Raw genomic sequence first — 56,873 nt, forward strand, 5'->3', positions numbered from 1 at the left:
CGCGGGCGGGGTGGGTGGACCCCCCCCACCCCCTGCCCCCCCACCCCCCCCCCCCCCCCCCCGCCCGGGGCGGGGGCCGCCCCCCGCGCGGCGCCCGCCCCGCGGTCGGGCTATCGCCAGGTGTCGTTGGCGGTGCGGCCGGACGTGCCGGTCGTGTAGGTGCGGTTGGCGCCGCTCTCCCACGTCACGGCTCCGGCGTCGGTCTTCTTGATGTACTTGTATTCGATCTTGGTGTTGGCGGGCAGCGTCACCGTCCCGCTCCAGATCGGGTAGCCGGACGGGGACAGCTTCACCGCCTTGGAGGTGTCCCACGAGCCGAGCGCCGGGACGTCGCCGACGAGGTAGACGCTCGTGCCCCAGGTGGTGGTGGCGTTGACGTTGAAGGTGTCGGAGACGGTCCCGGGGTCGGAGGTCGGCGGTGGGGTCTGTCCGGCCCGGGCGTCCGCGTGGATCGCGACGGCGCCGCCCGCGGGGATCGTCACGGTCGCGGTCCCGCCCGCCACGGTGACGGCGGTGCCCTGGCAGCCGCTCGAACCGAGGCCGCCGGTGATGACGTCGCAGTAGACGCCGTCCGCGAGCCCGGTCCGGTAGGACGCGGTGGACGGGGTGGAGGAGTCGTTGAGCCCGATCCAGCCCCGGGAGCCGCGGCTGAACCCGATGACGTTCCCCGCGGTGGCGGTGAAGTCGCCCACCGACGTGGCGGATGCGGTCGCGTTGTGCCATCCGACCATGCCCTTCACCCCGGTCGAGCGGGTGAGGCACTGCCAGCCGTTCGAGCAGTTCGCGGCGGTGACGAACCCGCGGGAGTCGGCGGGCGGCGACTGCCCGGCCGACGACCAGGTGAAGCCGTCGTACACGGAGGGCTTGCCGTACGGGTAGGCCAGCAGGAAGTAGGTCGCCAGGGTGTAGTCGGAGCCGCTCTTGTAGTTGAGCGTGGACCCGTCCCGCTCGGTGTCGTGGTTGGTGATCATCGTGTGGGTCCGGGAGCCGTCCGCGTCCAGCGACCAGGACGGGATGCCGGACAGGTTGGACAGCGTCCCGTTCTGGAACTGGGTCTTCAGGCCCTGGGCGTAGGAGAAGCCGAGCACGTCGCCGTTCCCGGTGAACGCCGAGGGCTTCAGGTCGGCCGTGCTCGACCCGGGGAAGACCTCCTGCGCGATGTAGGGCGCCCTGCCCTCGGCGGTGGTGGTGTGCAGGGCGGCCCTGACGGCGGCGAAGTCGGCCTGGGCGATGTGCTTGGCGGCGTCGATCCGGAACCCGTCCACGCCGAGGCCGATCAGGTCGTTGAGGTAACCGGCGATCTTGTCGCGCACGTAGCCGGACTGGGTCTTCAGGTCCGACAGCGAGACCAGCTCGCAGTTCTGCACCTCGGAGGTGTTGTTCCAGTCGTCGATGGCCGCGTCGTCGTCGTTGCAGTATCCGTCGTTGGCGTGGTGGAAGTCGCCGTACCCGTACGGGACGGCCGGGTAGGCGAACCCGCCGGGATCGAAGGTGGAGCCGCCGTAGGTGGTGTTCGCCGTGTTGTTGTGGCCCGCCATGTGGTTGACGACCGCGTCCACGTAGACGCGGACGCCCGCGTTGTGGCAGGCCGTCACCATGGAGGAGAACTGGGCGCGGGTTCCGAGCCTGCTCGTCAGGCCGTAGGAGACGGGCTGGTACACCTCCCACCACGGGTGGGCCCCGTCATTTGTCGAGGCCAGGCTGACCGACTCGGCCGGCGGGGCGACCTGCACGGCCCCGTACCCGGCGGGGCCGAGGTGGTCGGTGCACGCAGCGGCGACGGACGGCCAGTTCCACTCCCAGAGGTTGGCGGTGACGTCGCTCGCGTTGAGGGAGGCGGCGGCGCGGGCGGGGCGGTCGGGGAGCAGGGCGGCGACGGGCGCCGTCCCGGCGAGGACGAGGAGGCCGACGGCGAGCAGCGACCGGCGGCGGGGGACTCGCGCGCGGGGGGCTCCCGCGCGTGGCGCGTCGTTGGCAGACATGGCGGCGAACTCCTGTCACGGGGCGCCTGGCGGGCGCCCGAGGGGGGTGGGTGGACGGCCGTCCGCGAGCAACGCGAGAATGCTCTCTTCTTGCAGTCAGGTCAAGAGCTTGCGCAAATTTGCAATCGGCTTGCAGAAAGACGGCACCTTCAGGAGGTGGGCGCCCCGCCGCGTGCGGCGAGGCGTTCCCGCTGGGGAACGACGGTGTACTTGGGGTCCTCGGCCGACTGCACGCCCGCGTGGAAGACGCCGAAACGCGTGCAGGCCGAACTCGCCAGGAGGGCCGCGCCGCTCAAGGCCGCCGCGACCCGGCTGCGCCCGCCGAGCAGGACGCATCCCGCGACGCCCGCGGCGGAGAGGGCCTCGCCGGCGCGCATGTAGACCCCGCCCCTGCCCCGCCTGTACGGCTCGGCCGCCAGCCCGGCCCGGCGCTCCAGAACCGCGGCCGCGGCCAGTTCCAGACCGGAGCCGAACACGGCGGCGGTGCGCATCGGGGCGTTCTCCCGAACGGGCGCGGTGACCAGCGCCATGCCGGCCGCCGCGGCGGCGGCCGAGCCGACGAAGACGAACGGCAGCTCGCGGTACGCCTCGTGCCAGGCGGGGACGGCGGTGTCGGCGGCGAGCACCGCGGTGTAGGCGGCGACGGGCGGGCCGAGCACGGCGGCTCCGGCGGTGGCGGCGCGGCCGAGGCGCGGGAAGAGCCCGGTCACCTCCAGCACGGCGGCGGCGCCCGCGGCGGGACCGTAGGCGGCCAGCAGCCAGGAGCCGACGCTCATCGGCGAGGTCGGCTTCATGACGCGCAGCATGTTGGAGAACCGCTCCGGCCGCCCGAGGTCGTGGACCAGCGCGGCCGCGGACCCGCCGATCGCGGCCAGCGAGGAGATCTTCAACGCCCGCGCGGCCGCCGGGCGCCCGGTGAGCTGCGCGCCGGCGGCGAGCACCGACCCCGCGCCGGCCAGGCCGCCGAGGAAGAAGTACCCCGCTATGTCGAGGGACTTCCATACCGGCGGGTTCAGGACGGGCTTGCCGTAGTAGGAGGTGAACTCCGCCTCCGGCACCATGGCCTTCTCGCCGCGCCCGCCCCGGCGCCCGCCGCGCCGTCCCCGGCCGCCCAGGCCCTTGCCGATCTGGGCCTCCCGGCCGGGCCGCTCGCCGCGCACGCCCTCCTTGCCGACCTCCGACGAGCTCATCGCGCGCCCCCCGTGCGGCCGTGTGCGGCGAAGACGGCGGCGAGCCCGCCGAGCAGCGTGGCGGCGGCGACTCCGGCGTGCCGCCACATGGACGGCAGGTCGCGCGTGGTGACGACCGGATCCGGCGGCAGCCCGTACACCTCGGGCTCGTCCAGCAGGAGGAAGAAGGCGCCGTCGCCGCCGACGCCGTCGTCCGGGTCGTGCCCGTAGAGCCGCGCGTCCTCGACGCCGAGGCCGTGGAGCTGGTCGACGCGCTGCGCCGCCCGCTCGCGCAGCTCGTCCAGCGGGCCGAACTGGATCGAGTCGGTCGGGCACGCCTTCGCGCACGCGGGCTCCTGCCCCACGCTGATCCGGTCGTAGCACAGGGTGCACTTCCACACCCGCCCGTCGCCCTTGCGCTGGTCGATGACCCCGTACGGGCAGGCGGGCACGCAGTAGCCGCAGCCGTTGCAGATGTCCTCCTGGACGACCACCGTGCCGAACTCGGTGCGGAACAGCGACCCGGTCGGGCACACGTCGAGGCAGGCGGCGTGCGTGCAGTGCTTGCACACGTCGGAGGCCATCAGCCAGCGCATGCCGCCCGCGTCCTGTGCGCCGCCCTGCGCGTCGCCGTGGTCGACCCCGCTCTCGTTCTGGCCGATCGGCTTGCTCTGCTCGATGAACGCGACGTGCCGCCAGGTGTCGGCGCCGAGGCCCTGCGTGTTGTCGTAGGACATGCCGGTGAACTCGAGACCGTCCTCCGGGACGGCGTTCCATTCCTTGCAGGCCACCTCGCACGCCTTGCAGCCGATGCACACCGACGTGTCGGTGAAGAAGCCCATGCGGGGCGGGGGGTCGGCGTAGCCGGAGTCGGCGGCGACGTCGGGCTCCGCGCCGGCGAGCAGGTTCCGTCCTATCAAACTGCCCATTTCCACGACTCCCATCGACGACACCGGCCCCTACCCGACTTCCCGGGGACGCGCCGCCTACACACCGCCCGCCGTCAGGCGCCCAACGCCTTCCACTGGCGGTCGGCGACGGGGCGCCAGGCGTCGTGCCGCTCGTGGAAGAGCGCGACCGCCTGGGCGCCGCTCCAGTCGTCGGGGAGCAGGGGCGCGGGAAGGCCGGGGTCGAGGAACGGGAAGCGGCGCCATTCCTGGACGAGCCTGGTGTGCGCGGCGAACGTCCCCGGATCGTCGGCGGGCCGCAGCGCGCCGACGGCGTCGAGGAAGTCCTCGTAGGCGCGCCCGATCTCGTCCAGGTCCCACGCCTGACGCGCCACGCGCCGCGCCTCGTCCAGGTCGCCGAGCCGCCCGACGAACAGGGTGGAGGCGTCGGCGACGCCGATCTCGGCGAGGACCTCCCGGACCTCGGCCTCGCGCTCGGGGTGCGGGCTGACCCACACGCCGGGGGAGAGGTTGCCGAGGCCGCTCCAGGCGAGCCGGGTCCGCAGCAGGTGGCGCAGGCGGCGGCTGGTCTCCGGGACGGTGGCCAGCACCAGGAGCCACTGCCCGTCCCACGCGCCGCCCGGGCGGCCGAAGCCGTAGATCCGCTCGGTGCCGTCGGTGAGCAGCCGCTCCCCGGACGGGGTGAGCCGCCAGGCGGTGCGGCGGCCGTGCCGCTCCCCGGCGAGCCAGCCCTCCCCGGCGCTGCGGGCGAGCGCCTGCCGCACGGCCTTCTCCTCGACGCCGAGGAGCCCGAGCGCGCGCAGGAACGTCGCCGTCCACACCGGCTCGCCGCCGGGCAGGACGAACTCGCCCAGCACGGTCAGCAGCAGGGACCGCGCGCTCGCCGCGCCGAGTTCGCGCCGACGCCGGAACCTCGGCTCCGGGTGCGCCGGGTCCTCGCCGGTTCGGGCCATGTGCTCCTCCTCTGGGCCCCGGTGGGCGCGCCCGCCCGCCTGCGGGGCGGCCGGGGCGCCGTCCAGTATCGCGCGGGTCCGGCCGGCGCCGCGCGGGCCGCGCCCGGAACCGACATCGTTCCACAAGTCTATTGACTGTCGTTTCATCTATGTAGAGCATTGGGGCCACGGTTCCCGGCGAGGGGAGACCTCGATGACCGCTGGAACGGCGACCGCCCCGGTCCCGCCCGACACCTTCAACGCCTCCGACTACCTGCTCCGGGCGGCGTCCGGGCCCGGCGCCGGCCGGACGGCGCTGACCGGTCCGGGCGGCGACGTCAGCTACGCCGGGCTCGCCGAGCTCGCCGGGGACATCGCCGCCGGGCTCGAACGGTGGGGCCTGCGCGCCGAGGAGCGGGTGGTGCTGTTCATGGCCGACGGCCCGCCCATGGCCGCGGCGATCCTGGGCGCGATGCGGCTCGGCGCCGTCCCCGTCCCGGTGTCGACGATGCTGACGGGCCCCGAGCTCGGCGGCCTGCTGGCCGACGCGCGCGCCCGGGTGCTGCTGGTCGGCGACCGGTTCGCGGCCGCCGCCGAGGCGGCCCTCGCGCACGCTCCCGGCGTCCGGCGCGTCGCGGTGGAGGGGGACGCGGCGCTCCGCGCCCCGGCGGGCGTGCGGGTGGACCCGTTCGAGGACCTGGTCCGCGAGGGGCGCGCCCGCGGCGGAGCGCCGGCCGAGCCGTACGCGACCTCGGACGACTCCAGCGCCCTGTGGCTCTACACGTCCGGAACGACGGGCCGCCCGAAGGGCGCGATGCACCGGCACGCCAACATCCGGCACGTCGTGGAGACCTACGGCCGCCAGGTGCTCGGCATCCGGCCGGACGACCGCTGCTACTCGGTCGCCAAGCTGTTCTTCGCCTACGGGATCGGCAACTCGCTGTTCTTCCCCCTCGCCGCAGGCGCGACCGCCGTCCTGGACCCGGACCGCCCGACCCCGGCGTCGGTGGCCGGACGGCTGGCCGAGTACCGGCCGACCCTGTTCTTCGCCGTCCCGACCTTCTACGCGGCGCTCCTCAACGCCGAGGTCCCGGTGGAGGCCCTCGCGTCCGTCCGCCTGGCGGTGTCGGCGGGGGAGCCGCTGCCCGCCGAGCTGTGCCGCCGCTTCACCGAGCGGTACGGCGTGGAGATCATCGACGGGATCGGCTCCACGGAGTGCCTGCACATCTTCCTGTCGAACCGGCCCGGACGGGTCCGCCCTGGGACGACGGGCACCGCGGTCCCCGGCTACGAACTGCGCGTCGTGGACGCCGCCGGGGCCGACGTCGGTCCCGGGACGCCGGGCTCGCTGCTGGTGAAGGGCGAGTCGATCGCCACGGGCTACTGGTGCCGCACCGAGACGACCCGGCAGGTCTTCCAGGGGGAGTGGCTGCGCACGGGCGACACCTACGTGGTGGACGAGGACGGCTTCTACACCTGCCTGGGCCGGACGGGCGACATGCTCAAGGCCGGCGGCATCTGGGTGTCGCCGGCCGAGGTGGAGGGACGGCTGCTGGAGCACCCCGCGGTGGCGATGGCCGCCGTCGTCGGGCTGCCGGACGCCGACGGCCTGGACAAGCCCGTCGCCTGCGTCGTGCTCAAGGAGGGCGCGACCGCCGAGCCGGCCGAGCTGATCGGGTTCTGCCGGGCGGGCCTCGCGTCGTTCAAGCGCCCCCGCGAGGTGCTGGTGGTGGACGGGCTGCCCACGACGCCGACCGGCAAGCTGCGCCGCTTCGCCGTCCGCGAGCTGGCCTCGGCCCTGCTCGCCGCGCCCTGACCCGTCCCCGGGCGCTCCCGTCCTGGGCGGCGCGCGGGCCGAAATGCTACAAACAGTTGACGTGAAGAACTAATTTTGTGGAGCATGATGGAGACGGCACCGGCGGAAGGACAGCGCATGACCGGCCCGCACGTGGAGTTCCGGGTGGACCCGTCCCGCTACCGGCACTGGCGCCTGGACGTCGAGGGCGACGTCGCCACCCTGACGATGGCGGTCGACGAGCGGGGCGGGCTGGTCCCCGGATACGAGCTGAAGCTGAACTCCTACGACCTCGGCGTCGACATCGAGCTGTACGACGCCGTCCAGCGGCTCCGCTTCGAGTACCCCGCGGTGCGCGTGGTCGTCCTCACCAGCGGCAGGGAGAAGATCTTCTGCGCGGGCGCCAACATCCGGATGCTGGCCGCGTCCCCGCACGCCTGGAAGGTCAACTTCTGCAAGTTCACCAACGAGACCCGCAACGGCATCGAGGACGCGACGGCCCACTCCGGGCAGACCTACCTGGCGGCGCTGAACGGCACCGCCTCCGGCGGCGGATACGAGCTGGCCCTCGCCTGCGAGCACATCATGCTCGTCGACGACCGGTCCTCGGCGGTGTCGCTGCCGGAGCTGCCGCTGCTCGGGGTCCTGCCGGGCACCGGCGGCCTGACCCGCGTGTCGGACAAGCGGCGCGTCCGCCGCGACCGCGCCGACTACTTCTCGACCAGGGCGGAGGGCCTCGGCGGCGGGAAGGCCGTCGCGTGGGGCCTGGTGGACGAGGCCGTCCCGCGCACCGCCTGGGACGAGACGGTCGCCGCACGCGCGCGGGAGCTGGCGGCCCGCTCCTCCCGGCCGCGCGACGCCGAGGGGATCGCGCTGGCGCCCCTCGGCAAGGAGCGCACGGACGCTTCCATCGCCTACCGGCACGTCTCGGCGGCGCTCGACCGCGACGCCGGCGCCGCCGAGATCACGATCGCGGGCCCGGACGCGCCTCCCGGCGACCTGCGCGACGCGGACTTCTGGACGCTCGCCATGACCCGCGAGCTGGACGACCTCATCCTGGACCTGCGGACCAACGAGCCGGAGCTCGGCACGTGGGTGCTCCGCACGGCGGGGAGGGCCGAGCACGTCCTCGCCCACGACCGGCTGCTGCTCGACACCTGCGGCGACTGGCTCGCCAACGAGGTCGTGCACTACCTCAAGCGGACGCTGAAGCGGCTCGACGTCACCAGCCGCAGCCTCATCGCCCTGATCGAGCCCGGAAGCTGCTTCGCCGGCTCCCTCCTGGAGGTCGCGCTCGCCGCCGACCGCTCCTACCAGCTCGACGGCGTCTTCGAGGACGTCGACCCGGACGCCGATCCCGCCGCGGTCACCGTGGACGCGATGAACCTCGGACCGCTCCCGATGGGCAACGGGCTCACCCGGCTGGCGACCCGGTTCCTCGGCGACGACGGCGCGCTCGCCGCCGTCCGGGACGCCGCCGGCGAGCCCCTGGAGGCCGCCGGCGCCGAGCGCCTCGGCCTGGTCACCTTCGCGCCCGACGACATCGACTGGGACGAGGAGATCCGCATCGCCGTCGAGGAGCGGGCCGGCTTCAGCCCCGACGCGCTCACCGGACTGGAGGCCAACTACCGCTTCCCCGGCCCCGAGACCCTCGAGACCAAGATCTTCGGACGGCTGTCCGCCTGGCAGAACTGGATCTTCACGCGCCCGAACGCGTCCGGTCCGGACGGCGCCCTGCGCCGCTACGGCACCGGACGGCGCGCCGACTTCGACCGAAAGCGAGTCTGAGCGATGGCGACCACCGCCGACTACACCGAGAAGATCCCCAACAACGTCGGCCTGCACGAGGACCGGCGCCTCCAGCGCGCCCTGGAGTCGTGGCAGCCGAACTTCCTGTCCTGGTGGGAGTCGATGGGCCCGTCGCTGCCGACGCGGGAGGTCTACCTCCGCACGGCCGTCGACGTCGGACGCGAGGGCTGGGCGCACTTCGGGCACGTCGCCATGAAGGACTACCGGTGGGGCATCTTCCTGGCCGAGCGCGACGGCGACCGCCGCATCGGCTTCGGCGCCCACAAGGGCGAGCCCGCCTGGCAGAAGGTGCCCGGCGAGTACCGCGCCGACCTGCGGCGCCTCATCGTCATCCAGGGCGACACCGAGCCGGCGTCGGTGGAGCAGCAGCGCAACCTCGGCGCCACCGCGCCCAGCCTCTACGACCTGCGCAACCTCTTCCAGGTGAACGTCGAGGAGGGCCGCCACCTGTGGGCGATGGTCTACCTCCTGCACGCCCACTTCGGGCGCGAGGGCCGCGAGGAGGCCGAGGAGCTGCTGCACCGCAACTCCGGCAGCGAGGAGTCGCCCCGCATCCTCGGCGCCTTCAACGAGGAGACCCCCGACTGGCTCTCGTTCTTCATGTTCACCTACTTCACCGACCGGGACGGCAAGTACCAGCTCGGCACGCTGAAGGAGTCCGGCTTCGACCCGCTGGCGCGGACCTGCGAGTTCATGCTGAAGGAGGAGGCCCACCACATGATGGTCGGCACCACGGGCATCGACCGGGTCGTCGAGCGGACCGTCCAGCTGATGAAGGAGCACGACACCGACGACGTCGCCCCGCACGGCGGGATCTCTCTGGACGTCGTGCAGAAGTACCTGAACTTCCACTACTCGGTGTCGCTCGACCTGTTCGGCTCCGAGACGTCCAGCAACGTCGCCGGCTACTACACGGCGGGGCTCAAGGGGCGCTGGATGGAGGACCGCCGCCGGGACGACCACCGCCTCACCGACGACGCCGTCATGGTGGACGCCCTCGTCGACGGCGCCGTCGGGCAGACCGAGGTTTCCGCGCTCGTCGGCCTCAACACCGACCTGCGCCGCGCGTACATCGCCGACTGCCAGAGCGGCGTCAACCGCTGGAACCGCCTCCTGTCGGAGGCGGGCCTCCCGCAGCGCCTGCGCCTGCCGAGCATCGCCTTCAACCGCAAGGTCGGCGCCTTCGCCGGCGTCGAGGCCGCGCCGGACGGGGAGCTGCTCGACGCCGCCGACTGGGAGCGGCGCAAGGACGCCTGGCTTCCGACGGAGGTCGACAGGACCCACGTCCGCTCCCTGATGCGGCCCGTCCACGAGCGCGGCAGGATCGCCGCCTGGATCGCCCCGCCCCGCAACGGCGTCAACGGCCGGCCCTTCGACTACGAGTACGTGCGCCTCTAGCCGGCGGCGCCTTCGGGCCGGGGCCGCGTGTGACCCGCGGCCGGGAAGAGCCGCAGCCAGGCGCCGCCGGGCCCCGGCTCGCGCACCTCGACGGGCTCGAACTCCGGCCCCGCCCCGGCGATCCCCCGGTGGACGGGCGCGGAGACGATCAGCCCGAGGGCGGCCGCGACGCCCGCGAGCCTCCGCCGCAGGACCTCGGACTCCAGCAGCCGGGCGGCGCGGGCGAGCGCCGCCCCGGTGACCCCCTCCGGCCCCGCGTGCACGGGGCCCGCGTCGACCGCGACCCGCACCTGGAGGCGCCGCCCCTCGGCCGCGCCCGCGTTGTGCCGGTCGATGCGCTCGGCGAGCGCCCGCACCAGCGGATCCGCCGGAGCGTTCACCGGGACCCCGGGCGGGACGACGAGCAGCACGCCGTCGCCGCGGTCCTCGCGGTGGCAGGCCGCCCAGGGCACCCCGGCCGCGGCGAAGGACTCCTCCAGCGACTCGAACAGCACCCGCCTGATGGCCGCCCGGTCCGCCTCGGTCCGGTCCGGGGAGCCGAACCCGACCACGTCGGCGAACACGACCGTGCAGTCCTGCCCTGTGAGGAAGAGGGAGCCGGACACGGCCGGCGGGCGAGGCTCGCCGCCCGCCGTGAGCCGCTCCAGCCGGACCGGGTCGAGGACGTCGATCGTCCCGTCCCCGGCGTGGACGAGTCCCGCGCCGTCCCACTCGCTGAGCACGCTCGCCACCGCCGCGGGCGTCGACGACGTCCAGCCCGCCAGCTCGGTCCCCGTCAGCGGGAGCGCCCCGTCCCGCGCCCGCGACAGCGTCGTGAACAGCGCGGCCAGCCGGCGCTCGGTGTCGGCGAGTTCGGTGCCGGAGGTGCGGGCCGCCGCCTCGACGGTGCGGTCGTGCGCCTGCTTCTCCAGCACCGACTGCACGCCCGCGTGGCGCTCCACGACGCGCCGGAAGTCCGCCGCGCCGACGACGAGCGCCTCCACGGTGTCCAGCGCGATGACCGTCGCCGTCCAGGCCTCGCCCTCGAACAGCGCCCGCTCGCCGATCAGGTCGCCCGGACCGCGGACCGCCACGATCCGCTCCTCGCCCGCCCGGTCGACGCGGACCTTCGTCCAGCCCGACAGGAGGACGACGACGTAGTCGGCCGGATACCCCTGCCGCAGGATCGGCGCGCCCGGCCCGAAGGCGCGCGGGCGCGCGACGCCGCGGACGGCGTCGCGCTCCTCCGAGCCCAGCGCGTGCCAGAAGCTGTCGCGGAGCCTCCCGGACCGGTCGGCGGACCGCTCGCGGACCCCCTGCGCCCGTGCCGACGCGGCCCCGGCGCGCGCGAACCCGGCGAGCGGAGCCACGAACAGGGCCAGGACGGCGAACGTGAACGCGGCGAGCAGCGCCGCCGCGGACGTCCCGGTCTCCGCGGCCGCCCACGCCGTGCACACCGCCCCGAGGACGCCGAACGTCACGGCCCCCCGCGCGAGCGCCCGCCCCGGATCCGCCGCGTGCGAGGGCGCGGGCCCCGGCCCGTCCGCGGCGAAGGCGGGCGAGGCGTCGGAGAACGCCTCCAGCAGCAGCCGCGCCCGGCCCGCTCCGCCCGGCGGCGCCGTCCCCGGCCCGCCGGCGGCCGGTGCGTCGGAGAACGCCTCAAGCAGCCCGCGCCAGCCGCGATCAGGACTCGGCATCGCTTCCCCCGTTCATCCGGCCCGACCGGGCCCGTCGTCGTCCTCACCGTCGCCGCCCGGGCCCGGCGGCAGCGCCCAGAGCGCGTACCGGCCGAGCTTCGCCATGACGGCCGGGGCGCTCGCGCCGCACGCGAACGCCAGCCACGGCGCGTCGATCAGGTCGCTCGCCGCGGCCGCCGACGTCACCATCGCGGCGAGCGCGCAGTGCAGCGCGCAGGCGAACAGGTAGTACCGGCCGCCCGGTCCCTTCGGGTAGCGCCAGGGCGGCCCCTTCACGCGCCGGTTCGCCTCCAGGAACGCCAGCGTGCGGTTGGCCGCGGCCCCCATGAGCCCCCACACGACGAACTGCCACATGACCCGACGGTAGGGTCCGGGTCGGCGGCAGATAGTGACACGCCGCACAAATCACCCATGAGCGATGCGTTCGGGTTCGGGTAGGTGTGCCGCATGGGTCCTGAAGAAGCCGGCGCCAAGGTCAAGCTCGCCACCACCCGCTACCGCGACCTCGCGGAACAGGTCGAAGCCGCGAAGGACGATCTGCTGAACGCCTACGCGGACGCGGCCCGCGAGGGCGTCGCCCCCGAGGAACTGGCCGCCGGCTCCCCGTTCACCGCCGACGACATCCGCCGCGAACTGCGCAAACGCGGCGCCGAGCCGGGCGAGGGCGCCGCCGGCCCGCGAGGGTAGGCGGCGCCGGGGTCAGGCGGACGCCTTGTGGACCTTGAGGAAGGCCCGCTGCTGGCCGAAGAAGAAGATCACGGCCCACAGCAGCCAGACCAGGCTGTAGCCGGCGTGTCCGCTGAACAGCGCTCCGACCGCGCCGACGACGGCGCCGACCATCGCGGGCAGGCAGGTCGCGAAGGTCAGGCGGGGCATCGCCGAGCCCGACAGCAGCAGGCTGATCAGCAGCCCCGGTGAGGCGAGGGCCGCCGACTGCGGCGGGAACACCGCGACCATGCCCTCGTCGTAGGGAAGGAACACCATGAGGATCGCGGTGGCGATTCCACCGATGGCGCCGAACAGCATCGGCCCGCCTCCGCTCGATCGAGGTGACGGCGACGGTATTCCCGCTCCGCGGGCGGAGGCCCCTTCGCCGAGGGGATATGGCCGGATGCGGGCGGCACCGCACCCGCGACGCCGGTCTCCTCGACCAGCTCCACGCCATCAAGCCCGCGAAGGCCACGCTACCGGTGAAGGTGTACCGGTGGGCCAGCGACCACCGCGGCCAGGCCGACGACGGCTGGGACTATCGGTGCGGATGCGTCGGGCTGCGCCTGGAACTCACAGCTCCCATGAAGGGGTGTCGCTGCTGGAGTTGACGCTCGACGGCTGGGCCGGCCATCGCTTCGGGCACTCCTCGACGATCTTCGACCTCTATGCCGACGACTACCGGGACCGGGGCGAGGGGGCTTTCGGGCTCCAGGTGGCTCGCTGACCGGCGCCCGCTCCGGCTAGGACGGGGCTTGGTAGGTGGCTGCCAGATGTTCCTGGAGTTCGGCGTGGCGGAACTGGTAGATCGGGCCGACCGCGCGAAGCAATCCGAGGCGGTGGCAGTCGTCCAGGAACGGCATCAGGCGACGTGGCAGAAGACCGGCCCGGGCCAGCCGCCAGGTGGCGATCAGATACGCCGCCCAGGCATGGTGAGCTCCGCCCCCGATCCCGAACCAGACCCCGAACACGAGCCCGAACGCGATCCCGAACCGAACTCCGAAAATGAGACCGAACAGGGCCCCGAACGTGAGCGCGAACGTGAGCCCGATGGTGCTGGTGCGAAGCAGGTGCAGGCTCCGGTCAGCGTGCCAACTGCCCATCGGTGTCGTGGCATGGGAGACCCGCGCTGGTGTCTCCGCCCACCTGATGAACCCGAAGGTGAGCCCGACCGCGATCCCGCCTGCGTACCCCACCGTGAGCCCGACCATGGGCCCGGCCGAGAACTGTAGCCACCACCCGAGCAACATCCCGCCCGCGAGTCCGCCGGTGAGCCCCAGCGCGAGCATTTGCATGAGGTCGGTGGAGCGTTGGCGGATGCGCAGGTTGGCGTACCCGGGTAAGTCCCGTTCCCAAGCCCTTGCCGTGAGCACTCCCACGACTGCGATCGTGAGCCCGAGTGTGAGCCCTGACCAAAGCCCGCTCGCGAGCCCGCCGGCGAGGGCGGTGAGCAGGGCTGGGGTGCGGGTTTTGATGTGCGTGGTGGCGGCCAGTCGCCACCAGGCGAAGTCGTGAACTCCCTGGCCGTCATCGGAGGCGGGTTGGCGGGTGAGGTGGTGAGCCAGGTAGCTCAGCCAGCGGCGGATCTCACCGGGGTCGTGGGCATGGCGGGGCCGGAACGGCTCGGCTGAGTCGGCGCCGGGCCGACGAGTGGCGATCACGGCGGGGATGAGCTGGTCGAACAGGTGTGCCCGAAGAGCTGCGGAAGTGGGGAATCGGGCGGGCTCGGTCAGTGCGGCGGGATCGGAGCCGGGCGCGGTGTGGACGGTGCGCAACAGCCAGAGCCCCAGCGGGGTGGCGGCGACGTCGGCCAGCGCCGCGGCTGGCCCGCCCGCCGCTGGGCCGGGAGGGCGCTGGTCGGCCGGGGGCGTGTTGCGGAGCTGGGTGAGAACGTGCTGCCAGGCCGTCCCGGGATGAGGGGGCAGGCAGTGGGCGAGGTAGTCGGCGGCGTCCGCGGGGGCCAGGGGGCATGGTTCCAGAACTGCGGCGGAGGTGATCACGACCCCGGCCGCGGTCACCGCCGTGGCGAACTCGGCGGTGCGACTGGTGAGGACGAGCTGGTCGTCGCCGCCCAGGGACCGGTTCAATGCGCCGATCACTTCGGTCTGCGCAGGTGGAGGCAGCTCGTCCAGGCCGTCCAGGACGGGCAGCAGGTGCTGGCGTGCGGCTAACGCTCGCACCAGTCCGTGGCCGAGTCCGGGGGCGCGCAGGGCCGGGTAGTCGCCAAGGAGCCGGTCGGTGAGCCAGTCGTGCAGGCGGGGAAAGCGGGCGGTGTCCCAGCCGGCGATCGGGAGTAGGACGGGGACCGGTTCGTTCGGGTGCTGAGGGCGGGTCGCCAGCAGGTGCAGCAGCAGTTGCACTGCCAGGGTGGTCTTGCCTGTCCCGGGGCCGCCCAGGATCACTAGTCGGCGGCGCCGGGTGCGACGGAATCGGGCGGTGAGCGCGGCGATGTCGGCGCTGGAGGCCGTCCACCACACCCCGCCCCCGCCTGTGATGGCGGGCTCGACGAGGTCGGCATGGTCCATGATCGCGGGGGTGTGTGCTTCGGGTACGGGTGTGCGCCAGCGCACCGGGATCGGGTCAGGGTCGTCCAGTGACCGTCGCCGCGCCTCGTCCTTCCACTGCTCGGCCACCAGGCCGGCTAGCAACTCCTTGGCGCGTGTCAGTGATTCGGGGTCGGCGACGACCGCGGCGGCCAGCTCGCGGGAACGCTGTCGGGCCCACCGCAGCGCGAGGATCAGCGGCACGGCGGCAGCCAGCACGAACCCACCGGTGAGCTGGGCGCGGTTCGCCGAAACCTGCAACCCGTCCTTGCCGGTCAGCGGGGTGAACGTCACCACTGCCAGCACCAGGACTCCGACCACTGCCGCCAGAACCGCCAGCCATGGCCACCAGACCTCGCGGTTGCGCATGGTCGCCATCCTGGTGTCAAAGCCCTGCCACCGGCGGCCGGCGTCCACAACCGGTCCGCCGCGCGTGCCCGCCGCCTTTCGGCCGAGTACGGTCGCGGAGAGCTCATGACGCCGACGCCGGACCGGGAGGGTCGAGTGGCCCGGCTTCCGGCAGGCGGCCGCCACGACCTACGGCACCCGGGCCACCCCGGCGAAAACGCGTAGCTCACCGACCGGCGGGTCACCGTCCTCCGGACGCCACGCCGCGACATCGACCAAGCCAGGCTCCAGCAACGGCAGTCCGCCGAACATCCCGCGGATCTCCTCACGCGTGCGGAGCCGCGCGTCCGCTGAGGTCCCGGCGAACACCGAGCCGATCCGGGCCCGCAGCTCCCCGGACGCACCATCCGAAGACACATGCGTGATCACGACATGCGAGCCCGGCGCCGACATCCGGGCGTAGGCGGCCACGAGTCCGGCCGGGTCGTCGCCGTCGCCGATCAAATGCAAGACGTTGATGAAGAAGAGCCCGATCGGCTCCGACAGGTCCAGATGCTCGCCGGCGCCCGCCAGCACCGCCGCGACGTCGCTGATGTCAGACGGCAGAAAGCTGGTCTGCGCGTCCAGGTCCAGGTACGCCCGGCCGTGCGCGAGGACGATCGGGTCGTTGTCGACGTACACGGTCCTGGTGCCGGCGGCCGCGGCCTGGGCGACCTCATGGGTGTTCTCAACCGTCGGCAGGCCGGAGCCGAGGTCGAGGAACTGGCGGACACCCAGCCCGGCGAGGTGGCGGACCACGCGTTGCAGGAACGCGCGGTTGGCGCGAGCGGTGTCGCGGATCTCCGGAGCGATCTCGAAGAGCTTCTCCGCGGCCTGGCGGTCGACGGCGTAGTTGTCCCTGCCGCCGAGGACGTAGTCGTAGACACGGGCGGCTGAGGGGCGGTCGACATCGATGTCGGGGCGAGGCATGAGCCGATGCTGCCACGGGCCAGATCCTCGTGCTATGAGGCGAGCAGTCGTCCCATGATGTAGACGGGGGGTGTCCAGCGCGGGGAACCCGGCCGAAACGGGACCGGAAATCGGATCGGGTCAGAGCGGTGTGGTGAACCAGCAGGTCATCGCGCTGCTCATCGGGCGAGGTGGCGGGAGATGACCAGGCGCTGGATCTGGTTGGTGCCCTCGAAGATCTGCATGACCTTGGCCTCGCGCATGAAGCGCTCGACCGGGAAGTCGCGGGTGTAGCCGGCGCCGCCCAGGACCTGCACGGCGTCCGTGGTGACCTTCATGGCGTTGTCGGTGGCGACCAGCTTGGCGACGGACGCCTCGCGGCCGTAGGGGCGGCCCGCGTCCTTGAGCCGGGCGGCGGCGAGGTAGGTGGCGCGCGCGGACTCGACGGCGGCGGCCATGTCGGCCAGGACGAAGGCGAGCCCCTGGTGGTCGATGATCGCCTTGCCGAAGGCCTCGCGCTCCTTGGCGTAGGCGACGGCGGTGTCGAGCGCGCCCTGGGCCAGGCCGGTGGCGACCGCGGCGATGCCGAGGCGGCCGGCGTCGAGGCCGGCGAGGGCGATGGACAGCCCCTGGCCCTCGTGGCCGATCAGGTGGTCCGCGGGGACGCGCGCGTCGACCAGCCGGACGGTCGCGGTGGTGGAGCCCATCAGGCCCATCTTGTCCTCGGGCTCGTCGAACTCCAACCCCGGGGTGTCGGCGGGGACGTGGAAGCAGGAGATGCCGCGCGACTTCTCCTGCGACGTGCGGGCCATGACGGTGTAGAAGTCGGCCTTGCCGCCGTGGGTCGTCCACGCCTTGGCGCCGTTGAGGACGTAGGAGTCGCCGTCGCGGACGGCCCTGGCGCGCATCGCCGCCGGGTCGGAGCCCGCGTGCGCCTCGGAGAGGCAGTAGGCGCCGAGGCGCTCGCCCGAGAGCATGTCGGGCAGCCACCGCGCACGCTGCTCGTCGGTGCCGAAGGCGAAGAGGGGGAAGCAGGACAGGGCGTGGACGCTGACGCCGACGCCGACGCTCGCCCAGGCCGCCCCGATCTCCTCCAGGACCTGAAGGTAGATCTCGTAGGGCTGCTCGCCGCCGCCGAACTCCTCCGGGTACGGGAGCGTCAGCAGGCCCGCCCGGCCCAGCGTCGTGAACGTTTCCCGGGGGAACGTCCCGGTGCGCTCGGCGTCCGCGACGCGCGGCGCGAGCTCCTTGGCCGCGATCTCGCGGGTGAGCGCGATCAGGTCCTCGGACTCGGCGGTCGGCAGGTGCCGGGTGGCGGGCATGGGCGGTCTCCTTTCGGCACCGCCAACCGTACCAAAGGCAGTACCGGCGAACCCGTTTTGGTACTGTCGCCGTCATGACCTCGGTGGACGAACGGGCGACCCGGGCGTCGCGGCGGCGCGAGACGCTGATCGACCGGCTCATGGACCTCTTCCTGGAGCGCGGGTTCGCGGAGCTGGGCGTCGCGGACCTGGCCGCGCTGCTGCGCTGCTCCAAGAGCACGCTGTACTCGGTCGCGGCGAGCCGGGAGCAGATCATCACGGCCGTCGTGCGGGCCTTCTTCCGCCGCGCCACCGAGCGCGTGGAGGCCGCGGTCGACGGCAGCGCCGACCCGCGCGAGCGGGTCGGCGCCTACCTGCGGGCGATCTCGGTCGAGCTGGCCCCCGCGTCCGCCGCGTTCTTCGCCGACCTCGACGCGTTCGCCCCCGCGCGGGAGATCTACAAGAGCAACACCCGGTACGCGGTGCGGCGCGTGCAGGGCCTCGTGCGGGAGGCGGCGCCGGGCGGCGACGCCGCGTTCGTCGGCGCCGTCGCCGGGCAGGTGATGGAGTCCATCCACCGCGGCGAGATCAAGGCGCAGACCGGCCTGGACGACTCGGCCGCCTACGCCGCGCTCGCGTCGCTCATCGTGGCCCGGATGGCGGCCGGCTAGCTCCGGGCCGCCTGCAGGGCGTGCTCGACGAGCGCCACCAGCACGCCCCGCGCCACCTCCCGGCTCCGCACGTCGCACATCATCACCGGGACCTCCGGATCGACGTCGAGGGCGTCGCGGATCTCCTCCACGGTGTAGCGGCGGGCGCCCTCGAACCGGTTCGCCGCGATGACGAACGGGATCCCCCGCTGCTCGAAGAAGTCGATGGCCGCGAAGCTCGTGCTGAGCCGGCGGGTGTCGACCAGCACGATGGCGCCGACGGCGCCGTAGGCGATCTGGTCCCACATGAACCAGAACCGCTCCTGGCCCGGGGTGCCGAACAGGTACAGCCGGACGCCACCGGAGAACGTCAGCCGCCCGAAGTCCATCGCCACGGTCGTGGTGGTCTTGCCCTCCACCCCGCCGAGGTGGTCGACGCCCACGGAGGCGTCGGTGAGGACCTCCTCGGTGCGCAGCGGACGCACCTCGCTCACCGCGCTCACCAGCGTCGTCTTGCCGACGCCGAAGCCGCCGGCCACCAGGACCTTCAGGGTGTGGAGCGGGACGTCGTCGTCGCGCCCGTGCGCGGTGGCGGTCGGGTCAAAGGCGGCGGAGTTCATCGAGCACTCTCATGAGGATGCGGGGGTCGGGGCGTTCGGTCTGCGCGGCCTGCGGCATCTCCTCGATCAGGCCGTACTGGTGCAGGTCCTCCAACAGGATCTGCACGACCCGCAGCGGCAGGTCGGTCTCCGAGGCGAGGTCGGCGGGCGTGGAGGGCCGCCCGCACAGCTCCAGCAGCCGCCGCTGCTCGCGCGACAGCCAGACCCGGTCGGCCGGGGTCCGGCCGGTCGCGACGAGGACGGTCACCAGGTCCAGGACGAGCCCGCGGGGGCGGGTGCGTCCGCGGGTGACCGCGTAGGGCCGGACGACCGGGCCGGCGTCCGACCCGACCCAGCGCTCTCTCGGGCTCTCCACGGCAGGCTCTAGCCTGACGCGCCCGAGCGCACCGGCGGGTCCTGCGACTCGGCGCCGCGCGGCTGGGCCGCCAGCGTGCGCCGCACCCGCTTGATCAGCATGGTCGTCTCGTAGGCGACCAGCCCCGCGTTGCCGCCGGCGTCGCTCAGCACGGCCAGGCAGCTCCCGTTGCCCGCCGGCATGACGAAGAACAGCATGCCGTCCAGCTCGACGACGGTCTGCCGCACCTGCTTGGCCTGGAAGTGCTCGCGGGCGCCGTTGGCCAGGCTGTGGAAGCCCGACGACAGCGCCGCGAGGAACTCGGCGTCCTTGCGGGTGACGTCCCCCGAGGCGCCCATGACCAGGCCGTCCCTCGACAGCAGGACGGCTTGGCGGACCTCGCCGACCCGCTGCACCAGATCGTCGAGCAGCCAGTCGAGCTCGCCCGAGGCGTTGCCCTGCCGCATCATGACTCCCCCCATTCATCGCGTGGATCAAGCTCGCCCGGATCGTCGTCGACCCTGCCGCGCAGCCATCCCGACTGCAGCGACGCCATCAGGTCGCGGCTGAGCTCCGGGCTCGGTTCTTCGAAATCGTCCTCGCCGGCCGAGGCGGCGGGCCGGCCGTGCCGCGGCGCGGAGCGCCCGCGCAGCTGCGGGGCCAGGGAACGCTGCCGCACCCGGCGCGGAAGCCGTCCCGTGACCTCGCTGTCCTCCACCCCGCCCGGCCGGGGCTCGGCGCCGTCCGGCCGGACCCGGCCCTCCGGCGGGTCGAGCGGCGGGTCGGACGGCGGCGCCGGCGGCGGCACGGCGCCCACCCCGGCGGGCAGCCCGGCGGGCTCGCCGGACGGCCGCTCCCGGACGACCCGCCCGGGCAGCGCCGGGCGCGACGGGCGGCCGAGCCGTGCCTGGCCCGCGCCCGCGGCCGACCCGACCGGCTGCGGCGTCCCGGGGGCGTGGCCGCGCGCCATGTGCCAGTCGTCGTCGAGGACGACCAGCGCGTGCGGGACGAGGACGATCGCGGTCGTGCCCCCGTACGGGGACGGCAGGAGCGAGACCTGGATGCCGTGCCGGGCGGCGAGCCGCGCGACGACGAACAGGCCGAGCCTCTCGGTGTCGACCAGGTCGAACTCGACGGCGCTGGCGAGCCGCCGGTTCAGGTCCTCCAGCTCGTCGGGATCCAGGCCGACGCCCCGGTCGACGACCTCGACGGCCAGCCCGTTGGCGACGGTCTCGACCTTGACGGTGACCTCCGTGGCCGGCGGGGAGAACGACGCCGCGTTCTCGATCAGCTCCGCCAGCAGGTGGATGACGTCGGCGACGACGTCGCCGCCGACCGCGGCCGAGGACGCGCCGGTCACCTCCACCCGCGTGTAGTCCTCCACCTCGGCGATCGCGGCGCGCACCACGTCCTCGGCGGCGACCGGGTGGTCCCAGGCGCGGACGGTCGGCGACCCCGACAGGATGACCAGGCCCTCGGCGTGCCGCCGCATGCGGGTGGTCAGGTGGTCGAGGCGGAACAGGTCGTCGAGTTCCTCGGGGCTGGAGGCGCGCCGCTCCATCTGGTCGAGCAGCCGCAGCTGCCGGTGCAGCAGCGACTGGCTGCGCCACGACAGGTTGATGAAGACGCGGTTGATGCTGGCGCGCAGCTCGGCCTCGCCGACCGCGGTGCCGACCGCCGTGCGCTGGACGGCGTCGAACGCGTCGGCCACCCGGGCGATCTCCCTCGTCCGCCCCCGCTCCGGCCGCGGCGCCTCGGCGTCGACGTCGACCTTCTCGCCGCGCCGCAGCCGGGCCACGACCGCGGGCAGCCGCTCGTGCGCGAGCCGCTGCGCGAACGCCTGCAGGTCCCGCAGCTCCCGCGCGAGCCGCCGGGCGAACAGCACCGAGAGCGTCACCGAGGCGGCCACGATCAGCAGGCCCACGACGCAGGCCAGGAAGAAGCGCAGCATGATCCGGTGTCCGGCCGGCTCGACGACGTCGTCGTTCAGGACGTCGCCGAGGCGGGAGGAGGAGGTGAACCACAGCGGGGTCAGCTCCTGCGTGGCCGTCCGCCACTGCCGGACGCCGGGATTGAGACCCTGCCAGCGGATCTGGGTCTCGATCAGGGTGAAGGTGCCGTAGGCGGACGACGTGGCGAGCTGCTCCACGACCCGGGACAGCGCGCCGGTCACCTCCACGCGGGCGAGCGAGAAGAACTGCTCGCGGTTGCCGGCCCAGCCCGAGAAGGCCATGCGCTCGGCCGCGGTCAGCCGGCGCGCGCCGGCCGCGGACATCAGGGCGTCCTCGCGCAGCATGAAGTCGCTCGCCCACGAGAAGTGGGTGATCCCGGCGCTCTGCCGGTACACCTTCGTGTCGTTGACGCTGATGAAGGTCGTCAGCAGCCGGAACGTCGAGTCGGAGAAGCCGCTGTAGGCGTCGATGGCCTGCACGGTGCTGGCCGCGTGCTGGGTGATCTGGGCCCGCAGCGGTTCGAGCTGGTCGAGGCTGTCGTCCAGCGCCTCCATGCGCTCCCAGAGCTCGGGGCCCATCGCGTCCTTGAGGCGGGGCTTGAAGGCCGCCGAGCGGAAGGCCGCCACGGCGGCGTCGGTCTTGCTCGCGAGGTCCTCGTAGGCCCGCCTGTCGGCGGCGGTCCGCGCCGTCAGGACGGCCACGGCGGCGGCGCGCTCGCGCTGGAGCGCCCCGATGACGGCGCCGGCCGGCAGCCCGACGTCCTTGTACATCCGCGTGAACTCCGACCGCTGCAGCGCGGCGGACAGCGTCGTCCCGGCCGAGAACACCCACAGCGAGACGAGAGCGGTGAGCGGGATGGCGAGGAGCATCGCGATCCGCCGTCCGACCGGCCGCGTGCGCGGCCGCTCATGGGAGCCATGAAGCTGCTCGGGCTTCGTCACCGGCCCACACTCCTGATCGTCTTCGAACCGGCCGTCCCCGACCGACCTGGCGGGACGGGAGCTTACTTAGTTCGATTTGCCGGGGACCAGAGGCTTCACCTGCGGCGACTTGTGACCTCTCGCGTGCGCCGCGTGAACTCGCGCCTTCCGGGCGGGTGCGCGGCGATCTCCGGACGCCGCGCCGGCGCGGCGCGTCCGGCCGCGCCAGGCCCGCCTTTATCGGACGTCATTGCAGGTCAGAGGTTGGGGTTCAATAATTGATCTTGTAATGGAATGGCATTCGGGGCCTTGTCGAACGCGTCGGCGGAGCGCGGGGAAGGAGGCCGAGGGGTAATCGGCGGTGGCGTGTCAACCGTGTTAACCCGGTGAAGAACGAGGCCAATATTGGCCGTTTTGATGCTGAGTCGTGTCTTGTTGCGAGAAATGACAGGTGTCAAGCTTCGCTTTACTTTGTCCCCCCATCAACGGAGACCGAGCATGCGCAGAGCCGCGCTAGCCGTCCTCGCCGGGCTGTCGCTCGCCGCCACCACCGTGGCCGCGGCGCCCGCCCACGCCGCCGGCCCGGCCCAGTCCAAGCTGGCCGCGCTCGTCAAGCTGAGCGACGTGCGGCACCACCAGCTGAACCTGCAGAAGATCTCGGACGCCAACGGCGGCAACCGGGCCGCGGGACTGCCCGGCAACAAGATCACCATCAAGTACATCGCGGACCAGCTCAAGCGGGCCGGATACGCGCCGGTGGTCCAGAACTTCGAGTTCGACTTCTGGCAGGAGCTGTCGGAACCGGTTCTCGCCGAGACCGCGCCCGAGCCGAAGACGTTCGCGCCGCACGGCGACTTCGAGACGCTCCAGTACTCCGGGTCGGGCGACGTCACCGCCCCCGCCACGCCCGTCGACCCGGCGGCGACCGGCGACGGCAGCGGATGCGAGGCGGGCGACTTCGCCGGGTTCCCGAAGGGCCACATCGCGCTGATCCAGCGCGGCGGCTGCTTCTTCTCCCTGAAGACCGACAACGCCGTCGCCGCCGGCGCGGCCGCCGTCGTCATCTACCAGCTGCCCGGCCAGCCGGGCCCGGTCGGGGGGACGCTGACCACGCCCTACGGCCTGCCGGTGGTCGGCCCGACGAACGCGGTCGGCAAGGCCCTCGTCCAGCAGGCGCAGAACGGCGGCGTCACGCTCCGGGTCAGGACCGACACCCTGAACGAGAAGCGCCAGGCCGCGAACGTCATCGCCGACACCAGGCGCGGCAGGGCCGACAACGTCGTGGTGGTGGGCGCGCACAACGACAGCGTCACCGCCGGGCCCGGCATCAACGACGACGGCTCGGGCACCGCGACGCTGCTGGAGATGGCCAAGCAGATCGACAAGCTCGGCTCCAAGGTCCGCAACAAGGTGCGGTTCGCCTTCTGGGGCGCCGAGGAGGAGGGCCTGCTCGGCTCCCAGTACTACGTCGACAACCTCCCGCAGGCCGAGCGTGACAAGGTCGCGCTGATGCTCGACTTCGACATGCTCGCCTCGCCCAACTACGTGAACTTCGTCTACGACGGCGACAACAGCGCGGGCGAGAACAACGTCGAGGCCCCCGCCGGGTCCGGCGCGATCGAGAAGGCGTTCGTCGACTACTTCGGCAAGCGGAAGCTGCCCACCGACCCGACGCCGTTCAACGGACGCTCGGACTACGACGCGTTCATCAGCGTCGGCATCCCCGCCGGCGGCCTGTTCACCGGCGCCGAGGGCATCAAGACCCCCGAGCAGGCGAAGCGGTACGGCGGCACCGCGGGCCTCGCCTACGACCCGTGCTACCACCAGGCCTGCGACCGGTACGACAACGTGAACCTGAAGGGCTTCGACCAGATGATCGACGGCACCGCCGCGGTCACCGAGCTGTTCGCGCACAGCACCCTGACGGTCAACGGGAACGAGCTCGCCCGCAGGCAGGCGCAGCCCAGGAAGCGCGTCACGCCGGACGTCGTCGGCAACCACGCGACCCGGTAGGACCCGTCACACCGAGGGACGCGCCCGGCCCCGGGCGCGTCCCTCGCCATGTCCGCCCGGCCTGCGCGAGGCCGGCCAGAGCGGCGTCTCGGTCAGAGCAGTGCCTCGGTCAGAGCAGGGCCTCGGCGATCGACCGCAGGGCGGGACGGGGATCGCCGCCGGGCTCGGTCAGCACCTGGACGGCGACGTTGTCGGCCCCGGCCTCCAGGTGGGCCTCCAGCCGCGCGGCGACCGCCGCCGCGTCGCCGTGCGCGACCAGCGCGTCCACGAGCGCGTCGCTGCCGCCGCCCGCGAAGTCGTCGGCGGTGAACCCCAGCCGCTCGAAACTGGCGACGTAGTTGCGCAGGGCGAGGTAGCGGGCCAGGGTCTCCCTGGCGATCGCGCGGGCGCGCACCGGATCGGGGTCGAGCACGACCTTCTGCTCCGGCGCCAGCAGCGGGCCCGCCCCCAGGATCTCCCGCGCCGACCGGGTGTGCTCGGGCGTGGTCAGGTACGGGTGGGCGCCCGCGGCGCGCTCGGCCGCCAGCCGCAGCACCCGCGGCCCCAGCGCGGCGAGGACCCGGCCTTCCACGGGGACGTTCCCGGCGTCCAGCCGGTCGAGGTAGTCCACGATCGTCTCGTACGGGCTGCGGTACCCCTCGTTCCGCTCCCGGTGGCCGATGCCGGCGCCCAGCAGGAACCGGCCGCCGTGCGCGTCGTTCAGCCGGTGGTAGGCCGCGGCGGCCTCCTCGGCCGGCGTGCTCCACATGTTCACGATGCCGGTGGCGACCACGATGCGGCCGGTCGCGGCCAGGAGCCGCCCGGCGATGTCCGGATCGGCCGGCGAGCCCCCGATCCAGACCGTGCCGTAGCCGAGCTCCTCCACGTCCCGGGCCAGGTCCGGGCTCAGCTGGGGCCAGGGGAGCCAGATCCCGAGCCGTCCGAGTTCGATCTTGGTCATGCCGCTCCCAACACCTCCGCCGCCGGTTTCATGCCCATGCCCCGGGTGCCAGGATGTGACACATGACGGACCGGCCCCGCCTGCTGCTCCTGGACGGCCACTCACTGGCCTACCGGGCGTTCTACGCGCTGCCGGTCGAGAACTTCACCACCACCTCCGGGCAGCCGACCAACGTCGTGTACGGCTTCGCGAACATGCTCGCCAACGTGCTGCGGGACGAGCGCCCCACGCACGCGGCCGTCGCGTTCGACGTCTCCCGGCAGACGTTCCGCACCGAGGCGTTCCCCGAGTACAAGGCCACCCGGTCGCGGTCGCCGAGCGAGTTCGGCAGCCAGCTTCCGGTCCTGGACCGGCTGCTCGCCGCGATGAGCGTGCCGGTGCTGCGGGCGCCCGGCTACGAGGCCGACGACGTCATCGCGACCCTGGCGACGGCGGCGGAGGCGGACGGCATGGACGTCCTGATCGTCACCGGCGACCGGGACGTGCTCCAGCTCGTCAGCGACGACGTCACCGTCCTGTACTTCTACCGGACGGCGTCGGAGATGATCCGGTACACGCCCGGCACGGTGCGGGAGCGGTACGGGCTGACCCCGGCGCAGTACCCCGACTTCGCGGCGCTGCGCGGCGACCCGTCCGACAACCTGCCGAGCATCCCCGGCATCGGGGAGAAGACCGCCGCCAGGTGGGTCCGCGACTACGGGTCGCTCGACGCCCTGCTGGAGCACGCCGGCGAGGTCAAGGGCAAGGCGGGGGAGAAGCTGCGCGCCGCCGCCGGGACCGTCGCGCTGAACCGGCGGCTGACCGAGCTCGTCCGCGACCTGGACCTCCCGGTGGGGCCCGCCGACCTGCGGCGGCGCCCGTACGACCTGGCGGCCTTCACCTCCCTGCTCGACGAGCTGGAGTTCCGCAACGCCAGCATCAGGCAGCGCCTGTTCGGGGCGGACCCGGGCGGCGGGCGCCCTCCGCCCGACGCCGAGCCGGAGCCCGTCCAGGGGCGGGAGCTCGGGCCCGGCGAGCTGGCCGGCTGGCTGGGGACGCACGCCACCGGCCTGACCGGGCTGGCGGCCGACCACGCCTGGACGCGCGGCGCGGGAGACGTCGAACGGATCGCGCTGGCCACCGGCGACGGGAACGCGGCGTCGTTCGAGCCGTCCGGCCTCACCGCCGGGGACGAGCGGGCCTTCGCCGCCTGGCTGGCCGACCCCGGCCGGCCCAAGGCGCTGCACGACGTGAAGTCGCTGCTGCGCGTGTTCGGCGAGCGCGGCTGGCGGCTCGAAGGGGTCGCCACCGACACCGCGATGGCCGCCTACCTTCTGCTGCCGGGGCTGGCCGCCTACGGGATCGCCGACCTCGCGGGCCGCCACCTCGGGCGCCGCCCGTCCGCCGAGGGCGCGGCCGGGCTGATGGCGGCCGCCCGCACCGTCCTCGACCTCGCCGGCGTGTTCGCCGCCGACCTGGCGTCCACGGGCATGGACGAGGTCCTGCGGGACGTCGAGCTGCCGCTCTCGCGCCTGCTCGCCCGCGCCGAGCGCGCCGGCGTGCACGTCGACGCTGAGCTGCTGCGCGAGCTGGAGCGGTACTTCTCCGAGGGGATGGAGCGCGCCGCCGACGAGGCCGCGCGGATCGCCGGGCGCCGCTTCAACCCCGCCTCGACCAAGCAGCTCCAGGAGGTGCTGTTCGGCGAGCTCGACCTGCCCAGGACCAAGAAGATCAAGTCGGGGTACTCCACCGACGTGGACGCGCTGACCTGGCTCGCCACCCGGACCGACAACGGCCTGCCGCAGGTCCTGCTGCGCCACCGCGACCAGGCGCGCCTGCGCTCCACGGTCACCGGGCTCATCCGGGAGATCGGCGCCGACGGCCGCATCCACACCGACTTCCAGCAGACCGTCGCCGCGACCGGCCGGCTCAGCTCCGCCGACCCCAACCTGCAGGTCATCCCCGTCCGGACGGAGGAGGGGCGGCGCATCCGCCGCGCGTTCACGCCCGGTGAGGGCTACGAGTCGCTGATGACGGCCGACTACGGGCAGCTCGAACTGCGCGTCATGGCGCACCTCTCGCAGGACCCCACGCTCCTTGCGGCGTTCGAGTCCGGCGAGGACCTGCACACCACGATGGCCGCGCGGGTCTTCGGCGCCCGCCCGCAGGACGTCACCCCGGACATGCGCCGCAAGATCAAGGCGATGTCGTACGGGCTGGCCTACGGGCTGTCGGCGTTCGGACTGGCCAGGCAGCTCGGCATCCCGGTGGCCGAGGCGCGCCCGCTGATGGACGCCTACTTCGAGCGGCTCGGCGGCGTCCGCGACTACCTCGACCACGTCGTCGCGGAGGCCCGGGCCACCGGCTACACCCGCACGATCCTCGGCCGCCGCCGCTACCTGCCCCACCTGAACAGCGACGACCGGCGGCGGCGCGAGACGGCCGAGCGGATGGCGCTCAACGCCCCGGTGCAGGGCTCCGCCGCGGACATCGTCAAGATCGCGATGCTGCGGGTGGACGAGGCGCTCACCGCCGCGGGGCTGGCCAGCCGCCTGCTGCTCCAGGTCCACGACGAGATCGTCCTGGAGGTGGCGCCCGGCGAGTCCGGCGCGGTGCGGGAGATCGTCCGCACCGGGATGACGACGGCCTACCCGCTCGCGGTCGGCCTGGAGGTCGCCATCGGCGCCGGCCCCGACTGGAACGCCGCCGCCCACTGACGTGGCGGGGCGACTCGTGGGTAGTGCTCCCCATGGGGGAGGGATTCATGGAGATCGACATGATCGTCGAGATTCCCCGGGGATCGCGCAACAAGTACGAGATGGACCACCGGCTCGGCCGCATCCGGCTCGACCGGATGCTGTTCACCTCGACGCAGTACCCGGCGGACTACGGGTACATCCCGGACACGTGCGCGGAGGACGGCGACCCGCTGGACGCGATGGTGCTGCTGGAGGAGCCGACCTTCCCCGGGTGCGTGATCAGGGTGCGCAGCATCGGGGTGTTCTGGATGCTCGACGGGGGCGTCCCCGACGCCAAGATCCTCACCGTGGCGGCCGGGGACGTCCGCTACGCCGAGATCCGCGACCTGCGGGACGTCCACGAGCACACCCTCGACGAGATCGCGCACTTCTTCGACATCTACAAGAGCCTGGAGCCCGGCAAGGGCACCGACGTGCGCGGCTGGCAGGACCGGGAGGTCGCCGACCGGACGATCGAGCGGGCCGCCGAGCGCGCCCGGGAGGTGGCCGGGAACGCCGCGACGTGATCGGGTGGACGCGTGAGGGACAGCGAACCGGTCCTCGTCGTGGGCGCGGGACCCGTCGGCCTGGTCACGGCGCTGCTGCTGGCGCGGCACGGCGTGCCGTGCGTGGTGCTGGAGGCCGCCGCCCGCCGCGACCCGTCCGGGTCCCGGGCGATCTGCTTCCAGCGGGACGTCCTCGACGTGCTCGACCGGGTCGGGTGCGCCGAAGCGATGATCGCCCGCGGCGTGACGTGGACGACCGGCCGCACCTACCACCGCGGGGACGAGCTGTTCGCCGTCACCTTCCCCGACGCGGGGCGCAGTGCCGTGCCGCCCTGGATCAACATCTCCCAGGCGGAGGTCGAGGCGCGGCTGCGGGAGCTGGCCGCGGCGGAACCGCTGGTGGAGGTCCGGTACGGGCATCGCGTCACCGGTGTGGGCCAGGACGGCGACGGCGTCGAGGCCCGCTCCGGCGGCGCCTCCGGGGAAACCGTGCGCGGCACCCATCTGGTCGGCGCGGACGGCGGGCACAGCGCCGTCCGGGAGCTGCTCGGCATCGGCTTCCCCGGCCGCACCTTCACCGACCGGTTCCTCATCTGCGACATCCGGGCGGACCTGCCGTTCCCGAGCGAGCGGCGGTTCTTCTTCGACCCCGAGTGGAACCCCGGGCGCCAGGTCCTGGTCCACCAGTGCCCGGACCGGACGTGGCGCATCGACTGGCAGGTGCCCGCCGACCACGACCTCGACGCCGAGCGCAGGTCGGGCGCGCTGGACGCCCGCATCCGCCGGATCACCGGGGACGTCCCGTACGAGATCGTGTGGGCCACCGTGTACCGGTTCCACGAGCGGGTCGCGGCGGCGTTCGCGTCCGGCCGCGCGTTCCTGGCCGGGGACGCCGCCCACGTCTACGCGCCGTTCGGCGCCCGCGGCCTGAACTCCGGCGTGCAGGACGCCGAGAACCTCGCCTGGAAGCTCGCGTTCGTCCGGCACGGCTGGGCCCCGCCCGCGCTGCTGCGCAGCTACGACGCCGAGCGCCGGGCCGCCGCCGGGGAGAACCTGCGGGTGACCACGCGCACGATGGAGTTCCTCGTCCCGCGGACCCCGCGGCAGAGGGCCCGGCGGCTGGAGTCCCTGGAGGCCGCCCGGACGCACCCGGACCCCCGCCCGATCATCGACTCGGGCAGGCTCGCCGAACCGTTCTGGTACCTGGACTCGCCGCTGACGACCCCGGCCGGGCCGGTGGAGGACTTCCCGCGCGGTCCCGGCGCCGTCCGCCCGCCGCTGCCGGGCGTCCTCTGCCCCGACGGGCCGTGCGTCGTGGACGGGGAACCGACCCGGCTGCGCCGCCTGTTCGGCAGGCGGTTCGTGGTCCTCACCCAGGGCGGGCGCGCCGAGAGGCTGCCGACCGACGTCCCCCACGAGATCCACGCCCTGGAATCCATCGACACCGACGGGGTGCTGCGGACGGCCCTGCGGGCGGGCCCGGACACGGTGCACATCGTCCGGCCGGACGGTCACCTGGCCGCCGTGCTGCCGGCCTACGACCCTGCCGCGGCGGTCGCGGCCCTTCACCGCGCCTGCGGGCGCTCCTAGCCGGCGTCCAGCACGGCGCGGGCAGCGTTGTGGCCCGGGATCCCGCTGACGCCTCCGCCCCGTCTGGCGCCCGCCCCGCACACCAGCACGCGAGGGTGCTCGGTCTCGACGCCCCACCGCCCGCGTTCCCCGGCCTCCTCCGCGAACGGCCACGACAGGTCGCGGTGGAAGATGTGGCCGCCCGGGAGGCCGACCGCGTTCTCCAGGTCGACGGGCGTCTTGGCCTCCAGGCACGGCGTGCCGTCCGGGGTGCGCAGGAGGCAGTCCTCGATCGGTTCGGCGAGCACCGTGTCGAAGGACGCGAGCGTCGCGCGCAGCGCCGCCGCGCGCGAGCCTTCGGGGTCCGCCCGGAACAGCCGCGCCGGCATGTGCAGGCCGAACAGCGTCAGGGTGTGCGCCCCGGCCTCCCGCAGCTCCGGCCCGAGAATCGACGGGTCGGTCAGCGAATGGCAGTACACCTCGGCGGGCGGGACGGACGGGATGCGGCCGTCGCGGGCCTCGCGGTAGGCCGTGTCGAGCTGCCTCCGGCCCTCGTTGATGTGGAAGGTGCCCGCGAACGCCTCCTCCGGCCGGACGGACGGGTCGCGCAGCCGGGGCAGCCGCGAGAGCACCATGTTCACCTTCAGCTGCGACCCCTCGGCCGAACCCTCCCGCGGCATGTTGACCAGCACCCACCTGGCCGAGACGGCGTGCTCGGCGCCGTCGGCGTCCCGGAAGGTCACCTCCCCGGCCGGGTCGACGTGCAGGACCTCCATGCCGGAGCGCAGCTCGGCCCCGGCCGCGCGGGCGGCGTCGGCCAGGGCCCCGGTCACCGCGCCCATGCCGCCGACGGGCACGTTCCAGTCGCCGGTCCCGTTCCCGACGACGTGGTAGAGGAAGCACCGGTTGGCCAGCAGGGAGGGATCGGAGGTGTCGGCGAACGTGCCGATCAGCGCGTCGGTGAGGACGACGCCGCGCACGGTGTCGTCGGTGAAGCGCTCGTCCACGACGTCCCCGACGGGCCGCTCGAACAGGTCGCGCCACGCCTCCCGGTCGTCCACCGCGTCCCGGAGCTCCGCGCGGTCGCGCAGCGGCTCCAGCAGGGTCGGCGCGACGCGCTCGGCGACATGCCCGGCCATCGCGTAGAACCTCCGCCAGGCGTCGGCGTCGCCCCTGAGGGAGGCGGCCGTCCGCGCGGGGTCCCCGTTGTCGATCAGCAGGCCGCCGTCGCCGACCGGCGTGTACGAGGCGAACCGCCGTCCGCGCAGCTCGACGCGCAGGCCGAGGTCCCGGACGATCCGCGACGGCAGCAGGCTCACCAGGTAGGAGTACCGCGAGAGCCGCGCGTCCACGCCCGGGAAGACGCGCGCGGAGACCGCCAGCCCGCCGAAGTGCCCGAGCCGTTCCAGCACCAGCACCCGCCTGCCGGCGCGCGCCAGGTAGGCGGCCGCGACCAGGCCGTTGTGCCCGCCGCCCGCGATGATCACGTCGTACATGACCACAGGGAACCACACGGGCCGCCGGATGCGGGGAAATCCGTTGGCCGGTGCGGGCCCCCGGAGGATGATGGGGCGAATGAAGATCCGGCTTTCTGGGGGTGTGGTGGCGTCCGGGCGCCATGCCTGGATCGCCCGCCCCTCCGGACCGCGGAGGCTGCTGGACGGGGCGGACGCGCACCCGGGGACGCCCGTCGCTCTCGGGCCCGAGGAGGCGCCGGCGGAGGACGCGGCGAACGCCGTCCGGGAACTGTCGCTGCTCGTCGCCGACGGGGGCGCCGTCGCGGCGGGAGCGGGCGTCGATCTCGGCGCCGGGTTCCGCTCCGCGCGGCTGGAGGGGGCGCGCGGGGACCAGCGGGACGCGGTCCTGGCCGCGCTGCGGGCGGTCGGCCTCCACGGCGCGCACCGCCTCGGCGACCGGGCCGGGGTGCTCGTCGCGCTCTTCGGGCCCGCGGTCACCAGGCGGGTCGGCGCGGCCGCCGGGCGGGCCGCCGAGGAGGGGCGCTGGGCGGCGCTGCACCTGGCGTCCGCGGCCAGCGACGTCCTCGGACCCGAGCAGCTCGAACAGGTGCTCGCCCTGGAGGCGCCCGAAGGCGTCGACCTCACCCCCGGCGGATCGCCGTCCGTGCTCGCGGGGTACCTGCGGCAGGTGCTCGGGGCGGTGCCCGCGCCCCGCAGGCTCGCGCTGATCCTGGACCTGTGGGAGCGGGTCGCCGAGCACCGGACCGGGCTGGCCCGCCGGGAGGCGCGGCTGGCGACGCAGAGCCGCCGCGACCGGGTCGCCGACCTGCGCAAGCGCCGCCGCCACGACGACGACGAGCACGTCCTGTGGCAGGTGCGCATGGACCTGGCGGACGAGCATCCCTCGCTCGCCGACATCGCGCGCTGGACCCCCGGCCGCTGGTACTGGCACGAGCGCCTCCAGCGCGTCTTCGCGGACGCGATCGCCGCCACCGCGCTGCTCCGGACCGCCGCGGCGGTCGCCGACCACGGCCTGGAGGACGGCCTTGGGCGGTCGGCCCCGGTACTGCGCGCGGCCGCGGCCCTGATGCCCGACTGGGCCGCCGGGAAGGCGGCACGGCGCGTGCCGGGGCTGACCGGCCTCCCCACGCGCCCCGGCGCCTACGTCCGCGACCTCGCGCGCAGGCTGGACGCCGCCCGGCCGATGGACGCCAAGTTCGCCGCCTATGTCAGACCGCGGCTGGCCTGCGCCCGCGACTTCGCGCTCGTCATCGTCGAGGACGTCGGACGGGTGATGGGCGACATGGTCGGGACCCACGACGCCCTGCTGCGCGAGTGGTCGCCCAGCCTGGAGAGCTGGCGGCAGGTGGCAGGCTACGACCGTCCTCCCGCCGAGTGGGACGGCATCCTGCCGTGGAGCGGGCCGATGCTGGGCGACACCGAGCCGCTGCGCCGCAGGCTCACCCCCGAGCAGGACCCGGCGACCGTGGAGACCGCCGCCGACCTGCTCTGGTACGTCGACCTGATCGACGCCCTCGCCCGGTTGCACGGGCACGAGCGGGCCCAGCCCGCCCCGGGCACCGGCGATCCCTGGTTCGTCCACGACCCGCCGCCGGTCGTCGAGCCGCTGACCCCGCGCCTCGACTCGCTCATGGGCGCCGTCTCCGGCGCGGCGCAGCTGGTCGCGCTCGGCGGCGTCCCGCCCCGGGCGCCCCGCACGTGGGCGGCCCTCACCGCGGGCCTGGCGTCGGCGACCGCGATCGCCGAGGCCCTCACCGGCGACTTCGCCGTCCCCGCGCCGCTCGCCGCCCTGGACGGCGCGGCCGTCCCCGGGACCCGCCTCCGGCTCAAGATCGGCCGCAGTGCCCGGGACGTCGCCGAATGGGCGGACTACATGGGCAACTGCATCGCGGGACCGGCCTACGTCGAGGAGGCCAGGGCAGGCCGCAGCGGCCTCGCGGGCCTCTACGACGCCGACGGCCTGCTGGTCGCGAACGCGGAGCTGATGCCGCTGCGTCCCGCGTCCCGGGGCTGGCGCGTCAGCGAGATCGCGGCGAGGTTCAACGACCCGCCGGACGAGACCCTCGAACAGCGCTTCCGCGCGTGGGTCGCCGCGATCCCGGGCGCCGTCGAGGACGAGGCCCCGCAGGCGCCGGAGGAGCTCCCGCCGTCCCGGCCGGCGAGGCGGCGCGCCGCGCCCCGCCTCGTCGAGGAGGCCGGTCCCGCCCTCGGCGAGCTCGCGGTCCGCTCGTGGGCGCGGGCCGCCCCGGAGGCGCTCGACGTCCTCGCCGCCGTGGCCGGGACCGGGCCGGACGCCGCGCTCGCCCGGCTGCGCCGCTTCGGCGGCCCGCAGCTCACCGGCGCCGTCGGCCGCGCCCTGGACGAGGGCGCCACCGATCTGGTCCGGCTCTGGACGGCCTCCGGCCACCGCCCCCTGAGCTCCGCGCTCGACGCCCTCGACCCGGCGCTGCGCGACCGCTACGATCAGCTCCCGCTGCTGCTCGGCGAGCCGCCGCTGCCGAAGACGCTGCGCAGGCTCGTCAAGCTCCCCGCCGTCGCCGACGCGTACTCCCTCGATCTGGTGGCGCGCCGCGTCCGCCGTGCGATCGGGGCGCTCGCCCTCCAGGACGACCCGGTCATCGCCCGCGCCTTCGCCAAGCCGACGGCCGCGCAGCCGCTGTGCGCGCTGGCGGTCGCCACCACCTGCGCCGCGCCGGCCACCGGCCTCGTCCCCGTGACGCCGCCGCGCACCACCACCGTCCCCGGCTACCCCGCCACGACGCTGGAGGACGAGGAGGGCCCCTGGCAGCGCGCCCTGCCCGCCGCCCGCGAGCTGGGCGCCGACACCGCCGTTTTCTGGGACGAGATCGCCGAGCACGGACTCCGCGTCCCGGCGTCCTGGATGGCGCACGGCGGCTGGGCGGCGCTCTGGTCCCGCGCCCACACCCACCGCCGCTGACCCGCGGCCCCTCAGAGCCACAGGAAGGCGCTACGGGCGCAGAGCGGGCCGGCGGAAGATGGTGACCGAGTCCCCGACCTCGTCGATCGGCTCGCTGGTGCGGATCAGCGGCGTCAGCCGCGGGTCGTTCTTGACGAGCCAGCTGTCGGAGACGACCAGCAGCCCGCGCACCTCGCCGGGCGGCGCGGTGAGCGGGTCGCGCGCGCGGATGCCGTAGGCGGACGGGACGCCGCTGCCCTTGAAGACCAGCCAGACCGGCTCGCCCGGATACCGCTCCCGGAGCCGGTCGGCGAGCCGCCCGAGGTCCTGGCCCCAGTCGACGTTGGAGTCGTGCAGGCGCAGGTGGGTCTTGGACGGGCCGCCGAATGCCTCGTTGGAGTACGGCAGGTAGTAGGGAAAGGCGCGCAGCGAGCTGACCGCGACGAGCATCAGCAGCGCGACCGTCGCGGCCTTGGCCCACCGCCACGGGACGAGGACCGCGCCGCCCGCCGCCACCGCCAGGAAGACCGGGACGAAGATGGCGTAGCGGACGCCGAGGTCGCGGGACCCGGTCATCGCCACCGCCAGCAGGACGGCCGTGGGCGCGAAGAGGTACGGCGCCGCCGGACGCAGCCGGGGCAGCGCCGCCGTCGCGGCGATGCCCGCCGCCCACAGTCCGAGCATCCCCAGCGGCGTCTTCACCAGCAGCGCGGCCGGCAGGTAGTACCAGCGGGAGCCGTGGTAGACGTCACCGAACAGGAAACCGGTCCACCGCATGTCCTCGAAACCGAACTGCGCGCGCATCCCGTCCTGGAAGGGCCGGGGGAACGGCAGCCAGCCGGCGGCGAGTCCGCGCATCCCGCCGGCGGACGGCAGGTCGGCGGGCGCGGCCCAGCGCAGGCGCGGGTCCACGGCGAGGTAGCTCGCCCACACCACCGCGACGGCCAGGACGCCGACGCCCGCCGCCGACAGCACGGCGGTCGCCACGGGACGGCGCGGCGGGCGGGACGTCCGGACCGACACCGCCGCCAGGACGAGGAGCACCGGCAGCGCGGGCAGCGCGCTCATCTTCGTCGCCACGGCCGCGCCGAGCGCCGCCCCGGCGAGCGGCAGGTAGAGCCGCGGCCTGCGCCTCGCGCGCCAGAGCAGCCACACCGACGTCAGCAGCAGGCCGGCCGTGGGGACGTCCAGCGTGGCCAGCGACCCGTGCGCGATGACGTCGGGGGAGAAGGCGTACAGGGTCAGTGCCGTGAGCCCCCCGGCCGGGCCGGCGAGGTCGCGGGCGAACGCGAAGACGACCAGCCCGAACAGCAGCGTCAGCGCGATGACGGGCAGCCGCCCCGCGAGCAGCACCCGCTGGGGGTCGTTGCCCCACCGGTACAGGAACTGCCTCCCGAGCCTGTAGTCGCTGCCGGTGAAGGAGGCGCGCAGGTGCGGCCCGGCGAGCACCGCCCCCGCCCCGATGAGGAGCTTGCCGAGCGGCGGGTGCTCGGCGTTGTGGCGCAGGTCGTGCTCGCGAAGGTAGACCACGCCCGTGCTGATGTAGACGGGCTCGTCGACGGTCGGGCTCTGCTGCACGGCCGTGGTCGCCATCGCGGCGCCCATCTGGGCCAGCAGCACCGAGACGACCGCCGCGAGCAGCCAGCGGCGGCGCAGCGCGCGGAACCGGCCCGGCGTCTCCTCGGCCGAAGGCGCCGCGGGCCGTCCGGGCTCCGCGGACAGCGAGGTCACGCCGCCACCCCTTCCCGGGGAGCGTCCCCCCGATCTCCGTTCAGCCTCCGAACGCGGTCAAGAATCTGTCGCGGAACGCGCTCATCGGCCAGACGGGAGTATCCCTGCCGGGACGCAGGCCGTCCTGCCAGCCCCATCCGGAGATCCTGTCCAGGACGGCGCCGTCCTTCGCCACGATGGTGATCGGGACGTCCCGGCTCGCGCCCGGCCCGGTGATGAGCGGCGCGGGCTGGTGGTCGCCGAGGAAGACCAGCACGGTGTCCTTGCCGCCGTAGGTCTCCAGGTAGGAGACGAGCGTGTTCAGCGTGTACTCGATCGACGCGCGGTACTCGGCGCGGATGCGGCCGGGCGCCGGCCACGGCGCGTCGTAGCCCTTGCCCATCCCGTCGAAGATCGACCCGTCGCCGACCTGCTCCCACGGGACGAGCCGCGGGACGGACGCCCACGGGGCGTGGCTGGACACCAGCGCCGTCTCCGCCATCACCGGCGCCCGGTCCTCCTTCGCCAGTTCGGTGCGCTGGAGCGTCGACAGGGTGTACTGGTCGGGCATCGTGGCGAAGCTGAAGCGCGGGCCTCGGTAGCCGAGGTTCCGGTCGTCGTAGACCTTGTCGTAGCCGTAGAAGGACGCCTCCGGCCAGGCCCGCGTGATCGCCGGCATGAGCGCGACGGTCCGGGAGTCCGCGCGGTGGAACGCCCCGTTCAGCGTCAGCCGGTCGCTGTTCACCAGGGCGCGGTACCGCTGCTGGTTGTTCACCCACAGGCCCGACAGCAGCGTGGCGTGCGCGAGCCAGCTGCCGCCGCCCGCCGTCGAGGACGTGAGCCAGCCGCTGCGCGCGGAGAACCCCGCCTCGCGGAGCCGCCGCGTCCCCTGGTCGAGGACGGCGCCGACCTGCGGCGCGTACTGCGGGCTCTCCACGGCCGACCGCCCGTAGCTCTCCACGAACGCCAGGACGACGTCCTTGCCGCGCAGCCCGGTCAGCAGCTTGTCGGGCGGCGCGTCGCGGAACCTGTCCACGGCGGCGGCCCTGGCGAACTCCTCGCGGTCGTTCAGGCTCGTCCTGACCTGGCGCGCGTGGTCGTAGGCGAGGACCGCCGCGCTCCTGGACGCCACCGGCACCCCGTGGACGAACTGCGCCCCGAGCACGGCGCAGGCGAGCCAGACCGTTCCCAGCACGCCGGCGGCCCAGGACGCCGGCCTCCTGTGCCGGACCGCCACGCCGCTCAGACGCAGCGTCGACAGCGTCGTCAGGACGACCACGCCGACCGCCAGCGCCACCGCCAGCACGACGGCCGCGACCGCCCCCGCCTGCCCGGACGACTCCTTGACGAACTCCACGGCCGGCCCCAGCAGCGGCCAGTCCAGCACCAGGTCGAACGGCCGGACGAGCACCGCGTCGAACCCGATGTCCAGCACCTTCAGCACGAGCAGCAGCCCGAGCACCGCCCCGGCGGCCCCCGCCGCGTACCGCCTCGCCCCGGCCGGCAGCACGAGGACCAGCGCGACGCCGGCCACGCCCTCGATCGGGACGCGCGCGAACGCCCCCGGGGCCAGGAGGGCGAACTCGGCCGGCGCGACCAGCGCGACCAGCACGAGCAGGAACGCCGCGCCGGTCACCGCCCGCGCCGCGACGCGACGCCGTCGCGAGCGCTCACCGGCCTCGGGGGCGGCGGCGGGCACGTCCTCGTCTGTGATCCGCTCCAGGCGGCTGTCGGTGGTCAGGTCGTCCTCCCAGGTTCGGCCCCCCGCCGCGTATGCGACACCCCACAGCACGTCCACGCCACGGCCGCGGGTTCAAAAAAATCTCATCTCCGGGGGTCCGGGATGTCGAGAACGCGGCAGTGGGTCCGATCCACTGGTGAAAGGCGCCGCAGGGGCGCCGCCAAGGAGGCACCGCAATGAGCAAGGTCACCTGTGACATCGGGATCTCGGTCGACGGGTTCGCGGCGGGTCCGAACCAGCGCCTGGAGGAGCCGCTCGGCGACGGCGGCGAGCGGCTGCACCGGTGGATGTTCGAGGAGCAGGAGGCCAACGCCGAGGAGATCGCGAAGATCACCTCGGCCGGGGCCTACATCATGGGGCGCCACATGTTCGGCCCCGACCGCGGCCCGGCGTGGAACCCGGACTGGACGGGCTGGTGGGGCGAGGAGCCGCCCTACCACGCGCCGGTCTTCGTGCTGACGCACCACCCGCGCGAGAGCATCGTGATGAAGGGCGGCACGACGTTCCACTTCGTCACCGACGGGATCGAGTCGGCATTGGCCCGGGCGCGGGACGCGGCGGGGGACAGGGACGTCTCGATCGCCGGTGGGGCGAGCACCGTGAACCAGTACCTCGCGGCGGGCCGGATCGAGGAACTCCGCCTCCACATCGCCCCCGTCGTCCTCGGGGAGGGCGAGCGCCTGTTCGAGGGCGTCGGCGACCTGGCGCTGGAGCCGGTCGACGTGGCCCGGACGCCCCTGGTCACCCACGTCACCTACCGCGTCGGCGGCCCGCGCGGATGAGGTGCAGCAGGCGGGCGACCTCGGCGGCGACCGCGTCGCGGCCGGCGGAGACGTAGCGGCGCGGGTCGACCAGTCCGGGATCGGCGGCCAGCCGGTCCCGGACGGCGGCGGTGAACACCTTGTTCAGCTGCGTCGCGACGTTGATCTTGGTCATGCCGTGCTCGACGGCGGCGGCGAGCCCGTCGTCGGGCACCCCGGAGGACCCGTGCAGGACCAGCGGGACGGGCACCGCCGCGCGCAGACGGGCGATGAGCGCGAGATCGAGGACGGTGTCGCGGGTCAGCATCGCGTGGGACGTGCCGACCGCGACCGCCAGGGCGTCCACGCCCGTGGCGGCCACGTACCCGGCGGCCTCGTCCGGGTCGGTGCGGGCGTGCGGCGCGTGCACGCCGTCCTTCCCGCCGATCTCGCCGAGCTCCGCCTCGACCCACACCCCCTCGGCCCGGCAGCGGGCGGCGACGTCGGCGGTGCTCGCCACGTTCGCCTCGTGCGGGAGGGCGGACGCGTCGAACATCACCGACCCGAACCCGAGGGCGACCGCCTCGCGGACGAGGTCCGGCGAGGTGGCGTGGTCCAGGTGGACGACGACCGGGACGGGCGCGGCGCGGCCGAGCGCCAGCACGGCCCGCCCGATCGGGCCGAGCGCGCCGTGGTAGGCGACGCAGTTCTCGCTGATCTGCAGGACCACGGGCGCGCCCGCCCGCTCCGCCCCGGCGACGATCGCCTCGGCGTGCTCCAGCTGGATCACGTTGAACGCCCCCAGCCCGCGGCCCCGCGCGTCCGGTCCGGCGATGACGTCACTCATGGGGGCGAGCGGCATGGTTCTCCTCGGTCCGGAGGGTGACACGGGGCAGCAGCGCGGGAAGCCCGGCGGGGTCGATCTCGCCCGCGACGGGGGAGCGGACCGCGCAGGCCGCCAGCGCGACGGCGCGGCGGAGCCGGTCCGGCCAGGGCAGGCCGGCGGCGAGGCCCGCCGCCAGCCCCGCCACGAGCGCGTCCCCCGCGCCCGTCGGGTTGCCCTGGAGAGGACGGTCGAGCGCGGCGCGCAGGACGCCGTCCGGGGTCGCGGCGAGGACGCCGCCGGCGCCGAGCGAGGCGACGACCGCGCCCGCGCCCGCCTCGCGCAGCGCGCGGATCCCCGCGGCCGTGTCGCCGGTGCCGCTCGCGCGGGCGAGCTCCTCGGCGTTCGGCTTCACGACGCCGGGGCGTCCGGCGAGCCCGAGGCGCAGCGCCTCCCCGTCGGCGTCCAGGATCACCGGGCCGGGCGCCGTGCGGGCGAGCCGCGCGTAGGCGTCCGGAGGGACGCCCGGCGGCAGGCTCCCCGACAGCACGACCACGGCGGCGTCCCGGGCCAGGGACTCGAAGGCGGCCAGGAACGCGGCCCACTCCGCGCCGGTCACCTGCGGACCCGGCTCGCAGAACATCGTCGCCTCCGCGCCGACGACGGTGACCGTCCGGCGCGACTCCGCGGCGACCGGAGTGAACGACGCGGGCACGCCGAGGGAGCCGAGCCCCTCCTCGATGCGCCGCCCCGCGGCGCCTCCGGCCAGGCCGGAGGCCACGACCTCGTGCCCGAGGGCGTGCAGCACCCGGGCCACGTTGACGCCCTTGCCGCCGGGCCGCGAGTGCACCGCGGCGACCCGGTGGACCGCCCCGAGCCGCGCCTGCGGCACCTCGTAGGTGTCGTCGAGGGCGGCGTTCAGCGTGACCGTGAGGATCATGCCGCCGGGCCGCCGGGCGCGGCGTCCAGGACGACCGAGCGGGTGAGGTGCCGGGGGCGCTCGGGGTCCAGGCCCGCCGCGTCCGCCCGCGCGACCGCGAGCCGCTGCACCCGGACCAGTTCGGCGAGGGGGTCGGCGCCGGCGGCGCGCAGCAGCCCGCCGGTCGCGGCCACCTCCTCGCCGAGGCCGTCCGGGAGCCCGCCGAGCATCCACACCGCCCGGCCGGGGCCGGTGATGCTGATCGGCCCGTGCCGGTACTCCATCGCGGGGTAGGCCTCGGTCCAGAAGCACGCCGCCTCGCGCATCTTCAGGGCGGCCTCCTGCGCGAGGCCGACCGTCCAGCCGCGGCCGAGGAAGGTGATCTGCTCGACCTCCAGCAGCCCGGGCGGGAGCGGGTCGGCCACCGCGGCCTCGGCGGCGGCGATCGCGGCCCCCAGGTCCTCGCCGAGGTGCGCGCGCAGCAGCGCCAGCAGGGTGGTGGCGAACCGGGTCTGCACGACCGACTCCTCGTCGGCGAAGTCGAGCACGACCAGCCGGTCGGCGCTGCCGGCCACCGGCGTGCCCGGGTCGGCGGTGATCGCCGTCGTCGGGACCGAGCCGCCGAGCCGGTCCAGGACGGCGAGGACCTCGGTCGTCGTCCCGGACCTCGTGAGCGCCAGCACCCGGTCGTAGCGGCGGCCGGACGGCATCTCCGAGGCGGCGAACGCGTCGGTCTCCCCGTGCCCGGCCCCCTCCCGCAGCGCCGCGTACGCCTGCGCCATGTACAGGGAGGTGCCGCATCCGACGACCGCCACCCGCTCCCCGCGGGCCGGCAGCGCGTCGCGCAGCCCGTCGGCCAGCCCGGCGGCCCGCCGCCAGCACTCCGGCTGCGCGGAGATCTCGGTCATGATGCGGTTCCCGGCCATGAGCCCTCCCGAAGTCCGATCCTTCCGGGACCTTATGCTCACTTGTGCTCGAAAGTGAAGACTAAAGAGCAGAAAACATCATGAACGGTCGGGCGGTTGCAGCCGCACCACGCGGACGAAGCGCACGTCCAGGTCGTCGCCCGCGCCCGTCGCGATCCGGAAGTCGGTGCCGCCGGGGAGGCGGTTGGCGAACGCGGGCCGGGGGAGCCGGAACGTCGCGGTCTTCCACGCGCCGTCGCCCGTGCGACGCACCGCCGGCGAGCGCCCGCCCCGGTGCTCGATCCACCAGTCGCCCCTGCCGGCGTCCCGGTACGTCACCTTGATCTGCACCGGCCGGAGCCGCCCGCGCAGGAACCGGTCGTCGAGGTCGAAGTACAGGGACGTCTGCCCCCGCGCCCGGTCGGTGCGCAGTCCCTCGTAGGCGGTGCCGTTCTCCGGCCCGAGGACGCCGCTGTGGACGTCGGCGGTGGAGCGGCGGGCCCTTCCGTCGGGAGCGACGTCCCGCTGCACTAGCCAGCGTTCGAGGTTGCGCACCCACGGGCGCCCGGGCCACCGGCGGGCCCCGGTGAAAGGCCCCGTCGTGTCCTTCCAGTACGTGTCCTCGGCGTCGCGCAGTGCGGCCCACGCGTCAGGCGAATCGGAGGCGGTCTTGCCGATGCTCAACCGCACCCATCTCCAGTGCTGCGGATACTCCTTCATGTAGGAAGGGCCTGGGACCACGTAGACCCAGTTCGTCCGCAGTTGCAGCGCCTTGAGGTTCGACTGCCGGACGGCGTAGTACGGCTCGCCCGTGTGGTAGCCGCAGTCGTTGAAGCACTCGTTCTCTGTGGCGGCGACATGCCGCCCGTCATGGAGAGGCAGGGACTCGTCCACCGTCAGGTGCCCGTCGGGCTCGACGCGGCTCCCGTAGGACGGCGCCTCGCTCAGATGGAAGTTGAACACCTCGGTGATGCCGGTCCGGATGCCGAGCCCCGCGTCGACGGCCTGCCTGGCGAACAGGTCCGTCCTCGAACCCCACGGACCCCACGGGTAGTCCTCGCCGGTGAACACGAGCTTGCCGCTGTACGGCCCGAAGACGGCGGTCAGATCCCGCCAGGCGTGCCGGTACCACGACCGGTACTTCTCGAACGTCAGCCCTTGTTCCGCCGCCTTGCTGATCAGGTCGTAGTCGTACTCCGCCCACGTGAACGCGCCGGGTACGTAGACGAGCTTCAGCCGCGGGTCGGCGCGCAGGCCCTCGTCCACGAAGACCCGCTGGTAGAGCGCGAGCAGCCGCCCCCAAACGCACTCGTCCCAGAGGGGCAGGTGGTACTGCCCGTCGTAGTCGGGGCCGAGCGGCTCCACGCCGCACTGGTCCGCCACCCATTCGGGCGCCCACCGCGACCCGCTGGCGAAGATGCGGACCCAGAAGGGCCGCCGGTCCGCCAGTTGCCGGCTCAGCGGCGGGAAGTCCATGTCCTGGGCGGAGCCCGCGGTGCGGGTGTCCAGCGTTCCCGGGCCGTCCGGCTGGAGCTGGCGCCAGCTCAGGTCCAGGCTGCGCGTGCCGACGCCGAACCGCGGGGCGGCCGTCTCGGAGAACAGCCCCGAGTTCGCCGACGGACGGACCCAGCCCGGCAGCGTCCAGTCATCGCCCGGCCGCACCCGCACGCTGCCGGCCACGGCGGTCGTGGGCCCGGCGCCCGCCACCGCCGACAGGACCACCAGTCCGGCGAGAACCGCCACGATCCGTTTCACGACCCGCTGCCCGCCCCTCGTCCTTCTCTGTCTCCGCGTGCGCGTTTCCGTTCGGAAACCATGCTCATCCTTCGGGTCTGAGCATGGAAGGGCAATTCGTGACCGGACCGCCGGTCGCGCCGCCGCGTCGTTTCGGAGGGGCCCTGGCGGGCCCGCCGCTAGCGCCGCCCGGCGGTCGACCTGGCCGATCATTTCGCGTCCCCGGGTATCGGGGGGACCGAAAAACCGATCCTCGTCCCTGCCGCGTCTCATGGACGTGCCCTGCCGGGCGCTTCGGGAGACGGCGCCACGGCCGGCCAGGCGGACGGGAGCGAGCTTGCGAGACCGACCGGCGAGACGGCGGCGCCTGTGGGGGCGGCCCCGTTCCTTGGCCGTGCATCGGGTCCCGGCCGCGGCGGGGCTGACCGTCGGCCTCGGCACCTATGCCGGATTCGCCGCCCAGGTCCCGCCGTCCGCAGGAGCGGGTCCCCTCGCGCTCGGCTTGTTCAGCTCCCTCGTCACGGGCGGCGGCACGTACCTTGGGCTCCTGCACGAACGGACGCGGCGGCTGCCACCGGCCAGGGAGCCCGGCGAACCCGCCCCGCCCCGGCGCACGGTGGCGGTGTCCTACCATCCGGCCGACTCGGCGTACGCGGAGTGGGTGGCGGCCGCCGTCTCCCTCGCCACTCCCGCGCATGTCGAGATGCGCCCGTGGGGTTCGCCGCCCGCTGCTCCAGACGGGGAGACCTGGGAACTGGTCGTTCATTCCTCCACGAGCGAGATCGCCCAGCGCGGGGACGAGTCCCAGAGTGACGGCCGGGACGGCGCACGACGGATCGAGGTCCGGGTCGACTCCTGCGCGGGCGACGCGGAGGCGGACGCCATCGACATCGAAGGCATGGCGGAGAGCGCCGCGTGCGCGGTCATCGTCCGCGGGCTCGCCGCCCGCGGCGCCCTCGACGCCGCCGCCCCGGCTCCCGGACCGGACCGGTGCCCCTCCCGGCACGGGGTGCGCTTCCCCGGCGACGGCCCCCGCGTCAGCAACCTCCCTCCGCCCGACCCGGGCTTCGTCGACCGCGACGACCTGACGCGCCGCGTGCGGGCCGCCCTGACCCGCGGGCACGCGCCCGACGGCGCGACCGCCGTCGCCCTGTGGGGCCTCGGCGGCGTGGGGAAGACGGCCCTGGCCGCGGAGTACGCCCACCGCTACGGCGGGTGCTACGACATCGTGTGGTGGCTGAACGCCGAGAGCGCGGTCGAACTGCGGCACGGGCTGCTCGGGCTGGCGGCGGCGCTCGGCGTCCGCGAGCAGCCCGACGCGGACCGGGTCGTCGCCGAACTGTGGCGGACGCTGCGCGGCGACGACCGCTGGCTGCTGGTCTACGACAACGCCGACGCCGACGCCGCGCCCGGCGCCGGAGGGAGCCCGGTCCAGCACTGGCCCGCCGGCCGCGCCGGGCATGTCGTGTTCACCTCCGCGCGGTCGGACTGGGGCGGGCTGATCGATCCCGGCGGCCGCGTCGAGGTGCGTCCCATGGCGCCCGCGACGGCGGAGCGGTTCCTGCGCGAGGGGACCGGCGACGACGACCCCGAGGCGGCCCGCGAGATCGCCCGGGTGCTCGGCGGTCTGCCGCTCGCCCTCGCGCACGCCGCGGCCTACTGCCGGCAGGCCGCCGTGCCGCTGCGCACCTACCGGCGGCTGCTGGACGACTCGCTCGGCCGGGTGCTGTCGCGCTTCCGGCCCGACGACCGGGTCCAGCCGGTGTCCATGACCTGGAACCTGCTGCTCGCCCGGGCGGGGGAGCAGCTGCCGGCGGCGCTCGATCTGATGCGCCTGTGGGCGATGCTCGCCCCCGTCGGGATCCCCCGCGACCTGCTCGACCCGGCGGTGCCGCTGCCCGGCGGGCTGGCGCACCTGGCGGACGACCTCGTCGAGCACGACCTGGCCGTGCAGCGGCTGGCGCGGTACTCCCTGGTCACCGCGGAGGCGGGTCGGCTGCACGTCCACCGCCTCGTGCAGACCGCCGTCCGGCTGGACACCGAATCCGCCGAAGAGTGGCTGGAGGCCGCCGTGGCGCTGCTCGACCGGCGGTTCCCCCGCGACGTCGCGGACAGCGGCCGGTGGGGGACGTGCGCGGAGCTCCTGCCCCACGTCCTGGCCGTCCAGGCCCGCCATCGGGAGCAGGGCGACGGGGAAGACCGCCCGCCGTCCAGGACGGAGAGAGCGCTCGGCGACCTGCTCCACCGCGCCGGGTCCTACCTGATCGAACGAGCCGGCTACGCCGAGGCGCGCGAGCCGTTGGGAACGGCCCTGGCGCTGCGTGAACGCGCGTACGGACGCGGCAGCCCCCAGTGGGCGGAGACGAAGCTCCGCCAGGGCGTCCTGCTGTACAGGCTCGCGGACCTCGCCGCCGCCCGGACGGCCATGGACACGGCTCTGCGCGTCCGGGAGGAGACGGCGGGCCCCGACGATCCGGCGCTCTTCCCGTTCCTGGTGTGGCGGTGCCGCCTGCTGATCGAGTTCTCCGAGCTGGGGGAGGCCCGCCGCGCGGCCGAGCGGGCACGCCGGATCCTGGAGTCCGCCGGTGTGCCGCGCGCGGACCTGCGCCGCGTCGAGGTCGACGACCTGCGCTGCACCGTGCTGTGGCGGGGAGGCCGGGTCCGCAGCGCGCTGGAGCTGAGGCGGCGGAGCGTGGCCGTCCTGCGCGAGGCTCACGGGGACGGTGACGCCCGCACTCTCCTGGGCCTCGGACGGCTCGCCTTCGTCGAGGCCGAGATGGGAAGCCTCCTCGACGATCCCGTGATGCTGCGCCGCGCACGGGACCGCGCCGCCGGAGCCGCCGCGAACCTGGCGCGCGGCTACGGCGACGAGCACTTCGAGGTCATGGAGCAGCACAGGGCCGAGGCCACCGCGCTGTGCGCGCTGGGCGACCACGCCGCCGCCGAGCGGCTGCTGCGGCGCGTCGCCCGGGCGTTCCGGGAGAGCCTGGGCGAGCATCCCACGACGGTCGCCGCCGAGACCCTGCACGCGACGGCGCTCGCCCGCCTGGGCGAGACCGGCACCGCGGACGCGATCCTGCGGAGGGGCCGCGAGCTGTACGAGCGCCTCTACGGTCCCGGCCATCCCTACGTCGCCGAGGTGCTCGCCAGGCACGGGCCCGTCCTCGCCGCGATGGGCGACGCGGACGCCGCCGCAGGCGCCCTGGTCAGAGCGCGGCGCATCTACGAGGAGCGGTACGGGCCGGAGCACCCCAGGCTGATCCCGCTCCTCACCGGCCTGGCCGAACTCTCCGGCCGCCCGGACGAGGCCGCCGAGCTCAGAGAACGCGCCGACCGCATCCGGCGGCGCCTGTGACGACGCCTGGGAGGAACCATCAACGTCACCGAATTCGCGGACACCTTCCTGACCACCCACATCAGGGCCCAGCTCACGCTGGACGGCGAGTCCGGGTTCGCCGTCGAGGAGTACTTCGGCTCCTCGCGCGACGTGCTCGGCGACCTGTTCACCGTCTGGTACGCCGGTCCCGGCGGCCGCCAGGCGGAGTGGCGCGACCCCGGGGCGGAGCCGCTGCGCGTTCGTGACGCCGCGCGCGGCACGGTCCTTTGGGAGCGCGACCGGCGGCGGAAGCTCGACGACTTCGGGACGCTTTTCCGCGCCCAGACCGAGCCCGTCCAGCTCGTCCTTCCGGTGCTGCGCGCGGAGTCCGGCCGGAGGCTGCTCCTGGACGGCACGCACCGCGCGGTCGCCGCCTACGGTGTCGGCGCGCCGGTCACCCTGTTCGTCTTCGCGCTGCGGGGCCCAGCGGGCCCGGAGATGCTGCCCGACCTCGTCCACCACCTCTGACACTGCGGGCCGCTCGGAGGCGGGCCCGCAGTGTCAGAGCGGATCAGGGATAAGCGACCACGTTGGCCGGGACCGTGCCGGCGCCGGACGCCTCCGGGCCCGTGTCGTTGACGACGTGCCGGATGACCCCGTTGCCGCCCAGCGAGACCGTGAGCAGGTCGTGGAACCGCACGCCCGGCCGGTCCGGGACCTCGAAGCCGCGCGCCGCCACGATCGACGGGTCGACGTTGAAGTAGCAGTAGCTGCCAAGTCCCCAGCCCTCGTGCGCGGTGACGGAGTCCGCGACCTTGTAGGCGGCGTAGCCGCCGGGGGAGTCGCTCCGCCAGGCGGACTGGTTCGGCGGGTCGTACGGCATCTCGTTCTGGAAGAAGACCGTTCTGCCGCGCTCGCCGTTCCAGACGAGCTGGTACTTCTGGTAGTGCTCGACGAACAGCCCGTAGGCGGTGACGTCGTCGCCGTTGACGACCACGCCGTTGGCGGCGGTGTTGACCGTCCAGCCGACGCCGCTCCCGTGGTCGGCGCGCCACGCCCAGATGTGGTCGAGCAGGGCGTCGTCGCTGTTCACCACCAGGCTCGTGGCCGCCTTCCCCGGCCCGGCGCCGCCGATCCTGAAGAAGACGTCCTGCACCGAGGCGGGGTCGCCGGAGTGGTCGGCGCCCGCGCCGTCGGGGCCGAGCCGGAGCAGCACCGGCGATTCGGCCGTCCCGGCGTCGAACAGCATCCCGGCCAGCTTGACGCCGTCGACGTCGGCCACGCTCATCGCCGCCGCGCCGCTGTCGGGGACGAGGGTCGGGTACCCGATGCCGAGCACCACCGTGTCCGGACGCGTGACGTTGATCGTCTGCCCCAGGTGGTAGACGCCGGGGGTGAGCAGCAGGTTGAGGCCCTGCCCCAGCGCGGCGTTGATGGTGGCGGCCGAGTCGCCCGGCCTGGCCACGTAGAACCGCGACAGCGGGATGGACGAGCCGGGCGTGGAGCCGCCTGCCCAGGTCGTCCCGCGCGAGTCGCGCCGCAGCGCCGGGACGAAGACGCTGTACGCCCCGGACGCGTCGACGTACAGGTAGGGCTTCTCCCTGGTCACGGGGCTGGTGTTCAGGGTGGTGTAGGGCGGGTTCGGGAAGCTCTGGGCGGGCGCCCCCTCGACGCCGGAGAACACCATGTTCCACACGCCGTTGAGGTTGCCGCCGATCCGGCTGTCGCGCGTCAGCCACTGCTGCTGCGAGTACGGCTGCACCTGGCCGTCCACCTTGGAGTCGGCGATATAGCCGCCGCTGGCCCAGCCGTAGCCGGTGGGGGCGAGGTTCAGGTCGCCGCGCACGTGGATGCGCCGGAACGGCGCGGCCTGCGCCACCGCCCACCGGTCCGACCCGCCGGACGGCGTGATCGACAGGTTCTCGGCCGACCGCCAGAAGTTCTGCGTGGCGTTGCCGCCGAACCACCCCGCGTCCACGGTGACGCCGCCGTTGACGGTGACGTCGTCGGGATCGCGGCCGAGGCCGGCGATGGAGGTGTAGAAGCCGATGCGGGCGTTGACGTTGTAGCCGCCCGGTTTGAACAGCAGCGCGTACCGGGCCGTCCCGAACTGGTTGCTCTCCTGCTCCCGGAAGACCGCGTCGATCCGGCTCTGGACGTCGGACGCGCTCATGGACGGGTCGAACACCAGGACGTTGGGCCCGAGGTCGCCCCCGCCGGGGAGCGTGCCGCCGCCGGAGCCGGTGTGCACGGCAAGCCCGAACAGCGAGTATCCCCACTGCGTGGCGCGGGCCGTGCCGTACACGCGGACGTAGCGGCCCTTGCCGGCGACATTGACCGTCTGGGTTCCGCCGGTGCCGTTCGCGGTGGAGAAGATCGAGGTCCAGCCGGTGGCGTTGTCGGATACCTCGATCTGGAAGGCCGTGGCGTAGGCGCTCTCCCAGGCGAGGACGATCTGGCAGACCTCCTGGACGGTGCCGAGGTCGACCTGGATCCATTGCGGATCGCCGAAGGCGCTCGACCAGCGGGTCGCGGGATCGCCGTCGACGGCGGCGGAGGCGGGGAAGGACGCGTTCTCGGTGGACGAGGCGGTCGCGGGCCGGTTCAGTGCCGCGTCCGACGAGCCGCAGGCCGCCGCCGCTGCGGCACGTCCGGCCGGTGCGGGAACGGCGAGCGCGACGGCGAGCAGCAGGGTGAAGACGGCGGCCGGCCAGGCTCTCCTGGACGGCTCTCGGGGTGGGACGGGATGCATGCGCATCTCCTTCGCGTGGGGGGTGAGCGGGGGCCCTTAGAGCACGCGCGTTATTTCACATCATGATTTAAGGTCGAAATTATGCACGGGTCAAAAGCCCTTTTTGTCTCGGTTTGACCCTTCGTCCTGACAACCGGCGCGCCGCCCCGGACGCTCCGGCCCCGATGCCTGTGGAACGTTCCGGGCCCTCGACAGCCACCGCTGACTTCACTGGGCCCCTGACCGGATCCGCGCACGTCAGAGAAGTGAATGACGGACTTCGCGCAGGTTTCCGCCGGGGTGATGACGGATGTCGAGCAGCGGTGTTACGTTCCACCGCGTGACATCGAGCATCCGACGGGCGCAGATCGTGTCGTCCCTGCGTGCCAAGGGCGCCGCCTCCGTGCGGGAGCTGGCCGAGACCCTCCAGGTCAGCGAGTCCACGATCCGCCGCGACCTCGACGTGCTCGACCGCAACGGCGAGCTGCTGCGCACCTACGGGGGAGCGGCGCTCTCCCCGCGCCCGGCGGCGCCGGAGATCTCGTTCGCGGCGTCGGCCGAGCACGACAGCGCCGAGAAGGCGGCGGTCGCGGAACGGGCGGCGGAGCTGGTGGAGGACGACATGGTCGTGGTCCTCGACATCGGCACCAGCACCCGGCTCCTCGCCCGGCACCTGCGCGGGCGTCCCGTCACCGTCATCACCGCCAACCTGGCCGTGCTGGACGAACTGCGCGACGACGACGCCGTCCGGCTGTGCCTGCTCGGCGGCGTCGTGCGGCGCAACTACCTCTCGCTCGTCGGCTCGCTCACCGAGACCGCGCTCCGCCAGGTCCGTGCCGACCTGGTGTTCCTGAGCTGCACCGGGGTGCGGCCCGACGGCCACGTCATGGACGACATGGAGGTCGAGACGCCGATCAAGCAGGCGATGCTGGAGTCGGCGGACCGGGTGGTGCTGGTCGCCTCCGAGGCGAAGTTCCCCGGCACCGGCTCGCTGCGGGTGTGCTCGCTCGACCGCGTCGACGCACTGGTCACGACGGCCGGGGCCGACCCCCGGACTCTGGAGGTCTGCCGGGAGGCGGGCGGAAAGGTGTACATCGCATGAAGCTGGCCATTCTCGGCGGTGGCGGGTTCCGGGTGCCCTACGTGTACCAGGCCCTGCTGCGCGACCCAGGCTCCCCGCGCATCGAGGAGGTCTGGCTGCAGGACTCCGACGCCGGCCGGCTGGCGGGGATGGCGGAGGTCCTCGCGGCCCTCGCCGGCGGAGCCGAGGACGCGCCGCGCGTCTTCACCAGCACCGGGCTCGACGAGGCGCTGGAAGGCGCCGACTTCGTCTTCGCCGCCGTCCGGGTGGGCGGCCTGCGGGGGCGGGTGTGCGACGAGCGCGTGGCGCTGGACCTGAACGTGCTCGGCCAGGAGACCACCGGCCCCGGCGGCATCGCCTACGGGCTGCGCACCATCCCCGTGATGCTCGACATCGCGCATCGCGTGAAGGCGCTCGCGCCGGACGCCTACGTCATCAACTTCACCAACCCCGCCGGGATGATCACCGAGGCGATGCAGGGCGTCCTCGGCGACCGGGTGCTCGGGATCTGCGACACCCCGTCCGGCCTCGGCATGCGGGTGGCCGCCGCGCTCGGCCTGGACCCGGACCGGATCCGGCTCGACTACGTCGGCCTGAACCACCTCGGCTGGATGCGCCGCGTCCTGCACGACGGCGAGGACGTCCTGCCCCGCCTGCTGGCCGACGACGACCTGCTCGGGAACCTGGAGGAGGGCGTCGTCTTCGGCCGCGAGTGGCTGCGCGACCTCGGCCTCATCCCCAACGAGTACCTGTACTACTACTACTTCAACCGGGAGGCGGTCCGCGCCACCCTGGACGCGCCGCAGACGCGCGGCGAGTTCCTGCTCAAGCAGCAGGAGGCGTTCTACGAGCGGATCGCGGCGGCGTCCGGCGGCGCGGCCATGGAGCTGTGGCGCGAGACGGTCGCCTCCCGCAGCGCGAGCTACATGGCCGAGATGAAGGGCGCCCGGACCGGCGAGGCGCTCGACGACCACTCCGGCATCGACCCCGCCGAGGAGGGCTACGCCAGGGTCGCGCTGAACGTGATGGCCGCGATCAGCCGCGACGAGCCCGCCAGCATGATCCTCAACGTGCGGAACGGTGAGACCGTCACCGCGCTGCCCCCGGACGCGGTCGTCGAGGTGCCCGTCACCGTCGACGCCCGCGGCGTGCACCCGCTTCCCCTCGACCAGCCCGACCTCCACCAGGCCGGGCTCATGCAGCAGGTCAAGGCCGTCGAGCGGCTGACCGTCGGCGCGGCCGTGACCGGTTCGCGGACCGAGGCCGCCAAGGCCTTCGCCCTGCACCCCCTGGTCGACTCGGCGCGGATCGGCCGGCAGCTGCTCGACGGCTACATCGACCGGATCCCCGAGGTCGCCGCCGTCTTCTCCCGTGAGGAGTCGTCATGACAGTGGAAATCCTGGACGGGAGCCCGCCCGTGGACCGTCCCGCGACCGGCGAGGCCGCGGCCCCCGGGCAGCCGCCCGAGCCCTCCCTGGCCGACCCGTGCACCGAGCGCGTCCCGGCGGGCGAGCTGCTGCGCGGCGGGGACGACCCCGGCCCGGCGCCCGGGCTGGACGTCTTCCTGAGCGGCCAGGTCTTCATGGACATGATCTTCACCGGGCTGCCGGGGCTGCCGCCGCCCGGGACCGAGATGTTCACCGAGGGGCTCGGCTCGGCGCCCGGCGGCGCCGCCAACATCGCGGTGGCGATGAGCCGGCTCGGCCTGCGGGTCGGGCTCGCGGCCCCGTTCGGCGACGACATGTTCGGCTCCTACCTGTGGCGGACGCTCGCCGAGCAGGAGGGCATCGACCTCGGGCACTCCCGCCGCATCAAGGGCTGGCCCACCCCGGTCACGGTGTCGCTCGCCTACGACTCCGACCGCAGCATGGTCACCTACGCCAGGCCCCTGCCGGACCTCGATCCCGGCGAGACGGGCGACGCGGAGGCGGTGCTCGGCTCCCCGCCGCCGGCCGCGCGCGCCTGCTTCGTCGACATCGAGCATCCGGTGCCGGGCTGGGCGAAGGAGATGCGCCGGGCGGGCGCCGCGGTGTTCGCCGACATCGGCTGGGACGCCACCGAGACGTGGTCCAGCGAGGTCCTCGACCGGCTGGAGCACGTGGACGTGTTCCTGCCCAACGCCGTCGAGGCCATGGCCTACACCCGCACGACCACCCCGGAGGACGCGGCCCGCGCCCTTTCCGGGCGGGTCCCGGTCGTCGTCGTCAAGCGCGGCGGCGCGGGCGCCATCGCGATCGACTCGGCGACCGGCGAGGTCGCCGAGACCGATGCCCTGCCGGTGCGGCCGCTCGACGCGACCGGAGCGGGCGACGTGTTCGGCGCCGGGTTCCTGTTCGGGACGCTCGCCGGCCTCCCGCTCGCGGAGCGGCTGCGGTTCGCCAACCTGTGCGCGGGCCTGTCGGTCCGGCACCGCAGCGGCTCGCTCGGCGCACCGTGCTGGGGGGAGATCGCCGCGTTCGGCGAGTCCGGCGAGGTGCCCGAGTCCGCCCTCGAACCGTACGCCTTCGTCGTCGACTTCATCCCCGACTCGGCGACCGACACGGTCGTCCGGGCCGAACCCACCCTCCGGGCCGACCACTAGCGCGCCGTCCCCGACCGACGCGGACGCAGCAGGACAGAAAGCAATAGGGAGCCGTAGCAATGCCGACACTGACGAGGCGAGGAGCGGCCGCGGCGGCCGCGGCCCTCGCGACCCTGCTCGCGGCGGCGTGCGCCCCGGGCTCGTCCGGCGACAAGCCGGAGAGCAAGGCGCCCGCCGCGGTGAGCACCGACGTGGCCAAGGCCGGGAACGTGACCCTCACCGTCTGGGACCAGGAGGTCCAGGGCGGGCAGAAGAAGCAGATCGAGGAGCTGAACAAGCGCTTCGAGGCCAAGTACCCCAACGTGAAGATCAAGCGGGTGTCGCGGTCGTTCAGCGACCTGCAGAAGACGCTCCGGCTCGCGCTGTCGGGCGGCAGCCCGCCCGACGTCGTGGAGGCCAACCAGGGCTACGCGTCCATGGCGCAGTACGTCAAGGCCGGGATGCTCCTCCCGCTCGACTCCTACGACCAGGTCTACGGGTGGCGCAAGCGCTACCCCAAGGGCCTGACCGACCTGAACAGCGTCACCCAGGACGGCAAGCTCATCGGGTCCGGCAACCTGTACGGCGTCTCGCTGAACGGCGAGATCGTCGGGCTCTACTACAACAAGGAGAAGCTCGCCAAGCTCGGCGTGCAGCCCCCGAAGAGCTGGGCGGAGTTCGACCAGGCCCTGGCCACGGCCAAGGGCAAGGGCGAGGTCCCGATCGCGTTCGGCAACCTGGAGAAGCTGCCCGCGATGCAGCTGTACGGCATCCTCCAGGACGGCGTCGCCGAGAAGGAGGCCGTCCGCAAGCTCGTGTTCGGCAGCGGCGGCTCCTGGACGGACGCCCCGAACGTCCAGGCGGCGCAGAAGCTCGGCGACTGGTCGAAGAAGGGCTACTTCACCAAGGACGCCAACGCCGTCAAGTGGGACGACACCCCCGTCAACTTCGCCAAGGGCGACGGCGTGTTCATGTTCGGCGGCACCTGGTGGGCCTCCGAGCTCAACGACAAGATGAAGGACAAGGTCGGCTTCATGCTGCCGCCCCCGGCGCAGGCCGGGTCGCCGTCGGCGACGATGGGCGGCGAGAGCCTGCCCTGGTCGATCACGTCCAAGAGCAAGAACCCGGACGTCGCCGCCGCCTACATCAACTTCATCACCTCCCCGGAGGCGATGGACGTCTCGGTCGAGACCGGCAACCTGCCGGCGCTCGCCGCGCCCTCCAAGCAGCCGGCCGGGCCGCTGCTGAAGGAGGTCGCGACGGCGTGGGGCGAGCTGAGCAAGAACGACGGCATCACCCCGTACCTCGACTACGCGACGCCGACCTTCGCCGACGCGTTCGGCGGTCCGCTGCAGGAGCTCGTCGCCGGGCGCAAGCCGGCCGACGAGGTCATGAAGGCGGCCCAGGACGACTATTCCGCCTTCCAGAAGAAGAAGTAGGGATCGGCCTTACCCGCCCCCGGCCGCGCCTCGCCTGCGGCGCGGCCGGGGAGCGGGACGGCGCCGGACGCACGACCAAGGAGCCCGCACATGACGACCGTCGCGCGGCGTAAGACCCCCAAGTCCAGGCGCGAGGCATCGGCCCCGCGCGCGGCACGGCGGCAGGGACGCGCCCTCTCCGGGTCCCCCGGGGAGCCAGGCCGGATCGGCTGGCTCTACGCCCTGCCCGCCCTGCTGGTCTACGGCGCGTTCCTGCTGTGGCCGCTGGCGCGGGGGGCGCAGTTCTCCCTCTACCACTGGGACGGCCTGGGCGAGGCGACGTGGGCTGGGTTCTCCAACTACACCGCCACATGGACCGACCCGTCGCTGCGCGGCGCGTTCGGGCACCTGCTCGTCCTCATCCTGTTCTACTCGGTGCTGCCGTGCTGCATCGCGTTCGTGCTGGTCGCGGCCATGTCGCGGACGAAGGTCCGCGGCCTGACGTTCTTCCGGACGGTGCTGTTCCTGCCGCAGGTCGTCGCGATGGTGGCGGTGGCCGTGGCATGGCAGTGGGTGTACTCCGCGGACGGGCCGGTCAACACGGTCCTCGGCTGGCTGCACGCCGTCGGCCTGCCGGACTGGCGGCGCGGCTGGTTCGGCGACTTCACCTTCGCCCTGCCCGCGGTCGGGGCCGTCGGGACGTGGGTGGGGATCGGCCTGGCGATGGTGCTGTTCCTCGCCGGGGTGCAGAAGATCCCGCGGGAGCTGTACGAGGCCGCGCGGATCGACGGCGCCGGGGCCGTCCGCGAGTTCTTCGCCGTCACCCTGCCCGGGCTGCGGCGCGAGCTGGCGGTGGCGCTCACGCTGACGACCATCATGGCGATCCGCAACTTCGACCTCATCTACATGGCCACCGCCGGAGGGCCGGGCGACGCGACGAAGGTCCCCGCCTACGAGGTCTACAACCGCACGTTCAACACCGGTGAGGTCGGCCTCGGCTGCGCGATCGGCGTCACGCTGGCGGTGCTGGCGTTCGCCGTCACGGCCGGCGTCCGGCGGCTCGTGGAAGGGAAGGACGCATGAACGTCCGGGCGGAACGGTTCGTCAACCACGCGATCCTCGTCGTCTTCTCGGTCATCGCGGTGTTCCCGATGGTCGGGGTCGTCGCGCAGGCCCTCCAGCTGCCGCACGCGGACCTGTCCACGTTCGGCACGGCCTGGCGCGAGGGCCATTTCGCCACCTACCTGCGCAACAGCGTCATCGTCACCGTCGTCACCGTCGTCACGGCCGCGGTGCTGTCGATCATGGCGGGCTACGCGCTCGGCACCATGCGGTTCCGCGGCTCCGGCGTGCTGTTCCTGGTGTTCGTGGCCGGGCTGACGATCCCGACCGAGGCCATCGTCGTCCCGCTGTACTTCGACCTGAGGTCGGCCGGGCTCGACAACACCTACGCCGGGCTCATCCTCCCGCAGGTGGCCATGTCGGTGGCGTTCGGCACGTTCTGGATGCGCGCCTACTTCCGCAGCGTCCCCCGGTCGCTGCTGGAGGCGGCGCGCCTCGACGGAGCGTCCGGCTGGACGACGCTGTGGCGCGTGCTCGTGCCGGTCGGCCGCCCGGCCATCCTCACCATGGTGCTGCTGACCACCATGTGGACCTGGAACGAGTTCCTGCTCCCGCTGGTCATCGTCAACTCGGACGAGGGGCTGCGCACCGCGCCGCTCGGGCTGTCCTTCTTCCAGGGCACCCACAAGACCGACTACTCACTGCTCATGGCGGGCGCGCTGATCATCGCCGCGCCCATCGTGATCGTTTATGTCTTCCTGCAGCGCCAGTTCATCGCAGGAATGCTCTCGGGGGCCGTCAAGGAGTAGGGAAAGAACAGGAGAGTTCATGCGAAGACTCGCCCTACCCGCAGTCCTGTCCGCCGCGCTCGCGGCCATGTCCGTCGCCTTCGCGGGCCCGCCCGCGCAGGCGGCCGGCCCGGGCGGGTCCGGTTCCGCCGACGGCCGGCTCGACGTCCTGTTCGTCGGGGCGCACCCCGACGACGAGGCCGGCGCACTGTCGACGCTCGGACAGTGGAACGAGTACGACAAGGCGAAGATCGGCGTCCTCACCGTCACCCGCGGCGAGGGCGGCGGCAACGCCTCCGGCACCGAGGAGGGCCCGGCACTCGGGCTGCTCCGCGAGAACGAGGAGCGGCGCGCCGTCGGCAAGGCCGGCGTCAACGACATCCACTACCTGGACAAGGTCGACTTCTACTACACGGTGAGCACGCCGCTCACCGCCGAGACCTGGGACCACGACAAGACCCTGGAGAAGGTCGTCCGGCTCGTCCGCGAGACGCGGCCGAAGGTGATCGTCACCATGGTCCCCGCCCCGCTTCCGGGCCAGCACGGCAACCACCAGCAGGCCGCGCGGCTCGCGACCGAGGCCTACTTCGCCGCCGCCGACCCGAAGGCCTACCCCGCGCAGCTCGGCGGCGAGGGGCTGAGCACCTGGGCGCCGGGACGCCTGTTCCAGACCGGCGGCGCGTCGGGGCCGGTCGGCTCCGGCTGCGCCGCCAAGGGGACGCCGTCCGCCGCGGCGTCGCTCGCCTACGGGGTGTGGGGAGGACGCGCGTCCGCCCGCAACGGCGGCAAGACGTGGGCGCAGGTCGAGCGCGAGGCCCAGCGGACGTACGTCAGCCAGGGCTGGGGCGGGTTCCCGGACGTCCCGTCCGATCCGGCCCAGATCGGCTGCGACTACTTCCGGCAGATCCACAGCCGGGTCCCGTTCACGCTCGGCAACACCGACCCGTCCGCGATGCTCGAAGGCGCGGTGGTGCCCGCGAAGGGCGGCCTCCCGCTCGGCAGCCGGTTCTGGCTGACGACGGACGCGTTCGGCGTGACCGCGGGACGCGCCTTCAAGGTGACCGCGCACGCGAGCTCGCCCGAGCGGCTCCGGGCGGCGAAGGCGTCGCTCGCGGTCCCCACGGGTTGGAACGTGACAGGTTCCGGTGACCTGGGGACGGTCGGCGGAGCCGAGCGCACCGCGACCTTCACCGTCACGCCCCCGGCCGGCGT

44 protein-coding genes (1 of these 44 cut by a window edge) are annotated in these 56,873 nt (G+C 73.8%); 21 read left to right on the forward strand and 23 right to left on the reverse strand.

Going from position 1 to position 56,873, the window contains the following annotated elements:
• Nucleotides 1–110: 110 nt before the first annotated feature.
• From AB0C87_RS32270 to AB0C87_RS32285, 4 genes are all read right to left on the reverse strand, one after another.
• On the reverse strand, nucleotides 111–1,982 hold the full coding sequence (locus tag AB0C87_RS32270) for a carbohydrate-binding module family 20 domain-containing protein (protein ID WP_360580974.1): 1,872 nt from the start codon (nucleotides 1,980–1,982) through the stop codon (nucleotides 111–113).
• Nucleotides 1,983–2,131: 149 nt separating this feature from the next.
• Nucleotides 2,132–3,172, reverse strand: coding sequence for an NrfD/PsrC family molybdoenzyme membrane anchor subunit (gene nrfD, locus AB0C87_RS32275; protein WP_353834975.1), 1,041 nt, complete (start codon nucleotides 3,170–3,172; stop codon nucleotides 2,132–2,134).
• Complete coding sequence (locus tag AB0C87_RS32280; RefSeq protein ID WP_353834984.1) at nucleotides 3,169–3,993, reverse strand: 4Fe-4S dicluster domain-containing protein; 825 nt, start codon at nucleotides 3,991–3,993, stop codon at nucleotides 3,169–3,171. The genes nrfD and AB0C87_RS32280 overlap by 4 nt, the downstream gene beginning before the upstream one ends.
• Nucleotides 3,994–4,154: 161 nt before the next feature.
• Nucleotides 4,155–5,012 carry a PaaX family transcriptional regulator C-terminal domain-containing protein gene (locus tag AB0C87_RS32285; RefSeq protein ID WP_360580976.1) on the reverse strand — a complete coding sequence of 286 codons (858 nt, stop codon included), beginning with the start codon at nucleotides 5,010–5,012 and terminating at the stop codon, nucleotides 4,155–4,157.
• 193 nt (nucleotides 5,013–5,205) lie between these two features.
• On the opposite strand from AB0C87_RS32285, the gene AB0C87_RS32290 reads away from it, so the two are divergent.
• The 3 genes from AB0C87_RS32290 (at nucleotide 5,206) to boxB (ending at nucleotide 9,993) form a co-directional block, all read left to right on the forward strand.
• Complete coding sequence (locus AB0C87_RS32290) at nucleotides 5,206–6,807, forward strand: benzoate-CoA ligase family protein (protein WP_360580978.1); 1,602 nt, start codon at nucleotides 5,206–5,208, stop codon at nucleotides 6,805–6,807.
• 117 nt (nucleotides 6,808–6,924) lie between these two features.
• Nucleotides 6,925–8,574, forward strand: coding sequence for a 2,3-epoxybenzoyl-CoA dihydrolase (gene boxC / locus AB0C87_RS32295; RefSeq protein ID WP_360580979.1), 1,650 nt, complete (start codon nucleotides 6,925–6,927; stop codon nucleotides 8,572–8,574).
• Between the two features lie 3 nt (nucleotides 8,575–8,577).
• Nucleotides 8,578–9,993, forward strand: a complete 1,416-nt coding sequence (gene boxB, locus AB0C87_RS32300; RefSeq protein WP_360580981.1) for a benzoyl-CoA 2,3-epoxidase subunit BoxB — start codon at nucleotides 8,578–8,580, stop codon at nucleotides 9,991–9,993.
• Here the strand turns inward: boxB and AB0C87_RS32305 are convergent.
• Nucleotides 9,990–11,669: a cyclic nucleotide-binding domain-containing protein gene (locus tag AB0C87_RS32305; protein ID WP_360580983.1), complete on the reverse strand. Its 1,680-nt coding sequence runs from the start codon at nucleotides 11,667–11,669 to the stop codon at nucleotides 9,990–9,992. The genes boxB and AB0C87_RS32305 overlap by 4 nt on opposite strands.
• 12 nt (nucleotides 11,670–11,681) lie before the next feature.
• Nucleotides 11,682–12,023, reverse strand: a complete 342-nt coding sequence (locus tag AB0C87_RS32310) for a hypothetical protein (protein ID WP_345183809.1) — start codon at nucleotides 12,021–12,023, stop codon at nucleotides 11,682–11,684.
• A gap of 93 nt (nucleotides 12,024–12,116) precedes the next feature.
• On the opposite strand from AB0C87_RS32310, the gene AB0C87_RS32315 reads away from it, so the two are divergent.
• Nucleotides 12,117–12,356, forward strand: a complete 240-nt coding sequence (locus tag AB0C87_RS32315) for a hypothetical protein (RefSeq protein ID WP_345183811.1) — start codon at nucleotides 12,117–12,119, stop codon at nucleotides 12,354–12,356.
• A 12-nt stretch (nucleotides 12,357–12,368) separates the two neighbouring features.
• Here the strand turns inward: AB0C87_RS32315 and AB0C87_RS32320 are convergent, their stop codons facing one another.
• Entirely contained in the window at nucleotides 12,369–12,695 is a 327-nt protein-coding gene (locus tag AB0C87_RS32320; RefSeq protein ID WP_360580985.1) for a hypothetical protein, read from the reverse strand.
• 274 nt (nucleotides 12,696–12,969) lie between these two features.
• Here AB0C87_RS32320 and AB0C87_RS32325 point away from each other — a divergent pair, with 274 nt between their 5' ends.
• Nucleotides 12,970–13,104: a hypothetical protein gene (locus AB0C87_RS32325; RefSeq protein ID WP_360580987.1), complete on the forward strand. Its 135-nt coding sequence runs from the start codon at nucleotides 12,970–12,972 to the stop codon at nucleotides 13,102–13,104.
• Nucleotides 13,105–13,120: 16 nt separating this feature from the next.
• Here AB0C87_RS32325 and AB0C87_RS32330 read toward each other — a convergent pair whose 3' ends face one another.
• The 3 genes from AB0C87_RS32330 to AB0C87_RS32340 form a co-directional block, all read right to left on the reverse strand.
• Nucleotides 13,121–15,289, reverse strand: coding sequence for an NACHT domain-containing protein (locus AB0C87_RS32330; protein ID WP_360580989.1), 2,169 nt, complete (start codon nucleotides 15,287–15,289; stop codon nucleotides 13,121–13,123).
• A 168-nt stretch (nucleotides 15,290–15,457) separates the two neighbouring features.
• On the reverse strand, nucleotides 15,458–16,237 hold the full coding sequence (locus AB0C87_RS32335) for an SAM-dependent methyltransferase (protein ID WP_360580992.1): 780 nt from the start codon (nucleotides 16,235–16,237) through the stop codon (nucleotides 15,458–15,460).
• Nucleotides 16,238–16,395: 158 nt separating this feature from the next.
• Nucleotides 16,396–17,538 (reverse strand): acyl-CoA dehydrogenase family protein, encoded by a 1,143-nt coding sequence (locus AB0C87_RS32340; protein ID WP_345183816.1) that lies wholly within the window; start codon nucleotides 17,536–17,538, stop codon nucleotides 16,396–16,398.
• A 74-nt stretch (nucleotides 17,539–17,612) separates the two neighbouring features.
• Here AB0C87_RS32340 and AB0C87_RS32345 point away from each other — a divergent pair, with 74 nt between their 5' ends.
• Nucleotides 17,613–18,188, forward strand: a complete 576-nt coding sequence (locus tag AB0C87_RS32345; RefSeq protein ID WP_353835813.1) for a TetR family transcriptional regulator — start codon at nucleotides 17,613–17,615, stop codon at nucleotides 18,186–18,188.
• Here the strand turns inward: AB0C87_RS32345 and AB0C87_RS32350 are convergent.
• The 4 genes from AB0C87_RS32350 to AB0C87_RS32365 are packed head-to-tail and all read right to left on the reverse strand — an operon-like array spanning nucleotide 18,185 to nucleotide 22,014.
• Nucleotides 18,185–18,787 (reverse strand): ATP/GTP-binding protein, encoded by a 603-nt coding sequence (locus AB0C87_RS32350; protein WP_345183820.1) that lies wholly within the window; start codon nucleotides 18,785–18,787, stop codon nucleotides 18,185–18,187. The genes AB0C87_RS32345 and AB0C87_RS32350 overlap by 4 nt on opposite strands.
• Nucleotides 18,768–19,142, reverse strand: a complete 375-nt coding sequence (locus tag AB0C87_RS32355; protein WP_185025215.1) for a DUF742 domain-containing protein — start codon at nucleotides 19,140–19,142, stop codon at nucleotides 18,768–18,770. Before AB0C87_RS32355 ends, AB0C87_RS32350 begins: the two co-directional genes overlap by 20 nt.
• Nucleotides 19,143–19,150: 8 nt before the next feature.
• A complete protein-coding gene (locus tag AB0C87_RS32360; RefSeq protein ID WP_205718435.1) occupies nucleotides 19,151–19,591 on the reverse strand; it encodes a roadblock/LC7 domain-containing protein in 441 nt (146 codons plus the stop codon).
• Nucleotides 19,588–22,014: a nitrate- and nitrite sensing domain-containing protein gene (locus tag AB0C87_RS32365; protein ID WP_360580994.1), complete on the reverse strand. Its 2,427-nt coding sequence runs from the start codon at nucleotides 22,012–22,014 to the stop codon at nucleotides 19,588–19,590. Before AB0C87_RS32365 ends, AB0C87_RS32360 begins: the two co-directional genes overlap by 4 nt.
• A 477-nt stretch (nucleotides 22,015–22,491) precedes the next feature.
• Between AB0C87_RS32365 and AB0C87_RS32370 the strand changes: the two genes are divergently transcribed.
• The gene (locus AB0C87_RS32370) at nucleotides 22,492–24,006 is read left to right on the forward strand and encodes a M20/M25/M40 family metallo-hydrolase (protein WP_353831561.1); all 1,515 of its coding nucleotides are present in this window, start codon (nucleotides 22,492–22,494) and stop codon (nucleotides 24,004–24,006) included.
• 109 nt (nucleotides 24,007–24,115) lie between these two features.
• Here AB0C87_RS32370 and AB0C87_RS32375 read toward each other — a convergent pair whose 3' ends face one another.
• On the reverse strand, nucleotides 24,116–24,946 hold the full coding sequence (locus AB0C87_RS32375) for an LLM class F420-dependent oxidoreductase (protein WP_345180564.1): 831 nt from the start codon (nucleotides 24,944–24,946) through the stop codon (nucleotides 24,116–24,118).
• Between the two features lie 62 nt (nucleotides 24,947–25,008).
• Between AB0C87_RS32375 and polA the strand changes: the two genes are divergently transcribed.
• The 3 genes from polA to AB0C87_RS32390 are packed head-to-tail and all read left to right on the forward strand — an operon-like array spanning nucleotide 25,009 to nucleotide 29,759.
• A complete protein-coding gene (gene polA, locus AB0C87_RS32380; protein ID WP_360580996.1) occupies nucleotides 25,009–27,642 on the forward strand; it encodes a DNA polymerase I in 2,634 nt (877 codons plus the stop codon).
• A gap of 47 nt (nucleotides 27,643–27,689) precedes the next feature.
• On the forward strand, nucleotides 27,690–28,190 hold the full coding sequence (locus tag AB0C87_RS32385) for an inorganic diphosphatase (RefSeq protein WP_345180572.1): 501 nt from the start codon (nucleotides 27,690–27,692) through the stop codon (nucleotides 28,188–28,190).
• A 39-nt stretch (nucleotides 28,191–28,229) separates the two neighbouring features.
• Nucleotides 28,230–29,759 (forward strand): FAD-dependent monooxygenase, encoded by a 1,530-nt coding sequence (locus AB0C87_RS32390; RefSeq protein WP_360581025.1) that lies wholly within the window; start codon nucleotides 28,230–28,232, stop codon nucleotides 29,757–29,759.
• Here AB0C87_RS32390 and AB0C87_RS32395 read toward each other — a convergent pair.
• Nucleotides 29,756–31,234 carry an NAD(P)/FAD-dependent oxidoreductase gene (locus tag AB0C87_RS32395; protein WP_360580999.1) on the reverse strand — a complete coding sequence of 493 codons (1,479 nt, stop codon included), beginning with the start codon at nucleotides 31,232–31,234 and terminating at the stop codon, nucleotides 29,756–29,758. The two genes, AB0C87_RS32390 and AB0C87_RS32395, sit on opposite strands and share 4 nt — an antisense overlap.
• Before the next feature lie 79 nt (nucleotides 31,235–31,313).
• On the opposite strand from AB0C87_RS32395, the gene AB0C87_RS32400 reads away from it, so the two are divergent.
• On the forward strand, nucleotides 31,314–34,154 hold the full coding sequence (locus AB0C87_RS32400; RefSeq protein WP_360581001.1) for a hypothetical protein: 2,841 nt from the start codon (nucleotides 31,314–31,316) through the stop codon (nucleotides 34,152–34,154).
• Between the two features lie 30 nt (nucleotides 34,155–34,184).
• Here AB0C87_RS32400 and AB0C87_RS32405 read toward each other — a convergent pair whose 3' ends face one another.
• Together AB0C87_RS32405 and AB0C87_RS32410 are read right to left on the reverse strand one after the other, a co-directional pair.
• The gene (locus tag AB0C87_RS32405; RefSeq protein WP_360581003.1) at nucleotides 34,185–35,864 is read right to left on the reverse strand and encodes a glycosyltransferase family 39 protein; all 1,680 of its coding nucleotides are present in this window, start codon (nucleotides 35,862–35,864) and stop codon (nucleotides 34,185–34,187) included.
• Between the two features lie 40 nt (nucleotides 35,865–35,904).
• Entirely contained in the window at nucleotides 35,905–37,635 is a 1,731-nt protein-coding gene (locus tag AB0C87_RS32410; RefSeq protein WP_360581005.1) for a sulfatase, read from the reverse strand.
• 125 nt (nucleotides 37,636–37,760) lie between these two features.
• Between AB0C87_RS32410 and AB0C87_RS32415 the strand changes: the two genes are divergently transcribed.
• A complete protein-coding gene (locus tag AB0C87_RS32415; RefSeq protein ID WP_360581007.1) occupies nucleotides 37,761–38,366 on the forward strand; it encodes a dihydrofolate reductase family protein in 606 nt (201 codons plus the stop codon).
• Here the strand turns inward: AB0C87_RS32415 and AB0C87_RS32420 are convergent.
• The 4 genes from AB0C87_RS32420 to AB0C87_RS32435 all read right to left on the reverse strand — a co-directional run bounded on the left by AB0C87_RS32420 (nucleotide 38,335) and on the right by AB0C87_RS32435 (nucleotide 42,726).
• On the reverse strand, nucleotides 38,335–39,171 hold the full coding sequence (locus AB0C87_RS32420; RefSeq protein WP_360581009.1) for a class II fructose-bisphosphate aldolase: 837 nt from the start codon (nucleotides 39,169–39,171) through the stop codon (nucleotides 38,335–38,337). The two genes, AB0C87_RS32415 and AB0C87_RS32420, sit on opposite strands and share 32 nt — an antisense overlap.
• Entirely contained in the window at nucleotides 39,164–40,087 is a 924-nt protein-coding gene (locus tag AB0C87_RS32425) for a hexose kinase (protein ID WP_360581011.1), read from the reverse strand. Before AB0C87_RS32425 ends, AB0C87_RS32420 begins: the two co-directional genes overlap by 8 nt.
• Nucleotides 40,084–40,992 (reverse strand): sugar isomerase, encoded by a 909-nt coding sequence (locus AB0C87_RS32430; protein WP_360581012.1) that lies wholly within the window; start codon nucleotides 40,990–40,992, stop codon nucleotides 40,084–40,086. Before AB0C87_RS32430 ends, AB0C87_RS32425 begins: the two co-directional genes overlap by 4 nt.
• 78 nt (nucleotides 40,993–41,070) lie before the next feature.
• Nucleotides 41,071–42,726, reverse strand: a complete 1,656-nt coding sequence (locus tag AB0C87_RS32435) for a hypothetical protein (RefSeq protein WP_360581014.1) — start codon at nucleotides 42,724–42,726, stop codon at nucleotides 41,071–41,073.
• Nucleotides 42,727–43,099: 373 nt separating this feature from the next.
• Between AB0C87_RS32435 and AB0C87_RS32440 the strand changes: the two genes are divergently transcribed.
• A complete protein-coding gene (locus AB0C87_RS32440) occupies nucleotides 43,100–46,060 on the forward strand; it encodes a tetratricopeptide repeat protein (RefSeq protein ID WP_360581027.1) in 2,961 nt (986 codons plus the stop codon).
• A gap of 132 nt (nucleotides 46,061–46,192) precedes the next feature.
• On the forward strand, nucleotides 46,193–46,549 hold the full coding sequence (locus tag AB0C87_RS32445; protein ID WP_360581015.1) for a hypothetical protein: 357 nt from the start codon (nucleotides 46,193–46,195) through the stop codon (nucleotides 46,547–46,549).
• A gap of 43 nt (nucleotides 46,550–46,592) precedes the next feature.
• On the opposite strand, the gene AB0C87_RS32450 is transcribed toward AB0C87_RS32445, so the two are convergent.
• A complete protein-coding gene (locus AB0C87_RS32450; RefSeq protein ID WP_360581017.1) occupies nucleotides 46,593–48,773 on the reverse strand; it encodes a discoidin domain-containing protein in 2,181 nt (726 codons plus the stop codon).
• 319 nt (nucleotides 48,774–49,092) lie between these two features.
• Between AB0C87_RS32450 and AB0C87_RS32455 the strand changes: the two genes are divergently transcribed.
• From AB0C87_RS32455 to AB0C87_RS32485, 7 genes are all read left to right on the forward strand, one after another.
• Nucleotides 49,093–49,854: a DeoR/GlpR family DNA-binding transcription regulator gene (locus tag AB0C87_RS32455; protein WP_345180603.1), complete on the forward strand. Its 762-nt coding sequence runs from the start codon at nucleotides 49,093–49,095 to the stop codon at nucleotides 49,852–49,854.
• Nucleotides 49,851–51,221, forward strand: coding sequence for a 6-phospho-beta-glucosidase (locus AB0C87_RS32460; protein WP_345180605.1), 1,371 nt, complete (start codon nucleotides 49,851–49,853; stop codon nucleotides 51,219–51,221). The genes AB0C87_RS32455 and AB0C87_RS32460 overlap by 4 nt, the downstream gene beginning before the upstream one ends.
• Nucleotides 51,218–52,414, forward strand: a complete 1,197-nt coding sequence (locus AB0C87_RS32465; RefSeq protein ID WP_345180607.1) for a carbohydrate kinase family protein — start codon at nucleotides 51,218–51,220, stop codon at nucleotides 52,412–52,414. The genes AB0C87_RS32460 and AB0C87_RS32465 overlap by 4 nt, the downstream gene beginning before the upstream one ends.
• A gap of 59 nt (nucleotides 52,415–52,473) precedes the next feature.
• The gene (locus AB0C87_RS32470; RefSeq protein ID WP_360581019.1) at nucleotides 52,474–53,832 is read left to right on the forward strand and encodes an extracellular solute-binding protein; all 1,359 of its coding nucleotides are present in this window, start codon (nucleotides 52,474–52,476) and stop codon (nucleotides 53,830–53,832) included.
• 90 nt (nucleotides 53,833–53,922) lie between these two features.
• Nucleotides 53,923–54,894: an ABC transporter permease subunit gene (locus AB0C87_RS32475; RefSeq protein ID WP_353831543.1), complete on the forward strand. Its 972-nt coding sequence runs from the start codon at nucleotides 53,923–53,925 to the stop codon at nucleotides 54,892–54,894.
• The gene (locus tag AB0C87_RS32480; protein WP_345180614.1) at nucleotides 54,891–55,682 is read left to right on the forward strand and encodes a carbohydrate ABC transporter permease; all 792 of its coding nucleotides are present in this window, start codon (nucleotides 54,891–54,893) and stop codon (nucleotides 55,680–55,682) included. Before AB0C87_RS32475 ends, AB0C87_RS32480 begins: the two co-directional genes overlap by 4 nt.
• Nucleotides 55,683–55,701: 19 nt before the next feature.
• Nucleotides 55,702–56,873, forward strand: partial view of a sugar-binding protein gene (locus AB0C87_RS32485; RefSeq protein ID WP_360581021.1) — the 5' portion only. Its footprint extends 1,519 nt past the window's final position; only the first 1,172 of its 2,691 coding nucleotides appear in the window; its start codon is at nucleotides 55,702–55,704; its stop codon lies beyond the right edge, outside the window.

It is taken from the genome of Actinomadura sp. NPDC048021, assembly GCF_040653135.1.
In the GTDB taxonomy this organism is placed as follows: Bacteria; Actinomycetota; Actinomycetes; order Streptosporangiales; family Streptosporangiaceae; genus Spirillospora; species Spirillospora verrucosospora.

What these genes read in the sequence shown, in the direction of transcription:
- AB0C87_RS32270 (WP_360580974.1), bottom strand. Translation starts at nt 1,982, where the DNA reads ATGTCTGCCAACGACGCGCCACGCGCGGGAGCCCCCCGCGCGCGAGTC.
- nrfD (WP_353834975.1), bottom strand. Translation starts at nt 3,172, where the DNA reads ATGAGCTCGTCGGAGGTCGGCAAGGAGGGCGTGCGCGGCGAGCGGCCC.
- AB0C87_RS32280 (WP_353834984.1), bottom strand. Translation starts at nt 3,993, where the DNA reads ATGGGCTTCTTCACCGACACGTCGGTGTGCATCGGCTGCAAGGCGTGC.
- AB0C87_RS32285 (WP_360580976.1), bottom strand. Translation starts at nt 5,012, where the DNA reads ATGGCCCGAACCGGCGAGGACCCGGCGCACCCGGAGCCGAGGTTCCGG.
- AB0C87_RS32290 (WP_360580978.1), top strand. Translation starts at nt 5,206, where the DNA reads ATGACCGCTGGAACGGCGACCGCCCCGGTCCCGCCCGACACCTTCAAC.
- boxC (WP_360580979.1), top strand. Translation starts at nt 6,925, where the DNA reads ATGACCGGCCCGCACGTGGAGTTCCGGGTGGACCCGTCCCGCTACCGG.
- boxB (WP_360580981.1), top strand. Translation starts at nt 8,578, where the DNA reads ATGGCGACCACCGCCGACTACACCGAGAAGATCCCCAACAACGTCGGC.
- AB0C87_RS32305 (WP_360580983.1), bottom strand. Translation starts at nt 11,669, where the DNA reads ATGCCGAGTCCTGATCGCGGCTGGCGCGGGCTGCTTGAGGCGTTCTCC.
- AB0C87_RS32310 (WP_345183809.1), bottom strand. Translation starts at nt 12,023, where the DNA reads ATGTGGCAGTTCGTCGTGTGGGGGCTCATGGGGGCCGCGGCCAACCGC.
- AB0C87_RS32315 (WP_345183811.1), top strand. Translation starts at nt 12,117, where the DNA reads ATGGGTCCTGAAGAAGCCGGCGCCAAGGTCAAGCTCGCCACCACCCGC.
- AB0C87_RS32320 (WP_360580985.1), bottom strand. Translation starts at nt 12,695, where the DNA reads ATGCTGTTCGGCGCCATCGGTGGAATCGCCACCGCGATCCTCATGGTG.
- AB0C87_RS32330 (WP_360580989.1), bottom strand. Translation starts at nt 15,289, where the DNA reads ATGCGCAACCGCGAGGTCTGGTGGCCATGGCTGGCGGTTCTGGCGGCA.
- AB0C87_RS32335 (WP_360580992.1), bottom strand. Translation starts at nt 16,237, where the DNA reads ATGCCTCGCCCCGACATCGATGTCGACCGCCCCTCAGCCGCCCGTGTC.
- AB0C87_RS32340 (WP_345183816.1), bottom strand. Translation starts at nt 17,538, where the DNA reads ATGCCCGCCACCCGGCACCTGCCGACCGCCGAGTCCGAGGACCTGATC.
- AB0C87_RS32345 (WP_353835813.1), top strand. Translation starts at nt 17,613, where the DNA reads ATGACCTCGGTGGACGAACGGGCGACCCGGGCGTCGCGGCGGCGCGAG.
- AB0C87_RS32350 (WP_345183820.1), bottom strand. Translation starts at nt 18,787, where the DNA reads ATGAACTCCGCCGCCTTTGACCCGACCGCCACCGCGCACGGGCGCGAC.
- AB0C87_RS32360 (WP_205718435.1), bottom strand. Translation starts at nt 19,591, where the DNA reads ATGATGCGGCAGGGCAACGCCTCGGGCGAGCTCGACTGGCTGCTCGAC.
- AB0C87_RS32370 (WP_353831561.1), top strand. Translation starts at nt 22,492, where the DNA reads ATGCGCAGAGCCGCGCTAGCCGTCCTCGCCGGGCTGTCGCTCGCCGCC.
- AB0C87_RS32375 (WP_345180564.1), bottom strand. Translation starts at nt 24,946, where the DNA reads ATGACCAAGATCGAACTCGGACGGCTCGGGATCTGGCTCCCCTGGCCC.
- polA (WP_360580996.1), top strand. Translation starts at nt 25,009, where the DNA reads ATGACGGACCGGCCCCGCCTGCTGCTCCTGGACGGCCACTCACTGGCC.
- AB0C87_RS32385 (WP_345180572.1), top strand. Translation starts at nt 27,690, where the DNA reads ATGGAGATCGACATGATCGTCGAGATTCCCCGGGGATCGCGCAACAAG.
- AB0C87_RS32395 (WP_360580999.1), bottom strand. Translation starts at nt 31,234, where the DNA reads ATGTACGACGTGATCATCGCGGGCGGCGGGCACAACGGCCTGGTCGCG.
- AB0C87_RS32400 (WP_360581001.1), top strand. Translation starts at nt 31,314, where the DNA reads ATGAAGATCCGGCTTTCTGGGGGTGTGGTGGCGTCCGGGCGCCATGCC.
- AB0C87_RS32415 (WP_360581007.1), top strand. Translation starts at nt 37,761, where the DNA reads ATGAGCAAGGTCACCTGTGACATCGGGATCTCGGTCGACGGGTTCGCG.
- AB0C87_RS32420 (WP_360581009.1), bottom strand. Translation starts at nt 39,171, where the DNA reads ATGAGTGACGTCATCGCCGGACCGGACGCGCGGGGCCGCGGGCTGGGG.
- AB0C87_RS32425 (WP_360581011.1), bottom strand. Translation starts at nt 40,087, where the DNA reads ATGATCCTCACGGTCACGCTGAACGCCGCCCTCGACGACACCTACGAG.
- AB0C87_RS32430 (WP_360581012.1), bottom strand. Translation starts at nt 40,992, where the DNA reads ATGGCCGGGAACCGCATCATGACCGAGATCTCCGCGCAGCCGGAGTGC.
- AB0C87_RS32450 (WP_360581017.1), bottom strand. Translation starts at nt 48,773, where the DNA reads ATGCATCCCGTCCCACCCCGAGAGCCGTCCAGGAGAGCCTGGCCGGCC.
- AB0C87_RS32460 (WP_345180605.1), top strand. Translation starts at nt 49,851, where the DNA reads ATGAAGCTGGCCATTCTCGGCGGTGGCGGGTTCCGGGTGCCCTACGTG.
- AB0C87_RS32465 (WP_345180607.1), top strand. Translation starts at nt 51,218, where the DNA reads ATGACAGTGGAAATCCTGGACGGGAGCCCGCCCGTGGACCGTCCCGCG.
- AB0C87_RS32470 (WP_360581019.1), top strand. Translation starts at nt 52,474, where the DNA reads ATGCCGACACTGACGAGGCGAGGAGCGGCCGCGGCGGCCGCGGCCCTC.
- AB0C87_RS32475 (WP_353831543.1), top strand. Translation starts at nt 53,923, where the DNA reads ATGACGACCGTCGCGCGGCGTAAGACCCCCAAGTCCAGGCGCGAGGCA.
- AB0C87_RS32480 (WP_345180614.1), top strand. Translation starts at nt 54,891, where the DNA reads ATGAACGTCCGGGCGGAACGGTTCGTCAACCACGCGATCCTCGTCGTC.